At 63.7% G+C, this 55,595-nt stretch carries 55 protein-coding genes and 1 riboswitch; of the genes, 23 read left to right on the forward strand and 32 right to left on the reverse strand.

The features are described 5' to 3' along the window. Both E0501_RS18400 and E0501_RS18405 read left to right on the forward strand, forming a co-directional pair. A partial coding sequence (locus E0501_RS18400; protein WP_137702882.1) for a calcium-binding protein occupies nt 1-640 on the forward strand: 640 nt, incomplete at its 5' end. 364 nt (nt 641-1,004) lie between these two features. Beyond that, nucleotides 1,005-5,579 (forward strand): calcium-binding protein, encoded by a 4,575-nt coding sequence (locus tag E0501_RS18405; protein WP_137702883.1) that lies wholly within the window; start codon nt 1,005-1,007, stop codon nt 5,577-5,579. Nucleotides 5,580-5,695: 116 nt separating this feature from the next. On the opposite strand, the gene E0501_RS18410 is transcribed toward E0501_RS18405, so the two are convergent. From E0501_RS18410 to E0501_RS18435, 6 genes are all read right to left on the reverse strand, one after another. Beyond that, nucleotides 5,696-6,673 carry an AAA family ATPase gene (locus tag E0501_RS18410; RefSeq protein WP_137702884.1) on the reverse strand — a complete coding sequence of 326 codons (978 nt, stop codon included), beginning with the start codon at nt 6,671-6,673 and terminating at the stop codon, nt 5,696-5,698. Further along, entirely contained in the window at nt 6,670-7,062 is a 393-nt protein-coding gene (locus E0501_RS21610) for a hypothetical protein (RefSeq protein ID WP_235857908.1), read from the reverse strand. Before E0501_RS21610 ends, E0501_RS18410 begins: the two co-directional genes overlap by 4 nt. Nucleotides 7,063-7,566: 504 nt before the next feature. Beyond that, complete coding sequence (locus tag E0501_RS18420) at nt 7,567-7,755, reverse strand: helix-turn-helix transcriptional regulator (RefSeq protein ID WP_137702885.1); 189 nt, start codon at nt 7,753-7,755, stop codon at nt 7,567-7,569. A 123-nt stretch (nt 7,756-7,878) separates the two neighbouring features. Beyond that, nucleotides 7,879-8,469, reverse strand: coding sequence for a hypothetical protein (locus tag E0501_RS18425; protein WP_137702886.1), 591 nt, complete (start codon nt 8,467-8,469; stop codon nt 7,879-7,881). After that, nucleotides 8,466-9,749 carry a tyrosine-type recombinase/integrase gene (locus E0501_RS18430; protein WP_137702887.1) on the reverse strand — a complete coding sequence of 428 codons (1,284 nt, stop codon included), beginning with the start codon at nt 9,747-9,749 and terminating at the stop codon, nt 8,466-8,468. The genes E0501_RS18425 and E0501_RS18430 overlap by 4 nt, the downstream gene beginning before the upstream one ends. A 297-nt stretch (nt 9,750-10,046) precedes the next feature. After that, nucleotides 10,047-10,898, reverse strand: a complete 852-nt coding sequence (locus E0501_RS18435) for a lysophospholipid acyltransferase family protein (RefSeq protein ID WP_137702888.1) — start codon at nt 10,896-10,898, stop codon at nt 10,047-10,049. Nucleotides 10,899-11,603: 705 nt separating this feature from the next. Between E0501_RS18435 and E0501_RS18440 the strand changes: the two genes are divergently transcribed. Continuing rightward, complete coding sequence (locus E0501_RS18440; protein WP_137702889.1) at nt 11,604-12,398, forward strand: phytanoyl-CoA dioxygenase family protein; 795 nt, start codon at nt 11,604-11,606, stop codon at nt 12,396-12,398. Nucleotides 12,399-12,402: 4 nt separating this feature from the next. Here the strand turns inward: E0501_RS18440 and E0501_RS18445 are convergent, their stop codons facing one another. After that, entirely contained in the window at nt 12,403-12,840 is a 438-nt protein-coding gene (locus E0501_RS18445) for a MaoC family dehydratase (RefSeq protein ID WP_137702890.1), read from the reverse strand. Nucleotides 12,841-12,972: 132 nt separating this feature from the next. Between E0501_RS18445 and E0501_RS18450 the strand changes: the two genes are divergently transcribed. The 7 genes from E0501_RS18450 to E0501_RS18480 all read left to right on the forward strand — a co-directional run bounded on the left by E0501_RS18450 (nt 12,973) and on the right by E0501_RS18480 (nt 19,030). After that, nucleotides 12,973-14,136 (forward strand): alpha-hydroxy acid oxidase, encoded by a 1,164-nt coding sequence (locus E0501_RS18450; RefSeq protein WP_137702891.1) that lies wholly within the window; start codon nt 12,973-12,975, stop codon nt 14,134-14,136. A gap of 9 nt (nt 14,137-14,145) precedes the next feature. After that, the gene (locus tag E0501_RS18455; protein WP_137702892.1) at nt 14,146-14,772 is read left to right on the forward strand and encodes a sulfotransferase family 2 domain-containing protein; all 627 of its coding nucleotides are present in this window, start codon (nt 14,146-14,148) and stop codon (nt 14,770-14,772) included. Nucleotides 14,773-14,891: 119 nt separating this feature from the next. Then, a complete protein-coding gene (locus E0501_RS18460) occupies nt 14,892-15,551 on the forward strand; it encodes a 50S ribosomal protein L25/general stress protein Ctc (protein ID WP_137702893.1) in 660 nt (219 codons plus the stop codon). A 147-nt stretch (nt 15,552-15,698) separates the two neighbouring features. Next, nucleotides 15,699-16,391, forward strand: coding sequence for an aminoacyl-tRNA hydrolase (pth, locus tag E0501_RS18465; RefSeq protein ID WP_137702894.1), 693 nt, complete (start codon nt 15,699-15,701; stop codon nt 16,389-16,391). After that, nucleotides 16,388-17,416, forward strand: coding sequence for a DUF2332 domain-containing protein (locus E0501_RS18470; RefSeq protein WP_137702895.1), 1,029 nt, complete (start codon nt 16,388-16,390; stop codon nt 17,414-17,416). Before pth ends, E0501_RS18470 begins: the two co-directional genes overlap by 4 nt. A 55-nt stretch (nt 17,417-17,471) precedes the next feature. Then, nucleotides 17,472-18,638, forward strand: coding sequence for a serine hydrolase domain-containing protein (locus tag E0501_RS18475; RefSeq protein ID WP_137702896.1), 1,167 nt, complete (start codon nt 17,472-17,474; stop codon nt 18,636-18,638). Next, nucleotides 18,635-19,030 carry a DUF2237 family protein gene (locus E0501_RS18480; RefSeq protein WP_137702897.1) on the forward strand — a complete coding sequence of 132 codons (396 nt, stop codon included), beginning with the start codon at nt 18,635-18,637 and terminating at the stop codon, nt 19,028-19,030. The genes E0501_RS18475 and E0501_RS18480 overlap by 4 nt, the downstream gene beginning before the upstream one ends. Here the strand turns inward: E0501_RS18480 and E0501_RS18485 are convergent. From E0501_RS18485 to E0501_RS18545, 12 genes are all read right to left on the reverse strand, one after another. Further along, the gene (locus E0501_RS18485) at nt 19,027-19,569 is read right to left on the reverse strand and encodes a helix-turn-helix transcriptional regulator (protein ID WP_137702898.1); all 543 of its coding nucleotides are present in this window, start codon (nt 19,567-19,569) and stop codon (nt 19,027-19,029) included. The two genes, E0501_RS18480 and E0501_RS18485, sit on opposite strands and share 4 nt — an antisense overlap. A gap of 33 nt (nt 19,570-19,602) precedes the next feature. Continuing rightward, a complete protein-coding gene (locus tag E0501_RS18490) occupies nt 19,603-20,061 on the reverse strand; it encodes a hypothetical protein (protein WP_137702899.1) in 459 nt (152 codons plus the stop codon). 90 nt (nt 20,062-20,151) lie between these two features. After that, a complete protein-coding gene (locus E0501_RS21200) occupies nt 20,152-20,607 on the reverse strand; it encodes a hypothetical protein (RefSeq protein WP_161594660.1) in 456 nt (151 codons plus the stop codon). Between the two features lie 180 nt (nt 20,608-20,787). Beyond that, the gene (trpB, locus tag E0501_RS18505; protein WP_137702901.1) at nt 20,788-22,041 is read right to left on the reverse strand and encodes a tryptophan synthase subunit beta; all 1,254 of its coding nucleotides are present in this window, start codon (nt 22,039-22,041) and stop codon (nt 20,788-20,790) included. Nucleotides 22,042-22,142: 101 nt separating this feature from the next. Next, entirely contained in the window at nt 22,143-22,403 is a 261-nt protein-coding gene (locus E0501_RS18510; RefSeq protein WP_137702902.1) for an N-(5'-phosphoribosyl)anthranilate isomerase, read from the reverse strand. Nucleotides 22,404-22,437: 34 nt separating this feature from the next. Beyond that, nucleotides 22,438-22,890: a GNAT family N-acetyltransferase gene (locus E0501_RS18515; RefSeq protein WP_137702903.1), complete on the reverse strand. Its 453-nt coding sequence runs from the start codon at nt 22,888-22,890 to the stop codon at nt 22,438-22,440. Then, complete coding sequence (locus E0501_RS18520; protein ID WP_137702904.1) at nt 22,881-23,522, reverse strand: phosphoribosylanthranilate isomerase; 642 nt, start codon at nt 23,520-23,522, stop codon at nt 22,881-22,883. The genes E0501_RS18515 and E0501_RS18520 overlap by 10 nt, the downstream gene beginning before the upstream one ends. Nucleotides 23,523-23,592: 70 nt before the next feature. Further along, a complete protein-coding gene (locus E0501_RS18525; RefSeq protein WP_137702905.1) occupies nt 23,593-23,946 on the reverse strand; it encodes a lipopolysaccharide assembly protein LapA domain-containing protein in 354 nt (117 codons plus the stop codon). Then, nucleotides 23,947-24,231, reverse strand: coding sequence for an integration host factor subunit beta (gene ihfB / locus E0501_RS18530; RefSeq protein WP_137703065.1), 285 nt, complete (start codon nt 24,229-24,231; stop codon nt 23,947-23,949). Between the two features lie 315 nt (nt 24,232-24,546). After that, a complete protein-coding gene (rpsA, locus tag E0501_RS18535; protein WP_137702906.1) occupies nt 24,547-26,229 on the reverse strand; it encodes a 30S ribosomal protein S1 in 1,683 nt (560 codons plus the stop codon). Between the two features lie 336 nt (nt 26,230-26,565). Beyond that, the gene (locus E0501_RS18540) at nt 26,566-26,988 is read right to left on the reverse strand and encodes a c-type cytochrome (RefSeq protein ID WP_137702907.1); all 423 of its coding nucleotides are present in this window, start codon (nt 26,986-26,988) and stop codon (nt 26,566-26,568) included. A gap of 224 nt (nt 26,989-27,212) precedes the next feature. Beyond that, on the reverse strand, nt 27,213-28,457 hold the full coding sequence (locus E0501_RS18545) for an MFS transporter (RefSeq protein WP_137702908.1): 1,245 nt from the start codon (nt 28,455-28,457) through the stop codon (nt 27,213-27,215). A 181-nt stretch (nt 28,458-28,638) separates the two neighbouring features. Here E0501_RS18545 and E0501_RS18550 point away from each other — a divergent pair, with 181 nt between their 5' ends. Next, on the forward strand, nt 28,639-30,195 hold the full coding sequence (locus tag E0501_RS18550) for an AMP-binding protein (RefSeq protein WP_137702909.1): 1,557 nt from the start codon (nt 28,639-28,641) through the stop codon (nt 30,193-30,195). A gap of 69 nt (nt 30,196-30,264) precedes the next feature. On the opposite strand, the gene E0501_RS18555 is transcribed toward E0501_RS18550, so the two are convergent. Further along, nucleotides 30,265-31,914, reverse strand: a complete 1,650-nt coding sequence (locus tag E0501_RS18555) for a thiamine pyrophosphate-dependent enzyme (protein ID WP_137702910.1) — start codon at nt 31,912-31,914, stop codon at nt 30,265-30,267. Between the two features lie 153 nt (nt 31,915-32,067). On the opposite strand from E0501_RS18555, the gene E0501_RS18560 reads away from it, so the two are divergent. Continuing rightward, a complete protein-coding gene (locus E0501_RS18560) occupies nt 32,068-33,627 on the forward strand; it encodes an AMP-binding protein (protein ID WP_137702911.1) in 1,560 nt (519 codons plus the stop codon). Between the two features lie 13 nt (nt 33,628-33,640). On the opposite strand, the gene E0501_RS18565 is transcribed toward E0501_RS18560, so the two are convergent. The 6 genes from E0501_RS18565 to E0501_RS18590 form a co-directional block, all read right to left on the reverse strand. Further along, nucleotides 33,641-34,063: a DUF2267 domain-containing protein gene (locus E0501_RS18565; RefSeq protein ID WP_137702912.1), complete on the reverse strand. Its 423-nt coding sequence runs from the start codon at nt 34,061-34,063 to the stop codon at nt 33,641-33,643. 86 nt (nt 34,064-34,149) lie between these two features. Then, nucleotides 34,150-35,148: an aldo/keto reductase gene (locus E0501_RS18570; protein WP_137702913.1), complete on the reverse strand. Its 999-nt coding sequence runs from the start codon at nt 35,146-35,148 to the stop codon at nt 34,150-34,152. Then, nucleotides 35,148-35,759 carry a (d)CMP kinase gene (gene cmk, locus E0501_RS18575; protein ID WP_137702914.1) on the reverse strand — a complete coding sequence of 204 codons (612 nt, stop codon included), beginning with the start codon at nt 35,757-35,759 and terminating at the stop codon, nt 35,148-35,150. Before cmk ends, E0501_RS18570 begins: the two co-directional genes overlap by 1 nt. 14 nt (nt 35,760-35,773) lie before the next feature. Beyond that, on the reverse strand, nt 35,774-36,397 hold the full coding sequence (locus E0501_RS18580; RefSeq protein WP_137702915.1) for a hypothetical protein: 624 nt from the start codon (nt 36,395-36,397) through the stop codon (nt 35,774-35,776). Next, entirely contained in the window at nt 36,394-37,743 is a 1,350-nt protein-coding gene (gene aroA, locus E0501_RS18585; RefSeq protein WP_137703066.1) for a 3-phosphoshikimate 1-carboxyvinyltransferase, read from the reverse strand. Before aroA ends, E0501_RS18580 begins: the two co-directional genes overlap by 4 nt. Nucleotides 37,744-37,891: 148 nt before the next feature. Next, nucleotides 37,892-38,773 (reverse strand): glycosyltransferase family 2 protein, encoded by an 882-nt coding sequence (locus E0501_RS18590; protein WP_407943471.1) that lies wholly within the window; start codon nt 38,771-38,773, stop codon nt 37,892-37,894. A 98-nt stretch (nt 38,774-38,871) separates the two neighbouring features. Between E0501_RS18590 and miaB the strand changes: the two genes are divergently transcribed. The 5 genes from miaB (at nt 38,872) to E0501_RS21715 (ending at nt 44,666) form a co-directional block, all read left to right on the forward strand. Next, complete coding sequence (gene miaB, locus E0501_RS18595) at nt 38,872-40,191, forward strand: tRNA (N6-isopentenyl adenosine(37)-C2)-methylthiotransferase MiaB (RefSeq protein ID WP_137702916.1); 1,320 nt, start codon at nt 38,872-38,874, stop codon at nt 40,189-40,191. 284 nt (nt 40,192-40,475) lie between these two features. Then, a complete protein-coding gene (locus E0501_RS18600; RefSeq protein ID WP_235857911.1) occupies nt 40,476-41,012 on the forward strand; it encodes an OmpA family protein in 537 nt (178 codons plus the stop codon). A 90-nt stretch (nt 41,013-41,102) separates the two neighbouring features. Then, on the forward strand, nt 41,103-41,384 hold the full coding sequence (locus E0501_RS18605) for a hypothetical protein (RefSeq protein ID WP_235857916.1): 282 nt from the start codon (nt 41,103-41,105) through the stop codon (nt 41,382-41,384). Nucleotides 41,385-41,533: 149 nt separating this feature from the next. Next, entirely contained in the window at nt 41,534-42,550 is a 1,017-nt protein-coding gene (locus E0501_RS18610; protein WP_137702919.1) for a PhoH family protein, read from the forward strand. Between the two features lie 187 nt (nt 42,551-42,737). Then, nucleotides 42,738-44,666 (forward strand): PIG-L family deacetylase, encoded by a 1,929-nt coding sequence (locus E0501_RS21715; RefSeq protein ID WP_137702920.1) that lies wholly within the window; start codon nt 42,738-42,740, stop codon nt 44,664-44,666. 21 nt (nt 44,667-44,687) lie between these two features. Here E0501_RS21715 and E0501_RS18620 read toward each other — a convergent pair whose 3' ends face one another. Both E0501_RS18620 and E0501_RS18625 read right to left on the reverse strand, forming a co-directional pair. Next, nucleotides 44,688-45,341, reverse strand: a complete 654-nt coding sequence (locus tag E0501_RS18620; protein WP_161594661.1) for a Fe2+-dependent dioxygenase — start codon at nt 45,339-45,341, stop codon at nt 44,688-44,690. 4 nt (nt 45,342-45,345) lie between these two features. Then, the gene (locus tag E0501_RS18625; RefSeq protein ID WP_137702922.1) at nt 45,346-46,116 is read right to left on the reverse strand and encodes a hypothetical protein; all 771 of its coding nucleotides are present in this window, start codon (nt 46,114-46,116) and stop codon (nt 45,346-45,348) included. A 142-nt stretch (nt 46,117-46,258) separates the two neighbouring features. Between E0501_RS18625 and ybeY the strand changes: the two genes are divergently transcribed. The 5 genes from ybeY to E0501_RS18650 all read left to right on the forward strand — a co-directional run bounded on the left by ybeY (nt 46,259) and on the right by E0501_RS18650 (nt 51,213). Continuing rightward, nucleotides 46,259-46,744: an rRNA maturation RNase YbeY gene (gene ybeY / locus E0501_RS18630; protein WP_137702923.1), complete on the forward strand. Its 486-nt coding sequence runs from the start codon at nt 46,259-46,261 to the stop codon at nt 46,742-46,744. Between the two features lie 32 nt (nt 46,745-46,776). Further along, on the forward strand, nt 46,777-47,673 hold the full coding sequence (locus E0501_RS18635; RefSeq protein ID WP_137702924.1) for a hemolysin family protein: 897 nt from the start codon (nt 46,777-46,779) through the stop codon (nt 47,671-47,673). Then, nucleotides 47,666-49,192: an apolipoprotein N-acyltransferase gene (gene lnt / locus E0501_RS18640; RefSeq protein ID WP_137702925.1), complete on the forward strand. Its 1,527-nt coding sequence runs from the start codon at nt 47,666-47,668 to the stop codon at nt 49,190-49,192. Before E0501_RS18635 ends, lnt begins: the two co-directional genes overlap by 8 nt. A gap of 40 nt (nt 49,193-49,232) precedes the next feature. After that, nucleotides 49,233-49,282: riboswitch (SAM-SAH riboswitch) on the forward strand. 6 nt (nt 49,283-49,288) lie between these two features. After that, nucleotides 49,289-50,455 (forward strand): methionine adenosyltransferase, encoded by a 1,167-nt coding sequence (gene metK / locus E0501_RS18645; RefSeq protein ID WP_137702926.1) that lies wholly within the window; start codon nt 49,289-49,291, stop codon nt 50,453-50,455. 128 nt (nt 50,456-50,583) lie between these two features. Further along, nucleotides 50,584-51,213, forward strand: coding sequence for a glutathione S-transferase family protein (locus E0501_RS18650; RefSeq protein ID WP_137702927.1), 630 nt, complete (start codon nt 50,584-50,586; stop codon nt 51,211-51,213). A gap of 193 nt (nt 51,214-51,406) precedes the next feature. Here E0501_RS18650 and E0501_RS18655 read toward each other — a convergent pair whose 3' ends face one another. After that, entirely contained in the window at nt 51,407-51,841 is a 435-nt protein-coding gene (locus E0501_RS18655) for a DoxX family protein (protein ID WP_137702928.1), read from the reverse strand. Nucleotides 51,842-52,134: 293 nt separating this feature from the next. Here E0501_RS18655 and trmB point away from each other — a divergent pair, with 293 nt between their 5' ends. Next, nucleotides 52,135-52,848, forward strand: coding sequence for a tRNA (guanine(46)-N(7))-methyltransferase TrmB (gene trmB / locus E0501_RS18660; protein WP_137702929.1), 714 nt, complete (start codon nt 52,135-52,137; stop codon nt 52,846-52,848). Between the two features lie 49 nt (nt 52,849-52,897). On the opposite strand, the gene E0501_RS18665 is transcribed toward trmB, so the two are convergent. Genes E0501_RS18665 through fabA form a run of 3 tightly spaced genes read right to left on the reverse strand, consistent with a single transcriptional unit; the run spans nt 52,898 to nt 55,448 of the window. After that, the gene (locus E0501_RS18665; protein WP_137702930.1) at nt 52,898-53,686 is read right to left on the reverse strand and encodes an enoyl-ACP reductase FabI; all 789 of its coding nucleotides are present in this window, start codon (nt 53,684-53,686) and stop codon (nt 52,898-52,900) included. 4 nt (nt 53,687-53,690) lie between these two features. Beyond that, nucleotides 53,691-54,920, reverse strand: a complete 1,230-nt coding sequence (gene fabB / locus E0501_RS18670) for a beta-ketoacyl-ACP synthase I (RefSeq protein WP_137702931.1) — start codon at nt 54,918-54,920, stop codon at nt 53,691-53,693. An 18-nt stretch (nt 54,921-54,938) separates the two neighbouring features. Next, nucleotides 54,939-55,448, reverse strand: a complete 510-nt coding sequence (fabA, locus tag E0501_RS18675) for a bifunctional 3-hydroxydecanoyl-ACP dehydratase/trans-2-decenoyl-ACP isomerase (protein WP_137702932.1) — start codon at nt 55,446-55,448, stop codon at nt 54,939-54,941. Nucleotides 55,449-55,595 lie beyond the last annotated feature (147 nt).

Consider the following 55,595-nt stretch of genomic DNA (forward strand, 5'->3'; position numbering starts at 1 on the left):
CGCAGCGGGCGACCTCTTCACCGATATCGTTGTGGGCAAGGTTGTTGACGTCGAGGGCGTGATCGGCACCGATTTCGACGACCTGCTGATGACCGACCTGAGCGACAATTCGCTGGACGGCGGGCTGGGCGACGACGTGCTGCGCGGGCGCAAGGGCCGCGACACGATGACCGGCGGCGACGGCAATGACGAGCTCGATGGCGGCAAGGGCCGCGACCGGATGGAAGCGGGCGATGGCGACGACCTGTTGATCGGACGCCGCGGCCTCGACAACATGCGCGGCGGCACCGGCAACGACACGCTCGACGGTGGCACCAGCGACGACATCCTGGTTGGCGGCAGAGGCAATGACGTGCTGATCGGCGCCCAGGACAACGACACGATCCAGGGCAACCAGGGCGACGACGTGTTCGTATTTGCCGACGGTCACGGCGTCGATATCGTGCTGGATTTCGAGGCGACGAACGACAACGAGAAGCTGGATTTCTCGGGTCTGAGTTCGATCTCGGACATCGTGGCCTTCGGGCTGGCGGCGAGCCAGGTCGGCGCGGATGTGCTGATCGACACCGGTGGTGGCAAGTCGATCCTGCTGGAGAACGTCGATTTGGGCCAACTGGACGCGGCCGACTTCATTTTCTAGCCGAGCCGTCAACTGCGATCGGGTGTTGTCAGCGCGTCTGGTAGGGCCACGGTGTCCAACCTGTCCGAGTGTCCAACTTGGTCCCGAGCCTGGACAGTTGGACAAGTTGGACAAGGGGTGCTCAATCCGGAACGTCCAACTCGATGGCATAGCGACCGTAAGCAGTCTTTCGCACTTCGCCGACTTCGGCCATGCGCTGCAACGTCTTGGCGCATGGGGCGTAATCCGGACCTGAATGATCGGCTAGTGAAATGTCCTAGTTCTAGAGCGCCTGCCTCCGTAACACGACACGATTGACAGGCCCCAAATACGTTCTTAGCGTTTTGCCCTAATATTGTTCCAAAGACTTTTCGGGGGGAGGGTTATGGCGACAATCACTTATCTGGCCGGCGCCAACACCACTGACATGTGGCTTCCCTCTGTGAGTGAAGCTGAGCTCTTAGGTTTGATAGACAGTCAGGTTCTCAGTTATGGATATTCACCGGGCCCGAGTTCATACACGTCAGGAGACTTTACCTTTGATGTCACGTGGTATGTCGGGGAGTCACACCCTGAATTCGGAGTATTCTACTATTACTATTTCTCTGGAATAACTTTTCAAAACGCAATTTCCATAGAATTGGATGCAAACTATACGGTCATATATCAAGATTCTTGGTTCGAGGTTCTTAGGGATGTTCCAGGAACTTTCCAAGCAACCGACATATATGTAGATACCGCTTGGCCGCTTCATGACTTCTCCACTGGGGACACTTTTGTTGGAAATGAATACGACAATCGTATTTTTTCCGAACAAGAGTTTTCTTCGTTAAGAGCTACTAATAGTCATCCTGGTTTCCCCGAACATTATGTTCGAGGCGATGACACGATCCTCGCAGGGGGCGGCAATGACATCATCTCCACCGGATATGGCTCAGACAGTGTTTCAGGCGGATCGGGTTTTGACTTCTACGAAGCCTTTGGGCACAGAAGCGAGCAATTGTTTTGGTGGGACTGGAACAATAGTGGAATCCCAGACGGATTGAGCTGGGTGCTTCCCGACGACGTCGGCATTTTGATCAACGTTTCCAGCACTTCTTTGAACCTTGCCAGCATTCTCGGGCAGATTTCAGCACCGGACGGTGCCGATTTCAACGTCCTCTTCCCTCAGCTCAGTGTCGTTTCAAGTCTCGCGGCCGGATCGTCCATCGACAGTTTCCAGTTGTCCGACGAAACACCAGACGAACTCGAAAGCATCGAAGGTGTTCAAGGGTCAAACTATGACGATCTCATCGTCGCGAGTAATGGCAACGGGGAGACTCATCCGGACTGGGGCACTCCAGGCGGACTTGCCTACGGCCAAGGTGGTGACGACGTGATGATTTCGAGTGCCGGTACGTTGTTCATGGCTGGCGGTCAGGGAAGTGACCTCATGATTGGCCGAGAGGGAAATGATGTTTTCAACGGTGATGAAGATGATGATTCAATCTTCGGAGGTGCTGGCGGCGATGCACTGTGGGGGGGACATGGCGTCGACTATTTGGACGGGCAGGACGACTTCGACTGGTTCAATACGTATAACGAAGGAGCCGGTGTCAGAGCGAACCTTTCGGTCGACTCTTTCGACTTAAACTTCGTTTTCAGTCAAACGAACTACGGCGATGCCGTCCTTCTCATCCCTGCTACCATTAGTGCATTAATCGGCGAACGCACGATCTATGATGCGAGTTCAATATACGAATCCGCGGGGACAACGGACACCATCGTGAATGTAGAAGGCGTGAATGGCACTCCGTATGGCGACGTACTGATCGCCTACGGCGCCAGCGATTACAGCGCGGAAGGCATGGGGCCCGGCGGTCTGGTTTACGGGGAAAATGGAGATGATTTGATTGTTGCCGGAGATGGGACGTCCTTTGCTTCCGGTGGTCTGGGAAACGACCTGATCGTTACTTTTGGCGAGTCCAGAGTCTATGCCAACGGCGACGAAAACGATGACATCATGCTAGGTGGACAGGGCGAGGACCACTTCCAAGGTGGAAGCGGAAACGACCACTTGTACGGTGGTGCCGGCAGCGATGACCTCTACGGAGACGAAGACCATGACGTGATCCATGGAGGGGCTGGTGCAGACGAGCTGGTAGGCGGTGAAGGAAACGACACCATGTTCGGCGGTGCCGGCGGGGATCTTTTCACCATCGAGCGCGGTAGCGACTCGGATCACGGAAACAATCACATCTACAGCGGAACCACCGAAACAGACTCCTCTGATCTTCTGGGCAACAATATTGTCGATTATGGCAGTGCAGCCAAAAGTCTGTTCGCCATTCGTTGGCAAGCTCCGGCTTCCGGTCCCGGCTTTCAGATCACCGTAACTCACGAGAGTGGCGGAACCGACGTGCTCCATTTCATGGATACAGTACGTTTTCAGAACGGTGCAGAAACGTTTACCCAGGCGGATATTGCAGCAGCAGGATTTCTTGGTCACATGGCGATGGCCTTGAACGGTGCGTTTGAAGCGATTGGTGGTGTTGTGCCGCCGGAATTTGGTTCAGAGGGTTTTCAAAGGTTCTTTCAATGGCTGAGCCTTGCAGAGACAGTTGCCGAACTTGGAGCCGAATGGGCAACGCAAGATGATTTGGAGAGCGCCATCAGGCGGGCCTTCGTGGTTGGCGCTCGCGAAGCGTTTGACCATGTCGCTGGACAGACACGCGACTGGGTCGATGAAAATGTCCTTAGTCATTTGCCGCAGTCTATCAGGGACGAAGCCAATACACGGATGGACGAGATACAGGCTCGGTTGCGTCAAGACACTCTGGAAGCTGCCGATTCAATCGGGGCAGCCTATGCGCAAGCCAGTCAGGATTTGGGGGAAGCTATCGGCGAGTACCTGTTCGATCTCTATGACAGCATGAATTCGAGCATAGAGAGAGAATACAGCGACTTCCTTCCAAACCAAACACCAACGCAGGATTTTCAAAACAACTTCAACATAGACGAGATCATTCTGGATTCGCAGTTTGCACCGCCGCCACCTGTGACTCCATTGCCCAGCACGCCAGAACAGGTCACTCCGACTGAAGAGCCGGAAACACTTTATTTGCTCCAGCTCGACAGCACTGTGACCGGGACTCTGGCAGCACTGGATGGCGACACGATATACAATTTTGGTACCGGTGACATTCTAAATATTGAAGGTGAGAGTTTCTCGCAAAATGCCTTAACTGTCACTATGGGCTCTGCGATTTTGGATATTGACGTGGACGGAGACGAAACGCCGGATGCAACGATCAGACTGTCAGGTGACTTTACGGCTGCGACCTTTGTTGTGTCGCCAAGTGGAAATTCGACGGCAATCTTCATGCTTCCACTTCAGACTGGCACAATTGGTGATGACAGCCTCGAGGGGACCACGGGCGACGATACCATTGATGGGCTCGCCGGAAACGACTCGATTTCCGGGCTATCAGGAAACGACAACCTAGTCGGCGGAGATGGAAACGATACACTTTCTGGAGGCGTTGGCGCGGACAGCCTGTTCGGCGGCGATGGAGACGACCTGCTGCGGCTGGGCAACGGCCAGGAATCCATTGATGGCGGGGCGGACAATGATACGCTCGAGGTGGATCTGACCGGGGCAACGACAGACTTCTCCTTCCTTCCGTTTGTCAACCTGGCGACAGGTCAGGCCGGCGCGACAGATCTTATTGTGCCGCTTGATACGATCGAGAATGTTGAAAATGTCGTGTTCATAGGAAACTTCCATGTGGAGTTGACCGGGGATGGTGGCGCTAACTACCTGCAAGGCGGCGCGGGTGACGACACGATCGATGGCGGCGCGGGCGATGACACGCTGTTCGGCGGCGTTGGCGCGGACAGCCTGTTCGGCGGCGATGGAGACGACCTGCTGCGGCTGGGCAACGGCCAGGAATCCATTGATGGCGGGGCGGGCAATGACACGCTCGAGGTGGATCTGACCGGGGCGACGTCGTTCTCGTTCCTGCCGTTCATCAACCTGGCGACCGGCCAGGTCGGGGCGACCGACATCGTGGTGCCGCTCGACACCGTCGTGAACGTCGAGAATGTCGTCTTTATCGGCAATTTCCACGTGGAACTGACCGGCGATGGCATCGGCAACTACCTGCAGGGCGGAGCCGGCGATGACACGATCGACGGTGGCGCCGGTGACGATACGCTGATGGGGGACACCGGGGCTGACCAGCTGACCGGCGGCGATGGGTTCGACATCATCAGCTATGCCGGCGCAACGCAGCGGGCGCGCGTCGACTTCCTGAACGACGTGGCGGGCAACGGCCGTGCCGCCGCGGGCGATCTCTTTACCGAGCTCGACCCGGGGCGGGTGGTCGATGTCGAGGGCGTGATCGGCACCGATTTCGACGACCTGCTGATGACCGACCTGAGCAACAATTCCCTGGACGGCGGCCTCGGCAACGACATCCTGCGGGGCCGCAAGGGCCGCGACACGATGACCGGCGGCGACGGCAATGACGAGCTCGATGGCGGCAAGGGCCGCGACCGGATGGAAGCGGGCGATGGCGACGACACCATGATCGGGCGCCGGGGCCTCGACAACATGCGCGGCGGCACCGGCAATGACACGCTCGATGGTGGCACCAGCAACGACATCTTGGTCGGTGGCAGGGGCAACGACGTGCTGATCGGTGGCGACGACAACGACACGATCCAGGGCAACCAGGGCGATGACGTGTTCGTTTTCGCAGATGGTCACGGCGTCGACATCGTGCTGGATTTCGAGGCGACGAACGACAACGAGAAGCTGGATTTCTCGGGTCTGAGCTCGATCTCGGACATCGCGGCCTTCGGGCTGGCGGCGAGCCAGGTCGGCGCGGATGTGCTGATCGACACCGGCGGCGGCAAGTCGATCCTCCTGCTGAACGTGCTAGAGTCCGATCTGGACGCGGCCGACGTCATTTTCTAGCCAAGTCATCTACTGCGATCAGGTTTTGTAGGCGCGTCTGGGTCCCGGTGTCCAAACTGTCCAAATGTCCATTTCGCAACTCGCGTTCTGGACAAATGGACAGATTGGACAGTCGTTCAGGACACCGGATCTGGCGTCAGACGGTAGTTACCCCTGCCACCTTTTTGCACTTCGCCACCCTCGGCCATGCGCTGCAACGTCTTGGCGCAGAGGTCGTAGTCCAGACCTGCATGGTCGGCGATATCCTTGGGACTGCTTATTCCCACCTTCAGGGCCTCGCGGATCGCCTTGCGGGTATCGCTTCCATAGACATCGCTAGGCCGTCCGAGGTCTGACCAGCGGCAGGTCGCCTGATCGAATGCCACGGCGCTTTCGAACTCGACGAGATCACGTCCCCGACCATAAAGCACCTTGCCATCCGTTGAATTGGACAAGACGAGGGTAGCATCCGCGGCACCAGTGAGCCCTGTCGAGCCTGAGACGGTGTCGAAACGATCATCGGCATCTGCCTTGCGAACGTGATGAATGACGACAATCGCAATACCCCGTGTATTCGCCAGCGCATGCAGGCCACGAAGAGCCTGGTAATCGGACTGATGAAGTGAATCGCGCGAATTGCCGCTTGGTCTTACCGTGGCCAGAGTGTCGATGATGATCAACCTGGCATCCGGGTGCTGCCCGAGCCAGCCCTCCAGCGCGTCGAGTCCCGAAACATCGAGACGCGGCCACTCCGTGGCGAACTCGAGCAGCTCGGGCCAGCGTTCGCTTTCAGTAGTGGTTTTCTCCAGCCGTGATTTCAGGCGTCTTTGGTTGTCCTCCAGAGCGGCATAAAGAACAGAGCCCTGTGTCGCCTGCCGCCCAAGAACTTCGTCGCCAGTGGCCACCGAATAGCCTATCTGCAAGGCCATCCAAGACTTGCCGAGCTTGGGTTTACCGGCAAGCAAGGTCAGGCCCTCCGGAATGAGGTCCCGCACGATCCAGGAGACCGGCGGGAAGTCCGTTGTCTGCAGATCCAGGGCCGAGAACGTTTCCGGCAGCGATGGGGTATCCGCTCCGTCTACGGCCGTCACCTTAAGTTTCTTGTCCCACGTCATGCCGCACTCCTCCGCTTTGCCGCATCTAGGAAGGCCAGTTGCTCTGTAGCGGGGAGTCTGTTGAAGCAGGCGGCGAGATAGATCTGAAGCTCGGGCAGCGTGGCTACGTCCGCCCACCAGCGGGCTTCCTCTTCGATCGTCGAACAGATGGGCGGCGGAGCCCCGGCCAACCTGGCCGGGACGATGGTTTCGAGAACCTCGATGAGGAGATCGGTCTCGTTCGCCGAAGCGACTGACGTCAGCAGGCAGGCCCGTTCGTAGGTCGTCAGACGCGCCTTGAGCACAGTCTCCAGGCCGCACCACGCCTCTGGCTGGTCCTGCAGAGTCAGGGCGTAGCCAATCGAGGACAACGCGCAGTCATGACGCTCGGAGTTGATCGACATACGCATCACCCGCCCTCCCCGAAGCAGAGGCCTGCAATCATGCGCGCAGTGCGTTCATCTAGACCGTGGCGCCGCTGCAAGTAGCGGGTTTGCAGATTACGACAAGTCGCATATGTTTCAGGAAGGAACGTCGTACCCATTTGACTGTCCTTGCTTGCCCCGGTGGTGCGTTGCCGCGCATCGCCGGGGCGTTTCCATCTCTGGCTCATGATGAACCTCCAAACTTTTCTGGAAGAGTTGCGAGTGCGGCCCACGCAACGGGGTCGATGCACTCACATAAGCTGGCGCAGAGGCGCAGTAGCGCCGTCCGGGTCCGGAAGTAGCCGACGCCCCGCCAGGGACGCTCGGCGCCACCTTTCTTCCGCCGTTGAAGGATCCACTGGATCTCATCCTTACAGACAATTACGCGGTGACAAGGGCAGGGGTGGGCGATGACCGCTGCGTAGTCATCTGAAGTCTCGTGTTGCAGTTGTCGCGGTTTCTCGTGGGTATTTTCGAAACAGACGGTCATCACAAGCGCACCCGCTTTTCACAGCTCTCGAGCCAGGCGTCGATGTCGCTTTCACGCCATGCAACAAGACGTGTGCCAAGCTTCACGGGCTGGGGAAATTCCCCGCGCTTCATCCAATCGTAAAGTGTTGAGCGAGAAAGCCCGGTGCGGGCCTCTACTGCGGGGCGGCGAAGTAGGGTTTCTGCCATTTTCGGTTCTCTCCAAGCTAATACGCCGGATTGGCGTGGAACCGATAAAGCCCATTAGTTGCAGTGCTGGAACCTACGCAAAAACGGCAAAATGGATTTTGAGTTTTGCACAGGGGTTTTGCTTTATTTGCGGCGACCTAAGCGGCGCCGAATTGTATCGACAGACACATCCCCCCCAAGCTTTTCTGAGACTTGCCGCGCTACCATTTTCCATGAGTCGCCTACAGCTTCGTGTCCATCCGGATATAAAGTGCGGTAAACCTGTTCGACATTCAGAATACGCGGCCTTCCAGATGATCGCCGCGAATTAACATAAGCGGTGATCCAAGCCTCAGCTTTATGTCTCGGAACCACTGGCGTCTTGCCGGCGAACGGTTTGTCATGTCGCAGGAAATTGATTTCACCTGCCCAAAACTTCGAATGGAATGCATCCAAACGGACTGCCCTTTCCGCCATCCAAATAGACTTAGGAATAATCGCTTTATCTTCGAGTGTTTCTGCTATGATTTGTTGTTCAATCAATGCGGAGAGAACATCCTCAAATATTACCAAGGAGTGTTCTTGATCGAGGTCATCCACTTTTGGTTCGGCGAGATCGTTCAGGGCGATGACCAATTCTCGGAGGTGAACTTTGTCGCGTGGTATTGGCTGCTCACCTTCTTCGAGAGACCAGAAACCTTTGGCCCGATCAATCGCGTTCGTTACCCTTTTCAATATGACACCCCGAAGCTCACCACATTTTCAACACTTGACGCCTTTCCATGAAGGAACGTTGCCCAAGCGGCCATCATCTCGCGTCGTCGGTCGAGCATGTCAGAGCGCTGATAGGCGCGTTCCACCTCGGAGCCTTGCCAATGCGCGAGCGCAATTTCGGCCATGTCGTGGGGGTAGCCGCGTTCCGCCGTCCATTGCCGGAAAGTTGAGCGTAGCCCGTGAGGGACGGCAGGCCGCTTAATGCGCGGATCAAGATAACCCGGACGACCTTCCATAACCTCAGCATCCTGCATCCGCCGCATGACGGCAGAAATGCTCATGTCTGAAAGCATGCCGCCACGTGAGGCGAAAAACACATAAGGTCTGCCTTTCATCCTGGGCAGATCTTCCAGTATCGCCAATGCTTCAAGCGTCAGGGGCACGCGGTGTTCCCTCCCGTTTTTCATTCGTGTCGCGGGAATAGTCCAAAGCCCGTTCTCTAAATCAAGTTCATCCCACGTCATTCCCCTAACCTCGCCAGAGCGCGTCGCGGTCAGTGCTAGAAACTGTAACGCTCTCGCAGCCGTGCCGTCGCGCAGGGCAAGAGCTGACCACCAGCCCACAACATCGCCAAGAGCAAGGGATGGATGGTGCTGCACCTTTGTTATGCTCCCGGGCGACGGTAGCAGTTCCTTGAGGTTTCCACGCCAAGCCGCCGGGTTGTCACCTTTACGATGGCCGGAAACGGTTGCCCACGTAAGCACTGCTTCCACCTGCCCTCGAAGCTTCTTGGCGGTCGCAGTACGTTCTCTCCAGTGTGGTTCGAGCATCCAAAGGACGTCCTGTGTGCTTATGTCCTGCACCAGCTTATTACCCAATACGGGCAACGCCAGTCGCTCCAGGGACGAAAGCCATTGCCTGCGATGCTTCTCGCTTCGAAATTCAATCAACTTTGCCTTCGCATAGGCCGCAACGCATTCCGCAAAGGTAAGTGGCCGCTTCTTCATGGCGCGCCTCTCGGCCAAGGGGTCGCCGCCAATCATCGCCTTGCCCCGGTTCTCCAGCGCTAGCTTACGTGCGTCGGCCAAAGGCACAGCAGGCGGGCTACCGAGCCCGAGTTCGCAGCGTTTACCGCGAATGGTAATGCGCTGCACCCATTGTTTAGACCCGTTCTTCGCCACGCGCAGAAAGAGACCTTGGCCATCGAAGTATTTGCCGGGTTTCGTCACTGTCTCAACGAATCGCGCCGACAAAGCCCGTTCTGGTCTCCTGACGTTGACGCGCGTTATTGCATCCCCCATTCTATCCCCCAAAAAAACGTGGACTTCATCGGAATATGATGGAGTTCAATAAACGATTAAAGGTGTGATTACACCTAGATTTAAAGATAAGTTGAGACGCGACCGAAACACGTCGGAATATTTCATGGCGGACCTACGGGCTGCCACTTCTTCCCGCAAAGAAACGCACCAATCGAAAACCAGGCGGCAAGCCCGGTTCCTGCCACCCGTCGTCACGGCCCCGGCGGCTGGATGGTCGGCTCATGAACGATCCCTGCGCGCCAACCGCGCTTCGCGACATCTGGCGCGACCGGCAAGCTAGCTCGGCCGGTAGAGACCCGGGATCAGCCCTTCGGCCAGATGCTGCAGGCGTTCAGGCGAGGTGCCGGCCGGCTGGACCGGGCCGTAATGCACATCATAGCTGCCCCCCAGCTTGGCCAGAAGTTCCGAGACATATCGCAACGAGGCCACCGTGCGCCCGAAATCCTCGTTCCCGCCACTGAGGATCCGGGCCAGTTTCCGGGTTCGGTAATAGTGGTGCGAGTTGCGCATGTTGGCCGAGGCCGGCACGATCGGCGCGTCACAGGCGGCCGACATCCGCGTGATGCCCGAGCGCCAGGGCGGCTCGACCAGGACGCCACCGGCCATGCCGGGCACACGCCCCGAGCCGAAAACCAGAAGCGCGCCGCCGGCCTGCAAATGCGCCTTCATTCCGGCGCGGGTCTGGCGGGCGGAGAGAACGGTATCGTTTCGGTCCAGATCGACGGCGATGATGCAATCCGGCCCGAGGAACCGCTCGGCCTCGCGGTTTGCGACGACTTTCAGGTCGGGTCGGTGATCCAGAAGTACACCGGCATGCGCGATGAAATCGAAGGTGCCCGTCGGGTGGGTGGAGCCGATGACCACGCCCCCGCGCGACGGGATATTCGAGAGGCCATGCGCGGTGATCCGGGTGCCGCCATTCATGGCCAGCAGCGCCCTGACCAGCGCGGCCCCGGTGCGACCGTCGAGCTCGGTCAGGACCTGCTCGGTTTCGCGCAAGGCAAAGAAGGATTGCCCGGTCACGGTGCGGTTGAACATGTCGACCGTGCTCATGAACAGCCGCAGTGCTTTCAGCCGAAGATCGGCGCCTTCCGCGATTCGCAGCCGCGCGCGCAGAAGTTCGTCCATCGGGTTTTCTGTTTTGCGCGTGACCAAGTTGTGCCCTGGACATGAAATCGAAGTCCGGATCACGCTAGCACGCCTTGCGACCGTCTGCACATGATCAATTCAGCGTGGCAGCCGGTTGTTATCGTTGAGTTTATCCCGGCTCTTTCTCCCGCGTCACCTTGGGTGAAGTCCTGGCCCCGGCAATCAACCACGACCATTGCCCGATTTGCGGCGCAGAACGCGATAAACAGGGCGCAGACGGCGGGCGGTCGAGCGAGGGATACACTGTCATATCGGGATATCCACAAGGGGAACACCCGTTTTGTGGATGGAAAATACATATGTTCGAAAATCGCAAGCAAATCGACTCTCGCTGTGGATAACTTCGGTGCATTGGAACCGAATCAAAAGCCCTTTCTGCCGCCTTGATCCCAATTCCATCCACAGGCTGTGGAAACATGCCGAAACCCGGCCAGATCGGCGTGATGCGCGACAGGGAAAGGTCGGCTGCCTGGCACCTGCAAAATCCTGATGTGAAACATCATCTTCAATCGGTAAAATGTTAATTTTATTATTTTATTCACTCTCGAGGTGCTTAGCGTGAAAATTCGGCCTGCAGGGCCAGCAGGGATCGCTCGGCGGGCGGGCGAAGGTTCTCTGCGGCCGCTGCGATATGGACAATTCCGAGCGGCCCCGGCAGTCTCCGGCAAAACAATGGAGGGCAAGATGCACGCACTTCTGAGCGAGACCCAGATCGAGGAATACCAGCGCGACGGCGTCACCGTGATCCGCGGGCTTTTTGCCGACCATGTCGAGGCGCTGCGCGCCGGCGTGGCCCGGAACATGGCCGAACCGGGGCCCTATGCCTCAGAGAACGAAAAGCAGGGCGAGACGGGCCGGTTTTTCGACGACTATTGCAATTGGCAGCGCATCCCCGAGTTCGAAGAGGTGATCCGGACAAGCCCCGCCGCCGAAGTCGCGGCCGAACTGATGGGCTCGGAGACGGTCCAGCTCTTCCACGATCACGTGCTGGTCAAGGAGCCGGGCACCTCGCTGGCCACGCCCTGGCACACCGATGGGCCATACTATTTCGTCAAAGGCCAGCAGACGATCAGTTTCTGGTCGCCGCTCGACGCGGTAAAGGAGGCGACGCTACGGATGGTGCCGGGCTCTCACCAATGGGAGAAGCCTGTACTGCCGATGCGCTGGGTCAAGGAAGAGGCCTATTTCCCAAATATCGAGGATTACATGCCCGTCCCCGACCCCGAGGCCGAAGGCGTGCCGATCGCCGAATGGGAGATGGAGCCGGGCGATGCGGTGGCCTTCAACTATGACATCCTGCATGGCGCGCGCGGCAACACCTCGGCCACGCGGCGGCGGGCGTTCTCGCTGCGGCTGGTGGGCGACGACGCGCGCTATGTCGAGCGTCCGGGCCGCACCTCGCCGCCCTTCCCCGATCACGGGATGGTCGAAGGCCAGAAACTGCGCGAGGACTGGTTCCCGGTGATCTGGCGGCGCTGAGCCGTCAGGCCTGCCGTTTCAGCAGCTGGATCGCGTAATAGGTCGAGACAACCTCGTCCTTCTGGTTGAGGATTTCATAGAATATCGTGGTCCGTCCCCGGTCGGGCCGCGATTTCGACGGTTCGGATTTCGTCACCGTCATGCGCACGCGGATCGCGTCACCGGGTCGCACGGGCAGCTTCCAGCGCACCTCGTCCAACCCCGGAGAGCCCATCGAGGCATCGCGCCAGACATTCGAGTTGAGGATCAGGTCGAAGGCCACGATCAGCGTCTGGAAGCCGCTGGCGATGATCCCGCCATAGATCGACTCGGCCGCCGCCTGAGGATCGGTGTGAAACGGCTGAGGGTCGTATTTCTTCGCGAATTCAATGATTTCCTCTTCGCTCAGCGTCACCGCTGGCGTTTCGTGCACGAAGCCCACGGGCAGATCGTCGAAATACATGGCCGTCCCCTTCTGATCGGTGCCACGTTAGCGCCGGGGTGCCGCGCCGCTCAAGTGGGCGCGCATTCCGTCGTTGCGTCACGCCGGGGCGATTGGTAACGAAACCTAACCACATATCGAAAGAGTGCCGCCATGCCCGTCATTACCGAGATCGAGGACCTCAAACGCATCTACCGCCGCCGCGTGCCCAAGATGTTCTATGACTACTGCGAAAGCGGCAGCTGGACCGAGCAGACCTTTCGCGAGAACAGCAGCGATTTCGACAAGCTCTATTTCCGCCAGCGTGTCGCCGTCGACATGACCGGCCGCTCGACGGCCAGCAAAATGATCGGACAGGACGTGGCGATGCCGGTGGCACTGGCGCCTGTCGGATCGACAGGGATGCAATGCGCCGATGGCGAGATCAAGGCCGCGCGCGCCGCCGAAAAATTCGGCGTGCCGTTCACCCTGTCGACCATGTCGATCAACTCGATCGAGGATGTGGCCGAAGCGACCACCAAGCCCTTCTGGTTCCAGCTTTACACGATGCGCGACACCGATTTCACCTCGCGCCTGATCGAGCGCGCGAAGGCCGCGAATTGTTCGGCGCTGGTGATCACGCTGGACTTGCAGATCCTGGGCCAGCGCCACAAGGACCTGAAGAACGGCCTGTCGGCCCCGCCCAAGATCTCGCCCCGGCTGCTCTGGGACCTGGCCACGAAATGGCGCTGGGATATCGGCATGGCCGGCGCCAAGCGGCGGCATTTCGGAAATATCGTGGGCCATGTGCAGGGCATTTCCGACCTGGCCGACCTGGGCGCCTGGACGGCCGAGCAGTTCGATCCGACGCTGGACTGGGACAAGGTTGCCAAGCTCAAAGAGCAATGGGGCGGCAAGGTGATCCTGAAAGGCATTCTCGACCCGGAAGATGCCAAGATGGCGCTCAAGGTCGGCGCCGACGCGATCGTGGTGTCGAACCACGGCGGCCGGCAGCTTGACGGTGCGCTGAGCTCGATCCGCGCCCTGCCCGGCATCATGGACGCGGTGGGCGATCAGGTCGAGGTCCATCTCGACAGCGGCATCCGTTCAGGCCAGGACGTGATGAAGGCGCTGGCGCTGGGCGCCAAGGGCACGATGATCGGCCGCGCCTTCATCTATGGCCTTGGCGCCATGGGCGAAGAGGGCGTGACCCGCGCGCTTGAAGTGATCCAGCGCGAGATGGATATCTCGATGGCGCTGTGCGGGATCAAGACCATCGACCAGATCAACCGCGACATCATGCTGGTGCCCGAAGGGTTCGAAGGCCGCTGGCAATAAGGCGGGCGCATGCAGATCTTCTTCAAGGAGAACCTGGCCCTTCTGGCGGTGCCGAAAACGGGGTCCACCGCCTATGAAATGGCGCTCAAACGCCGGGCCGACATTTCCTTTTCAGGCCGGCGCAAACACGCCAATGCCGCGTTTTTCCACCGCAGGATCGCGCCCTTTCTGGAGAGCGCCTATGGGCTGACGCCGGAACGCCTGGCAGTGATCCGCGATCCGCTTGACCAGATCCGCAGCTGGTATCGCTATCGCCAGCGCGAGGCGCTCAAGGGGTCGAAATACTCCACCCGGGGCATCAGTTTCGACGAATTCGTCGACGCCACGACCCAGGACGATCCGCCGCCTTTCGCCAATGTCGGCTCGCAGGGCGCTTTTCTCACGCTCAAGACCTCGCAAACCGTGCCGGTTCACCACCTTTTCGCCTACGAGGCGCAGGATGCGCTGCGGGCCTTTCTGGAAGAACGGTTCGGTCGGGCGCTGAAACTGAAAGAATACAACGTGTCCCCGAGGACCGATGCGGCACTGTCACCCGAGGCCGAGGCCCGGTTCCGCGCGGCGCGCGCGTTGGATTTCCGGCTGCATGACAAGGTGATGCAGGCCGGCGGACACCTGCAGCAACTGCTCGAGGAGTGACGCCCGCGCCGGGGGTGCATCTTGCCCCTTGCCAACCTACCGGAATCCGGCTATGCGCCACGCTTCACGCGGGCATACAGCCTTGGAGGATGCCCGCCTCATATCAGGAGTAATACAAAATGGCTGGACAGATCCCAGATCTTAACGCCGAGGCACGGACGGGGACAGGCAAGGGCGCCGCTCGTCAGGCACGCCGCGATGGCATGGTGCCCGGTATCGTATACGGTGGCGAAGCCGATCCGCTTCCCATCAACATCCCCTTCAACGTGCTGTTCAAGAAGCTGAAAGACGGCCGTTTCCTGTCGACGCTCTTCAACCTGAAGGTCGACGGCCAGGATGACGTGCGTGTCATCTGCCGGAACGTGCAGCGCGACGTGGTCAAGGATCTGCCCACCCATATCGACCTGCTGCGGCTGAAGCGCACCTCGCGCATCAACCTCTTCATCCATGTCGAGTTCATCAACGAAGACGAGGCCCCCGGCATCAAGAAGGGCGGCGTTCTGACCATTGTCCGCCCCGAGGTGGAACTGAACGTGGTCGCGGGTGACATCCCCGAGCAGATCGTCGTCGATCTGGCCGGTCTCGAAGTGGGCGACATCGTTCACATCTCGGACGTGACCCTGCCGTCGGGCGCCAAGCCCACCGTGGACCGCGACTTCGTGATTGCCAACATCTCGGCCCCGTCGAGCCTGCGCTCGGAAGAAGAGGCCGAAGGCGAAGAGGTTGCCGCAGACGCGGTGGAAACCGTGGCCGAATCCGAGGCGGAAGCCGAAGAATAAGGCCCGCGCCACAATTCATGATCGCCAAACGCGGCGCCCCCGGGCGCCGCGTTTTTCTTTGCCCCCTGCCCGCCGCCCGCGCCCCGCAATTGATTCCGGGCGCTGCTGCGCGTAGACCACCGGCACGGGCCGCAAAGGGAGCGTGACATGCAGATTTTCGTGGGCCTTGGAAACCCCGGCGCCAAATACGCCAGGAACAGGCACAATATCGGCTTCATGGCCGTCGACCGGATCGCCGAGGATCACGGCTTCGGCCCGTGGAAAGCCAGGTTCCAGGCCCTGGCCAGCGAAGGCCGCCTGGGCCAGGAAAAGGTGCTGCTGCTCAAACCCCAGACCTTCATGAACCTCTCGGGCCAGTCGGTGGGCGAGGCGATGCGCTTCTTCAAGCTGGAACCGGGTGACGTCGTGGTGTTCCATGACGAGCTCGACCTCGCGCCGGGTAAGGTACGCGTCAAAGAGGGCGGCGGGCACGCGGGCCACAACGGGCTGCGCTCGATCCATTCGCATATCGGCCCCGATTACGCCCGCGTGCGTTTGGGCATCGGCCATCCCGGTCACAAAGACCGGGTGGCGGGCTATGTCCTGCATGATTTCGCCAAGGCCGAAGAGGCATGGCTCGATGACGTTCTGCGTGGTGTGTCGGACGGCGCGGCCAACCTGGCCGCGGGCGACAACGGCCGCTTCATGAATGCCGTGGCGCTGCGGGTGAACCCGCCGCGCTCCTCAGGCGGGGAAAAATCGCGGGGCAAGGCGACGCCGGCAGAGAAACCGGCCGAACAGCCCGCGCCGCAGGAGGACCCCCGCTCGCCCCTGCAGAAGCTGGTGGACAAGTTCCGATGAGCCTGCAGGGCGCCTTCCGGCGGCAGGCTCGGGCCTGCGCGGGGCTGGGCTCGCCTTTCATGGCGCAACTTCTCGACCTGCTGGCAGAGCAATGGCATGACGGCCTGCCGCTGGCCCCGCGTTTTGCCGCCTGGGACGGCGATATCGGCCCGGCCGGGGCGTCGCTGCCCCTGCGCCTGGCCGGCGGGTTGCACGCGCTGGTTCTGTCCAGGCGCGATGCGGAACTGGCCGCCGTCTACCCGCCCGAGAGCGCCGGGAATGCCAAGCTCTGGCGCGAGGTCGAGCGCGCGATGCACGCCCATGCCGCATTCCTGGACAGGTGGGTCGACAGCCCGCCCCAGACGAACGAAGTACGCCGAGCGATCGCGCTGATCGCCGCGGGCCATGCGCTGGCGGCGCGGGGCGGTCGGCCGATGATCCTGTCGGAACTGGGTGCCAGTGGCGGGCTGAACCTGATGTGGGATCGCTACGCGCTCGACATTGGCGGGCAGTCCTTTGGCCCGCCCGATCCGGTGCTGACGCTTGCCCCGGATTGGGACGGGCCCCTGCCGCCCACGGCGCAGGTCACGGTGTCCGGGCGGCGCGGCGTCGATCTCAACCCGCTCGACCCGCACGCGCCCGAAGACGCGCTGCGCCTTCTTGCCTATCTCTGGCCAGACCAGCCCGAGCGCCTGACGCGCACGCGCGCCGCCATCGCGGCGCAGAGTGCGGCTGTCGACCGGGCCGATGCCATCGACTGGCTGGAAGACCGCCTGCAACAGCCCCATCCCGGCGCGCTGCACCTGATCTATCACACCGTGGCGTGGCAGTATTTCCCCTCCGACGCACAGGCCCGTGGCACCGCGCTGATCGAGGCCGCGGGCGCGCGCGCCACGGAGGATGCGCCGCTGGCCTGGCTGTCGATGGAAAACGACGGTGACGATATCGGCGCGGCGCTTGCCCTTCGGCTCTGGCCCGGCAACACCCGCCATGATTTGGGCCGGGTCGATTTTCACGGTCGCTGGATGCGCTGGCGCGGGCTCTAGTTGCCAATGCCACCCCTGGCATGCTTGACTGCGCCGCAACTTCTTGGGGGATGAGATGCGCACATTCGGCTGGCTTCTGGGGCGTTTTCTTTTGCTGGTGATCCTTGTCGCGGCGGCCCTGGCCGTCTGGAAGCGCGAGGAGATCACCCGCCTGATGGCGGTCAACTCGCTGTTTGCCGAGGACCGGATCGTGGCCAATTTCTCGAACATGGGCGGCCTTTTCCACACCCTGCCCATGCGCCGTGGCGCGGGCCCCACCGCCCCCCTGCCCCAGGGTGCGCCGATGCAGATGCCTGATGGGTTCGAGCGCTGGCTCGAAGACCGCGCGGTCACCTCCCTGATCGTGATGAAGGATGGCAAGCTGCGCCATGAAAGCTATCACATGGGCACCGGGCCGGACGACAGGCGCATATCCTGGTCGGTGGCCAAGTCGTTTCTCGCGGCGCTTTTCGGCATCGTGCAGCAAGAGGGCGCCATTGCCTCGCTCGACGATAAGGTGGTGAAATACGTACCCGGCCTGCGCGGCGGCGCCTATGAACGCGCGACGATCCGCAATGTCCTGCAAATGGCCAGCGGCATCACATTTGACGAGGATTACCTGGATTTCTGGAGCGATATCAACCGAATGGGCCGCGTTCTGGCACTGGGCCAGTCAATGGACGGCTTTACCGAAGCCTTGCAGGAAACCGAGGCCGCGCCCGGCGAACGCTGGCAATACGTCTCGATCGACACCCACGTGATCGGCATGGTGATCCGCGGCGCCACCGGCCGGTCGATCCCAGACCTGATGCAGGAGAAACTGTTCGATCACATGGGGTTCGAGGCCGATCCCTATTACGTCGCCGACGGCTATCAGACCGCCTTCGTGCTGGGCGGGCTGAACCTGACCACGCGCGATTATGCCCGCTTTGGCCAGATGGTGATGCAGGATGGCCGCTGGCAGGGCCGGCAGGTGGTGCCGGGCGACTGGCTGGCCGCCTCGACCGTGCCCTCGGCCCCCACGAAATCCGGGGAACGGCAATACGGCTATCAATGGTGGATGCCGCCCGACGCGCGCGAGGGCGAATTCTATGCCCGCGGCATCTATGGTCAGTATATCTATTTCAGCCGCCCCGATGGCGTGGTGATCACCACCAACGGCGCCGATCGCGGTTTTCGCGAACCGGGCGCGCATGAAAGCAATATCGAGATGTTCCGCAAGATCACGGAGGCGCTGAGATGAGAGCCGAACCAGACCGCCCGATCAACGTGCTTGGCGGGCCGCTGGCGCCCTGCTCGACCGATCCGGTCACGGGATATTTCCGCGACGGGCACTGCAATACATGCGAGGCCGACATGGGCAGCCATACCGTGTGCTGCATCATGACGGCCGAGTTCCTGGCCTATGAGAAATACGTGGGCAACGACCTGGTCACGCCACGACCGGAATGGGATTTTCCCGGGCTGAAGCCGGGCGATCAGTGGTGCGTTTGTGCCGCGCGCTTCCTGCAGGCTGCCGATGAGGGCTGCGCGCCGCATGTGCAGCTGGCCGCCACCCATGCCCGCGCGCTTGAGATCGTGCCGATGGATGTGCTCGAAGCCCACGCCGCACCGAAACGCGGCAGCGCCGGCTAGCTCGCTGCCTTGCTCGTCGCGGCGGCGGCTCCATCCCCGGTGTCGGGCAACAGGGCCTCGTCCATCAGATCCTCGATGAAGAGGCTCAGCAGCTGCGGCCGCCCCGACACCCCGGCCTTGCGGTAGATGGCGTTGGTCTGCGCCTTCACCGTGCCTTCCGACGTGTTGCGCAGGCCCGCGATCTCGGCGGTGGAGAGGCCCTTGACGGCAAAGAGCGCCACGTCGCGCTCGGCCGGGGTCAGGCCCCAGCTTTCGAAATGCTCTTCCAGAAGTTCAAGAAACGCACCCGAGGCCGCGCGCAGCTTCTGCTCGGCCTGGCGCGAGCGCGCCCAGGTGCGGCGATAGGCGATCCAGCCCAGCACCATCCCGAGCACGAGGCCCAGCGCGGCGCCAATCTCCAGCATTTCGCGGGTCTGCCAGCTGATCGGCTGGGCGCGGGCGCCAATGACGTTCAGCATGATGTCGGACACGAAAAAGACCGCGCAGAGCCCCTGCACGATCACGATGCCGGCAATCATCCAGATATTCGGCCCCTTCATCGCGCGCGTCTCCGCACCGGGGCCTGAATGACGTCAGTTCCCGCTGCCATTGCCGCTGCCGTTTCCTCCACCTGTGCCACTGCCGTTGCCCTGGCCCGCTCCCGGGCCCGGACCGGGGCCATTCCCGTCACTGCTGCCATCATCACCGCTGACGCCGCCCGCATCATCGCCGGCATCCGCGTCACTGCCCGCTGGGGCCACGCCGCCATCGACGCCCAGGATAATGGGCTTGCGTTCATCGTTCTCGTCCACCGCGTAATCGCGCAGGATCTCGCCGGTTCGGGGGTTGAGAATGATTTCCCGGCGCACGGATCCGGCCAGCGCCACGATCCGGGTGCGGCCAAGCCATGTTTGCGAGATCGTTATACTGGCAAAGCCCTGAGCGCGCAGTTGCGCGGCCACGGCATCGGTCAGGCTACCCGCCAACGCGGGCTGCGCCAGCGCCAGGATCAGCGCGGCCGGGGCCAGAAGGTATCGAAACGGTTTGCTCATGTTCCCGCCCGGTTGAGGCCCCGCCGACAGGCGGCGGGGCCGGTTCAGTGCCACTGTGGCATTCCGGGGCGAAAGATCAACCCCGGCACGTCAATCCTGGCCGTGGCCCGCGCCATGACCACCCTGGCCACCGCCACCGTGGCCGGCGCCGTGGCCACCACCATGCCCGCCACTTCCATGTCCGCCGCGCTCGCCCGCGGCATGACCATGTGCCTGGCCATCGCGGCTGCGCGTGCGGGTGCGTTCGCGCGTGCGCTCACGGATTCGCTCACGGATGCGATCGCGGGCGCGGGTTGCGACAGTCTCTTCATCGTCGGTCGTTTCAACCGAACTCTCGTCTTCCACGACCGCCGCCGCCATCATCATCGTTCGGGCCTCTGTCCGCGACTGCACCATCTGCGCGTTTTGCAGGCCCAGTCCGAACTTGGCCGTCAATGCGGCCATGCCGCCGGCCGCAGTCTGTATTCCGCTTTCGCTTTCATGGGCATCGCCCTGCGTTGCCACACCAAGGGCAATAAGCCCGCTCGTCAGAAGAATCCGCTTCATGATCGAAGTCCTTTCCTGCTGTCTCCTCCCGGTGCCATTCGCACCGCGTGACAGGCAGGAAAGCGAATACCGCCCGCAAAGGCCATTCAGCCAAGGTTTAAGCGGTCTTACTATGACCCGGGTTCAACCACGTATAACGGTGGTTTACGCATGTCCGGGTCAGAAGGCCCGGACAGCGCTCTAGTCCATCTCGCGGCCTTCGGTATCGGACATGTCAAAGCCCAGGTGCTTGGCCACCGTGAAGATGTCCTTGTCGCCGCGGCCGCACATGTTCATCACGATGATATGGTCGCGCGGCAGGTTCGGGGCGATCTTCATCACATGCGCCAGCGCGTGGCTAGGCTCCAGCGCGGGGATGATTCCCTCGGTCGAGCAGCTCAGCTGGAACGCTTCCAGCGCTTCCTTGTCGGTGATCGACACGTATTGCGCGCGCCCCGTCTCGTGCAGCCAGGAATGTTCTGGACCGATGCCCGGGTAATCCAGTCCCGCCGAGATCGAGAAGCCTTCGAGGATCTGGCCGTCGTCGTCCTGCAGAAGGTAGGTGCGGTTGCCGTGCAGCACGCCCGGCCGCCCCCCGGTAAGCGACGCGCAATGCTGCATCTTCTCGTCCACGCCCTTGCCGCCGGCTTCGACGCCGATGATGTTCACCGACGGATCATCGAGGAACGGAAAGAAAAGGCCCATCGCGTTCGACCCGCCGCCGATCGCGGCGATCACCGTGTCGGGCAGGCGGCCTTCGCCTTCCTGCTCGGCCAGCTGCCAGCGCACTTCCTGGCCGATGATCGACTGGAAGTCGCGCACCATTGCCGGGTAAGGGTGCGGCCCGGCCACGGTGCCGATGCAGTAGAACGTGTCGCGCACATTGGTCACCCAGTCGCGCAGCGCGTCGTTCATCGCGTCCTTGAGCGTGCCGCGACCCGAGGTCACCGGGATCACCTCGGCCCCCAGTAGGCGCATGCGAAACACGTTGGGCGCCTGGCGCTCGACATCGTGCTTGCCCATGTAGACCACGCATTTGAGGCCGAACTTGGCGCAGACCGTCGCAGTGGCCACGCCATGCTGCCCGGCGCCGGTCTCGGCGATGATGCGTTTCTTGCCCATGCGGCGGGCCAGCAGGATCTGGCCCAGCACGTTGTTGATCTTATGCGCGCCGGTGTGGTTCAGCTCGTCGCGCTTGAGATAGATCTTGGCGCCGCCCAGGTGATCGGTCAGGCGCTCGGCGAAATAGAGCGGACTGGGCCGGCCGACATAGTGCTTCCACAGATCGTCCATCTCGGCCCAGAACTCGGGATCGTCCTTGGCCTTGTCATACTCGGCCTCCAGGTCGAGGATCAGCGGCATCAGCGTCTCGGACACGAACCGCCCGCCGAAATCCCCGAACCGCCCGCGCTCGTCGGGGCCGTTCATGAAGCTGTTGAAAAGATCGTCGGCCATAGTGGCACCCTCCAGAATTTCTGGACGAGGTGTAATCGCATCGCCGGGTGGGGGCAATAGTCGCGACTCTTGGGCTGGGCGAACGCGGGCGCGCGCCCGCGTCAGGCGCCGGCGCGCGCCGGCGCTGTCCCACCGCGGACGCGTCGGATCGGCTGGGCATTGCAGCAGACGATGAAATGCGCGCCGTTCTCAAGGGCCTGCCAGCCGCGCCGCTCGACCTCGGCCAGGAACACGTCCCGGCCAACGATCCTTTCCACGTCCCACACCTGGCGCCGGATTACCCCACCACGCCGCGCATCGCGCGACTCGAACACGTCGCGCAACCAGGGTTCGGGAATGATGGCGGCAGGCAGGTAAGACATGCCGCGATCCTGTCGCGATATGGTTAACGCAGGCTTAATCGAGATAGCGCTTGAAGCCGACATGGCTCGCCTCAAAGCCCAGCCCCTCGTAGAATCGCCGGCTATCGGTCCGCACGGCGTTCATCGTCAGCTGGATCAGGCGGCAACCCGCCGCGCGTGCCCGCGCCTCGACATCGGCGAACATCAACCGGCCCGCCCCCTGCCCGCGCAGCTCCGCGGCCACCCGCACCGATTCGACCTGCGCCCGGCGCGCCGCCGCGAGCGACAGGCCCGAAATGAAGGTCAGCTGATAGGTGGCGACCACCGTGCCGCTGTCGTCCTCGCCGACGATCACCGTGTTGTTTCCCTCGGCCTGCATCGCATCGAACGCGGCCAGGTAGGGCGCCAGATCCTCGTTCTCGCGGCCCGCGCCCAGCATGTCGTCGGCCAACAGCCCCACGACGGCGGGCACATCGTCCCGCGTGGCCGCGCGGAACCTCACCCACATGTCGCCGCTTTGATGAACGCATGAATCAGGTCGGCGTCTTTCTCACCCGGCGCGCGTTCCACGCCCGAAGATACGTCCACCTGCCGCGCACCGGTCAGGCGCACGGCCTGGGCCACGTTCCCGGGCGTCAGCCCCCCGGCCAGCATCCACGGCACCGGCCAGCGCCGCCCGGCGATCAGGTTCCAGTCGAAGGCCAGCGCGTTGCCGCCGGGCCGGTCTGCCCCCTTGGGCGGCTTCGCGTCCACCAGGATCCGGTCGGCCACCTTGGCATAGGTCTCCAGCGCGGGCAGGTCGTCTGCTTCGGCCACGCCGACAGCCTTCATCACCGGCAGGCCATAGCGCGCCTTCACCTCGACCACGCGCTCAGGGGTTTCATGCCCATGCAGCTGAAGCATGTCGAGTGGCACGCGCGCGGTGATCGCATCCAGCTCGGCATCGGTCGCATCCACGGTCAGTGCCACCTTGGCCAGCCCCATCGGCGCGCGCAGCGCCAGCGCGCGGGCGGCCTCGTGGCTGACGTTGCGGGGGCTCTTGGCAAAGAACACGAACCCGGCATAGGCCGCACCCGCCGCGGCCACCGCGTCCACGTCCTCGGGGCGGGTCAGCCCGCAGATCTTCACCTTCACGTTCATGGGCCAGCAGATATGCGAAAGGGGGCGGCAATGCCACCCCCTGTGCCAGTCCCACGATCGGAAGCGGCGCTCAGCTCGCCTCGTCCAGAAGCGCCAGGACCTCGTCCTTCTCGGTGCCCTTCTGTGTGCCTTTCAGGCGCTGCACCTCGCGCTTCAGTTCGCGCACCTCGCCGTCCTTGCGCACGGCCTGGGCGCGGTGCTTGTGCTCGCGCAGCCATTCCCAGACGAAACCGATCAGCAACCCCGCCACGATCGCGGCGAAGATCACGATGAAAAGCGGCAGTTCGACCGAGCGGTTGATGCCAAAGAGCGTGCCCAGTTCCTCGGGCAGCATCCGCAACTCGACCGCGCCGCGATTGGCCATCGCCACGGAGATCAGAACCACGGCCAGCGCGGCAAGAAAGGCATAGCGGAGGTAGCGCATTTACGACTTCCCGTTCAGGCGATCGCGCAGCAATTTCCCGGTTTTGAAGAACGGCACATGCTTTTCTTCCACCTGCACCGCCTCGCCGGTGCGCGGGTTGCGCCCGACGCGCGCGTCGCGTTTCTTCACCGAGAACGCACCGAACCCGCGCAGTTCAACGCGGTTGCCATTGGCCATGGCCTCGGTGATTTCCTCGAAAATCGTGTTCACGATCCGCTCGACATCACGCTGGTAGAGGTGCGGATTTTCGTCGGCGATCTTCTGTATCAGTTCCGATCGGATCATCGGATCAGTCCCCCCCGGGTGGCTTGTTTGTTTGGTCAGGTCTTTGAGATGACTATAGAAAGAAAAACCGGCGCAAGGAACATCAAAGCCGTGGGGAAATCCGGCAGATTCAGCCCCGAAAAGACGCAAATGCGCAATTTGCGCCCGTTTTCTTGCTCGCCCGGCAAAAAAACGGCCGGTCGGGCGCGATCCGCCGCAGCGCGGCGAAGCCATTGATTCGGAGCGAAAATCCGCGACGCCTGCGAGCCCGGGAAATGCAAAAGGCCCCGTGCCTTGCACGGGGCCTTCGCCAGTTTGTCAGATGCGATCAGCCGATCACTCGTTGTCGCTCTTCAGAGCGGCGCCGAGAATGTCGCCGAGGCTCGCACCCGAGTCCGAGGAGCCGTACTGTTCCACGGCCTCTTTCTCTTCGGCGATCTCGCGGGCCTTGATCGACAGACCCAGACGGCGGGTCTTGCTGTCGACATTGGTCACGCGCACGTCGACCTTGTCACCGACCGAGAACCGCTCGGGGCGCTGCTCGGCACGATCGCGCGACAGGTCGCTGCGGCGGATGAAGGATTTCATGCCTTCGTATTCCACCTCGATGCCACCATCCTCGATCGCGGTCACTTCCACGGTGATGATGCTGCCGCGCTTCACGCCGCCAACGGCCTCGGCGAACTTGTCGCCGCCCAGTGCCTTGATCGACAGCGAAATACGCTCTTTTTCCACGTCCACTTCCGAGACGACAGCCTGCACGACGTCGCCCTTCTTGTAGCTCTGGATCGCGTCTTCGCCACGCTCGTCCCAGCTCAGGTCGCTGAGGTGAACCATGCCGTCGATGTCGCCATCGAGGCCGATGAACAGACCGAACTCGGTGATGTTCTTGACCTCGCCCTCGACCTCGGTGCCCTCGGGGTGGGTTTCGGCGAACACTTCCCACGGGTTGCGCATGGTCTGTTTCAGGCCCAGCGAAACACGGCGCTTCGCGGGGTCGATTTCCAGAACCATCACGTCGACCTCTTGCGAGGTGGAGACGATCTTGCCCGGGTGGACGTTCTTCTTGGTCCAGGACATTTCCGAAACGTGCACCAGGCCTTCGACACCCGGCTCAAGCTCAACAAATGCACCGTAATCGGTAATGTTGGTCACGCGGCCCTTGTGGACCGAACCCAGCGGGTATTTCGCGCCGACCAGATCCCACGGATCTTCCTGCAGCTGCTTCATGCCCAGGCTGATGCGGTGGGTTTCCTTGTTGATCTTGATGACCTGCACCTTGACGGTTTCGCCGATCGACAGGATCTCGCTCGGGTGGTTGACGCGGCGCCAGGCCATGTCGGTCACGTGCAGAAGGCCATCGACACCGCCCAGGTCCACGAAGGCGCCGTATTCGGTGATGTTCTTCACCACGCCGTCCACGGTGTCGCCCTCGGCCAGCTTGCCGATCACCTCGGCGCGCTGCTCGGCGCGGCTCTCTTCCAGGATGGCACGGCGCGAGACAACGATGTTGCCGCGGCGACGGTCCATTTTCAGGATCTGGAAGGGCTGTTTCAGGCCCATCAGCGGGCCGGCGTCGCGCACGGGGCGCACATCGACCTGAGAGCCGGGCAGGAAGGCCACGGCACCGCCCAGATCGACGGTAAAGCCGCCCTTGACGCGGCCGAAGATCGCGCCTTCGACGCGGGCGTCGTCGGCATAGGCTTTCTCCAGGCGGTCCCAGGCTTCTTCGCGGCGGGCCATTTCACGGCTGATCACGGCTTCGCCGCGGGCGTTCTCGGCCGCGCGCAGGAAGACCTCGACCTCGTCACCGACCGAGATGTCGGGCGCTTCGCCGGGATTTGCGAATTCTTTCAGTTCGACACGGCCTTCCATCTTGTAGCCGACGTCGATGATGGCTTGCCCCGCTTCAATCGCGATGACCTTGCCTTTGACAACAGAACCCTCTTCGGGCGTGTCCATTTCGAAGCTTTCGTTCAGGAGGGCTTCGAATTCCTCCATCGATGCGTTTTGAGCCATGTGGCGTTCAGTTCCTTTTTCGATGTTTCCGGCCGCGCGGTTGTCTCCGCCGGTCTTGGGGTTTCGTTGGTCAGACGGGACATAAAACAAAGAGGGCCGGTAGTTGCCCGACCCTGCTCATCTCGATGTTCTATGGCGGTTCCGCCTTGTCGACGCGCGCTACATAGGCGGTTTGGCCCCATGACGCAAGGGGCAAGCACGCAGGGTAGCGGGGTTGTGCCGGAAACCGGCGCAGGATCCCGCGCCGTCGCCGCGGCGCCACAAGTTCACGGCGATCGCCCGGGGCCGCGCGACTGCCGATCACGGATCCCGTGGCACCCCGGCGCGCGGCGCGCTCTATTCGGTCTCCTGGATCGACTCGAGGTAGAGCACCAGCGAAAGCGCCCGGCCGGCCGCGATTTCCAAGGCGTCAGATTGGCTGACACCCCGGTCTGCCAGAGAATCGGCAAGGAAGTAGTCCCCCCAGATCGGCATCTCGGCATCGCCATGCCCGGCTTCTTCCATGCCGCTGATCAGGATGCGGTAGACTTCGTGGAACGGAAACCGGCCGCCCGCCCGCTCGGCGAGCTTGGTCAGATCCGACGGGGGCACGCGAAACAGTTCGGCAACCTCCCCTCCGCCTTTGCCTTCCGGGCCATGGCACAGGGCACAATTCGCCTTGTAGGATGACTTGCCAAGAATGAGTGCCGAGTCCTCTGCGACAACAGGCCCCGCCGCAGCGACGGCGAACAGCGATGCAAAAAGAAGTCCTGGTTTCATAATTTCCTCCCAAAACCGAGTCTTGGCCAATAACGTCTCACGGAACGCACGCCGGTCACTGAAAGAACAAGGCAACGACGAGGAACACGAGAATTCGGGCCAACTGTTTTCAAAATCTAGAGCGCTTTCCGTAACCGGACATTGACTGAAATCAAGGCATGCATCACGGGGCCTGCCTGGCCCTATCTCGCGACCTGACACAATCAGGACGCGTCAACGGCAGCTTACTCGGCCTCTGTCTGCTCGGCGGCCCAGGTCCCCGCCGCCTCGACCGAAACCGGCGATGCGGTCGGCAACACGCCGACATAACTTTCGGTTTCGTCAGCCGGCAGCGCCGCGCGCTGCGTCATGCGGTACAGCGCGTAAAGCGCCATCACGACGAAGATCGCGCCCAGCACGAGCCAGAACGCAAACGGCCCGGCCCCCTGCATGGCCCAGCCCGTGATCATCGGGCCGGCGATGGCGCCCAGCCCGAAGGTGAAAACCAACCCGCCGGACGCAGCCGGCATATCCTCGACCGGCAGGAAATCGTTGGTATAGGCAAGGATCAGGGCATAGAGCGGGGTCGTAACACCGCCTGCGAAAAACGCGGCCGCCATCAGGGCCCAAAGGCCGTTGTCGGCGAACCAGCCCAATGCGCAGGAGGCCGCGCCAAGCGCGGCCGCGCTAAAAATCAGTTTTCGCCGGTCCACCCGGTCCGACAGCCAGCCAATCGGGTATTGCAGCACCAGCGCCCCGGCAAACAGCATGGCGACGAACAGGGCGATCTGCGACGCGGTCAGCCCGATCTGGGTGCCGAACACCGCGCCCATGCCCGAAATGGCGGCATAGGCTCCGCCCAGCAGGAAAATCCCCACGGTCCCCAGTGGCGAGCCGCGAAACAGGTCGCGCAGCGGCATCGGGCGGGCCACCTCGACGGCCGGCGCAGGGCTGACCGACAGCAGGATCGGGGCAAAGGATATCGATACCAGGATCGAGGCGCCGACGAACAATGCCGACGTCCCGGCATCGCCCAGGGTCAGCAATCCCTGCGCCCCGATGATCCCCAGCGTCTGGGCGATCATGTAGGCCGACAGCACCTTGCCGCGCGTTTCGTTGGTCGAGGCATTGTTCAGCCAGCTTTCGGCGGCCACGTAGATGCCCGACATGCAAAAGCCCACCAGAACCCGCAACAGCGTCCAGGCCCAGGGTTCGGCCAACAGCGTGAAGGCGATCAGTCCCGCAGACATGAAACTACCGAGCGCCGCGAACACGCGCACATGTCCCACGCGCTGAATCAGCACTGGCGTGATCCGCGCGCCCGACAGGAACCCCACGAAATAGCCCGAGGTCACGACGGCCAGTTCCGAGGCCGAAAACCCCTCGATCCCGCCGCGCAGCCCGATCAGGGTGAAATGCATGCCGTTGCCCAGCATGATCAGCACGATGCCCAGCAAAAGGGCCCAGACACTGAACAAGACTTGCACCATGACTCGTCCTTTCCCCGCTCACAGGCCGCACTGTCCGCCGCTGCATTTGCAGGTTTCGGCAGGCGGCGCGCGATCCACAGCGCCGCTTGCATCATGATTTGCGACAGGGCGTCGAAATCGGCACAAACCTGTTGGCGTTCCTGTCATGCCGTGTAATCTCCCCGAAAAGGGAGGATTTCACATGACCATCTACAAAAGCCAGTTTCCCGATGTCGCACTGACCGACAAGACCATCACCCAGCGCGTCTTTGAAGGGATCGATCCAGAGATGACGATCCTGGTCGATGGCCCCTCGGGGCGTCAGATAACCGGCGCGCAGTTCATCGGCGGGGTCAAGTCGCTCGCCGGTGGCCTGACGGCACGCGGCTATGGCGCGGGCAAGGTGCTGGCGCTGATGGCACCCAATATCCCCGAATATTGCATGGTGTTCCATGCCAGCGCCTGGGCCGGCGGCACCGTGACCACGATCAACCCGACCTACACCGCGCATGAGGTCAACCATCAACTGAACGATGCCGGCGCCGACGTTCTGGTGACCATTGCCATGTTCGCCGATACCGCGCGCGAGGCCGCCAAGGGTACCGGCGTCAAGGAGATCATCATCATCGGCGATGCCCCCGACGGTATGGTGCCGCTTTCCGAATGCATGGGCGCCCCGATGGAGGAACAGTCCCCTGTCCCGGTTGACGACCATGTCGTCGCCCTGCCCTATTCCTCGGGCACCACCGGTCTACCCAAGGGCGTGATGCTGACGCATCAGAACCTGGTGGTGAATATCGACCAGTCGCTGGTGCCTGCGGATGTGCAGGAAAAGGAAATGACCGTGGCCTTCCTGCCCTTCTTCCATATCTACGGACTCGAAGTGCTGATGAACATCTATCTCGCGGGCGGCGGTGGACTCGTCACCATGCCGCGCTTCGACCTCGAGATGTATCTCAAGCTCGCCAGCGAATACAAAACCCCGCGGCTCTGGATCGTGCCGCCGGTGGCGCTGGCGCTGGCCAAGCATCCGCTGGTCGACCAATTCGATCTTTCCCACGTCATCCAGGTGAATTCGGCCGCGGCCCCCCTGGGCGCCGACGTGGCCGAGGCGATGGGCGCGCGCCTGGGCACCTCCGCCACGCAGGGCTATGGCATGACCGAGCTGTCGCCGGTTTCCCACGTCTCGCCGCAGGGCAAGGGCAAGCCGGGCGCCTCGGGCGTGGCGATCTCGAACACTGAAAGCCGTATCGTGAACCCCGAAACTCTCACCGACATGCCGCCGGGCGAAGATGGTGAGCTCTGGGTGCGCGGGCCGCAGGTGATGAAGGGCTATCTCAACAACCCCAAGGCCACCGCCGAAACGATCACCGAGGATGGCTGGCTCAGAACCGGTGACATCGCCCATATCGACGAGGACGGATACCTCTTCATCACCGACCGGCTGAAAGAGCTGATCAAGTACAAGGGTTTCCAGGTCGCCCCGGCCGAGCTCGAGGCCGAGCTGGTCACCCACCCGGGCATCGCCGATGCCGCGGTGATCGGCGTGCCGGATGACGATGCCGGCGAATTGCCCATGGCCTTCGTCGTCGCCGCACCGGGGGCCGAGACGCCGACGCTCGAGTCGGTGCAGGACTACCTGGAGTCACGGCTGGCGCATTACAAACAGGTGCGCCTGCTGGAAGTGGTCGACGAGATTCCGAAATCCGCCTCCGGAAAGATCCTGCGCCGCTTCCTGCGCGACAAGGTCGGCGCCTAGCGCCGGGGCAAAGACCGCGGGGCCCCGCGGCCCCGCACCACGCGGGCGCGCGCCCGCGTGGTGCCAGGTTCAGACCGGCTGGCGCAGGATCAGCGGCCACGGGTCACCCTCGCTTCCCGGCTCGTCCATCACCTCGATCAGCGCCGGCTGATCTGCCGCGATCGCCTGCGCCAGCACCGGCTTCAACGCTTCCGGGCTGTCCACCCTATAGCCTTGCACGCCCTGCGCCCCGGCCAGCGCGATATAGTCGATGCCGGGCAAGTCGCTGGCAATCACGCGGCCCTCGAACCGGGTTTGCTGATCGCGGCGCACGTTGCCATAGGCGCTGTTGTTGAAGACGATAGTGACCACGCCGATCCCGTGCTGCGCCGCGGTCGACAACTCCTGCGCTGCGAACATAAAGCCCCCGTCGCCGGTGACCACCACCACCGGCGTTTCGGGGCAGCCGACCTTGGCCCCCAGCGCGGTCGGAAAGGCAAAGCCCAGGTTCCCCTGGTAGCCCGAGGTCAGGTAGGTGCGCGGGCCATAGACGTCCCACGCGAAATACGAGGCAAAGCCCACCTGGCAGATATCCTTGACCAGGATGCCCTCGCGCGGCAGTACCTCGCGGATCGCATCCAGGTATCCCACCTGCGGCTGCACCGCCTCGGCCTGTTCGCGCGCCGCCGCCCGTGCTGCGGCAACGCGCTCCTGCGCCCCCGGATCGGGCGCAACCCGCCCGGCCAGCGCCGCCGTCAAGGCGCGCGCGCCCTCGGCCGCATCCGCGACGATCCCCACATCCGGTTTCAGCCGCAAAAGCTCTTCCGCATCGATCTCGATCCGGATCAGCTTGCGGTTCCCGGGCACCCGGTCAAGCGCCGCCATCATCCCGGTCCAGCGCATCGTCGGCATCTCGCAGCGCGAGCCGATCCCGATCAGCACGTCCGTCTCCGCCCACATCTCATAGGCCGCCGCCGACTGCGCGGCCAACGGATGGGTGTCGGGCACCACGCCGCGCCCGCCGCGAAAGGCACTGACCGGCGCGCCCAGCGTCTCGGCCAGCGCCTGCACCTCGGGCCCGGCATGCTGCGCGCCCGCGCCCACCACGATCATCGGGCGTTTCGCCCCGGCCAGAAGCTCTGCCGCCGCCACGATCGCCCGCGCATCAGGCGCGGGGGCCTCGGGCCGCGGGGGCAGATCGGCGAAATCCACCGCGCCCTCCTCGGCCATCGTGTCCCAGCACATTTCCAGCGCCACCGGCCCCGGCCGGCCCGACTGCATCCGGGCAAAGGCTTCGTCCACCAGCGCAGGCGCCTCGGCTGCGCGCGGCACCCGGTCGGCCCATTTGATGAAGCTGCGCAGCGTGGCCTGCTGATCGGGAATTTCGTGCAGGTGCCCGCGCCCGCGGCCCAGGAACCCCGACGGCACCTGCCCTGTCAGCATCAGCACCGGCGCATTCGTCGCCACCATCGTGCAGAGCGCCGCCCCGGCGTTGAGAACCCCCGGCCCCGGCACCACCGAAAACACGCCCGGTTTGCCCGTGGCCTTGGCATAACCCATCGCCATGTAGGCCGCCGTCTGTTCATGGCGCGGATGGACCACCCGCACGCGGTTGCCCGCCTTCTGCAGCGCATCCATCAACGGATAGGTCTGCACGCCCGGCAGCGCGAAAACCGTGTCCACCCCGTGTTCCAGCACCCGCCGCACCAGTGCCGCACCGCCCGTCATCCGCTCGCTCATCGCATGCTCCCCGCGTTCGTTCCCCGTATCCTCACGATAGCGCGCCCTGGCCCCGGGGCAAGCCGGCCGGCGCGTCCGGCAAATGACGGCGCGTTCTGCTTGGCAAATTGCCCCGCGCGGCCCTAGCTTCCCTTTCAGGGAGGACCAACACCAATGACCATCATCACCAGCCCCTATCCGGATGTCGTGCTACGCGAGATATCCATCACCAACCGCGTGTTCGAAGGCCTGGGCGACGATCCCGACCGCCCGCTGCTGATCGACGGGCCCACGGGCCGCACCCTGACCGTGGCCCAGTTCATGCATGCGGTGAAGTCGCTGGCCGGTGGCCTGAATGCGCGCGGCACGGGCCGGGGCACGATGGTGGCGTTGATGGCGCCCAACCTGCCGGAATACGCCGTGGTATTCCACGGCGTGGCCTGGGCAGGTGGCACGGTGACTCTGATCAACCCGACCTACACCGCGCACGAAGTGCAGCACCAGCTCAACGATTCCGGCGCCACGCTTCTGGTGACCATCCCGCAGTTCATGGACACCGCGCGCGAAGCGGCGCAAGGCACACAGGTGACAGAAATCGCCGTGATCGGCGAAGCCGAGGGCGCGCTCTCACTCAGTGACCTGATGGGCCCGCCGCAAGCCGAACAGACCCCGGTCGATATCCGCGACCACGTCGTCGCCCTGCCCTATTCCTCGGGCACCACCGGCCTGCCCAAGGGGGTGATGCTGACCCATTGGAACCTCGCCTCGAACGTCGATCAGACGCTGGCCACCACCAGCCATGAGCCGGGCGAGATGACGGTGGCCTTCCTGCCGTTCTTTCACATCTACGGGCTGGAATGCCTGATGAACATCGTGCTGGCCGCGGGTGGCGGGCTCGTCACCATGCCGCGCTTCGATCTGGACCTGTTCCTGAAACTCAGTTCGGAACACCGCACCCGGCGCATGTATGTCGTCCCCCCGGTGATGATCGCGCTGGCCAAGCACCCGGCCGTCGATCACTACGACCTGTCGGCGGTCGAACAGATCAATTCGGGCGCCGCGCCGCTGGGCGGCGACGTGACCGATGCCGTGGCAAGCCGCATCGGCTGCGTCACCACCCAGGGCTACGGCATGACCGAGCTTTCGCCTGTCTCGCACACCTCGCCGCCCGCACAGGCGCGCGCCGGGGCCTCGGGGGCCACGGTGCCCAATACCGAATGCCGCGTGGTCGATCCCGAAACCGGGCAGGACGTGGACCCCGGCGCCGAGGGCGAGCTCTGGGTGCGCGGCCCGCAGGTGATGAAGGGCTACTGGAAGAACCCCAAGGCCACCGCCGAGACGCTGGATGCCGAGGGCTGGCTGCATACCGGCGACATCGTGCGCTTCGACGAGGATGGCCAGATGTATGTCACCGACCGGCTGAAGGAGCTGATCAAGTACAAAGGCTTCCAGGTCGCCCCGGCCGAGGTCGAGGCGGCGCTCATCACCCATCCCAAGGTGGCCGATGTCGGCGTGATCGGCGTACCCGACGCCGAGGCCGGCGAGATTCCGATGGCCTTTGTCGTGCCTGCCGGCGAGGCGCCCACGCTCTCCGAATTGCAGGCCCATCTCGAAGGCGAGCTGTCGCATTACAAGCAGGTGCGCCGGATCGAGATCGTCGAGGCCATTCCCAAGGCCGCAAGCGGCAAGATCCTGCGCCGCGTGCTGCGCCAGCAGGTGGCCGCCGCGGACTGAGCGGGCCGCCGGATCAGAACAGCGTGCGGATCTTCGTGGTGAAGGTCTGTTTCACGTCCTCCATCTCACCCTTCGAGATGTGGTCGTCCAGAACCGCGATCACCGCGCGAATGGCCTCGGGCGCATCGCCCAGCGGATCGGTCTCGAACGCGGCCTGCACCAGCGCGATGAAATCATCGGCGCCGCGCACGGTGACCGGCGTTTTCGACGGGTTCCAGCCCTCGTAATAGATTCCGCGGATCAGCACCGGCATCTGCGCGCCCAGCTGCGCCGCCTCATCCACGCTCAGATGATCGCGCACCACGTGCAGCACCTGCCGCAACAGCCGATAGGCCCGCTGCTTGTGGTCCCAGCCGGTGCGCGTGTCCACCTCGTTGATCCAGGCATTCGCGGTCTCGACCGCAGAATCGATGATCTTCAAACCCAATGCGCTCATGACAGCCTCCTTGTCAGTCGAAGGCAATCAAACCACGATCGGCGCGCGCCCGCCTTGACGGCGCGCATCGATCGGCGGGGTCTGGCTCAGCAATAGCGCTCGGGGCCGACCCACTGATCGTCGGAATAACGGTCGCCGTGGCACCATCCCACCGGCAGCACCGCCTCGATCCGGGCGATGTCGGCGCCGCTCAGGGCAATCTCGCCGCCGCGCACGCATTCGCGGAAATGCTCCACGCTGCGTGTGCCCGGGATCGGGATCACGTGATCGCCCTGCGCCAGAAGCCAGGCATTGGCCAGTGCCGCCGCCGGTTCGCCCATCTCGGCGGCCAACGCGCGAAACGCATCCGTTGCCGCCAGGTTGACGCTCAGGTTCGGTTCCAGGAACCGCGGGTTGCTGCCCAGGAACGGCAGGTCGGGGATCACCTCGCGCGGCAACGGGTGATCGGTCAGCAGGGACCTGCCCACCGGCGAAAATGCCACCAGCGCCGTGCCCAGCTCTTTGCAGGCCTGCACAAGGCCCAGTTCGGGCAGGCGCGTCTGCAGCGAATATTCCGACTGCACGGCCGCCACCGGGTGCACCGCGGCCGCGCGGCGCAGCGATGACGGCGCGATCTCGGAAAACCCGAAGGACGCAATCTTGCCGGTCTTCATGATCTCGACCAGCGCCCCGGTCACCTCCTCGATCTCCATCGAAGGATCGCGGCGGTGGACGTAAAACAGGTCGACCTGCTCCACGCCCATCCGCTTCAGGCTCTTGTCCAGCTCCGCTTCCAGATGCGCCCGGTCATTGCGAAAACAGCGGTTGCCGTCTTCGTCGCGCGTGATCGCAGCCTTGGTGGCCATCACGAAGTCATCGCGCGCACCGGGGTTTTTCACGAAATAGCTGCCAATCGCCTCTTCCGAACGGCCCATGCCATAGACGTTCGACGTATCGATATGGTTGATCCCCCAATCGCGCATCGCATCGAGAATCGCATGGCTGTTTTCCTCGGTCGTGGGGCCATAGAAATCGGCGAAACTCATCGCCCCGTATCCGATCGTCGCCACCTCGGGCCCGTATGCGCCCAAACGCCGTTTCTGCATCATCCCTCTCCCCGTTTTTCTTCGATCGCGGCAATGGCCGCGGCCACCGCCTCGTCGATGCTCATCTCGGACGTGTCGATCACCACCGCGTCCCCGGCGGGCTTCAGCGGCGCCGTGGCGCGTTCGCTGTCGCGCGCGTCTCGCTCCTTCACATCGGCCAATACCTCTTCGCGTGTCACTTCCAGCCCCTTGGCCGTCAGCTCCAGGTAGCGCCGCTCGGCGCGCACCTCGGGGCTTGCCGTCACGAAAAGCTTCGCCGGCGCCTCGGGGCAGATCACCGTGCCGATATCGCGCCCGTCCAGCACCGCGCCCCCTGCCCGCGTGGCAAAGGCGCGCTGGAAATCCACCAGCGCCGCACGCACCTCGGGGATCACCGCCACGCGGCTGGCCTCCTGCGCCACCTCGGGTGTGCGCAGCTCGCCCTCAAGATCCTCGGCCCGCAGCGCGCGCGCCGCAGCCACCGGCGCGGCCCCCTCCAGCACCCTGCGCCCCACCGCCCGGTAAAGCAGCCCGGTGTCGAGATGCGCAAAGCCGAAATGCGCCGCCACGGCCTTGGAGACCGTTCCCTTGCCCGCAGCCGCGGGCCCGTCGATTGCCACTGTAAAACTCATGATCCGCGATCATCCTAACTGTCGAACTCATATGCAAGCCGATCGCTGAAGACGACGCCATCGGCATCCTTCGCGCGCTTGACCATGTCCTCGACCGAGATTTCGAAATTGAACACCTCGCTGTGTTCCGAGGCATCCTTGACGTCCTCGAGCGCCTTCAGCCGCAGGCTTTCGGCCTGCATCTGCGCAATCAGCGCCCGCAGCCCATCGGCCACGTTGCCCCGCGTGGCGGCAAGGCGGAGCTCGCCGGCATAGGCGCCGCCCTGCGCGGGATCGGCCAGGTCGACACAGGCCAGCATCACTTCTTCGCTTTCCGGCGCGGCGGCAGGTTCATAGGTGTAGGGGCCCAGCGCGCAGATCTCGCCGGTTTTCAGCGCATCGTCGGCCATGGTCTGCATGTCGACCTCGAAGGGGAAATGATCGTCGCTGAAATTGCTGGCCTCGCCCGCGTAAAGCAGCCGCACCACGCCCAGCCCCTTCTGCGCCACCGCGTCCAGCAGGCGGATCAGCCCGCTTTCCAGGTCATCCGCTGCCAGCACGAAAAACATGCTCTGCCCGCCATAAAGCAGCCCGGGCTCGATCTTCATCTGCCCCAGCGGGTCCCACAGTTGCAGGTTCGCGTAGATCGCCCGGCTCATGTCATCCTCCTGATATCGGCGCCCAGCCCGGCCATCAGCGGCTCGAAAATCGGAAAGGACGTCGCCACCGGCGCGCCATCGTCCAGCTGCACCGCGCTTTGCGCCGCCATGCCGAGGCAGAGGAACGACATGGCAATCCGGTGATCGAGGAAGGTCTCCACCTCGGCCCCGCCCGGCACCTGCCCCGCGCCACAGCCGGTCACGGTCCACCAGTCCTCGCCATCCTCGACCGTGATACCGTTGGCGCGCAGGCCGCGCGCCATCGCCTCGATCCGGTCGCTTTCCTTCACGCGCAACTCCTTCACGCCGCGCATCACCGTCTGGCCGCTGGCATTCGCCGCCACCACCGACAGGATCGGGTATTCGTCGATCATGCTTGCCGCGCGCTCAGCCGGCACCTCGATGCCGCGCATGTCGGGGGAATAGCGCGCGCGCAGGTCCGCCACGGGCTCGCCGCCCTCCTCGCGTTCGTTCTCATAGGTCAGCTCGGCGCCCATCTCGCGCAGCGTGGTGAAGAGGCCCGCCCGCGTCGGGTTGAGCCCGATCCCCGGCACCAGCACGTCCGAGCCGGGCACGATCAGCGCCGCGCACACCGGGAACGCCGCCGAGCTGGGATCGCGCGGCACGGCAATCACCTGCGGCTGCAATTCCGGCTGGCCGGTCAGGGTGATCACGCGCTTGCCGTCCTGCTCCTCCACCGTGATCTCGGCGCCAAAGCCCTCGAGCATCCGCTCGGTGTGATCGCGCGTGGCTTCCTTCTCGATCACCACGGTCTGGCCCGGCGCGTTCAACCCGGCCAGCAGCACCGCCGATTTCACCTGCGCCGAGGGCACCGGCACCTCGTAACGCACCGGCACCGGCGCGCGCGCGCCCTCGATCACCATCGGCAGACGCCCGCCGGAACGACCCACAGCGCGCGCGCCAAACAGCGCCAGCGGATCGGTGACCCGCGCCATCGGCCGGCTGTTCAGGCTGGCATCGCCGGTAAAACACGCGGTGATGGGCGAAGTCGCCATCGCCCCCATGATCAGCCGCACGCCGGTGCCGGAATTGCCGCAGTCGATCACCTGGTCGGGCTCGGTAAAACCGCCCACGCCCACGCCGTGCACGTGCCAGGCGCCGTCCTCGTCCTTTTCCACTTCGGCGCCGAAAGCGCGCATCGCTTTCGCGGTGTCGAGCACGTCTTCGCCCTCCAGCAGGCCGGTGATCCGCGTCTCGCCGACGCACATCGTCCCCAGGATCAGCGAGCGGTGCGATATCGACTTGTCGCCCGGCACCTCGGCCACGCCCGAGAGCGCGCCGCAGGGGGTGGAAATCATCGGGATCGGGCTGTCCTGTCCGCTCATCTCGGGGCCTTTCATGCTCGGGTCTTCGCGTGATAGCGCAGCCCTTGCAGCGCGTCCATTGCCCAAAACCGCCCAAGTGGGGGCCAGCCCCCACACCCCCGGGATATTTGCGGCAAGATGAAGGGGCAGGCGCGCGCCTATGCCGGCGTCAGAACCACTGCCCGGGCTCCATCAGCCCCAGGTCCAGAAGCTGGCGCGAATGCCATTCGAAAGGCGTGGAATTGTGCCAGCGGAACGTGTCGATATCGAAGGTCGAGCCGGGATTGCGTTTCAGCGCCTTCGCGGTGCGGAAGGATGCGATCGCGGCGGTCAGGTTGTTGTGCCAGAGACAGGCATAGGTGTTGTATTCCTCGTCACTGAAGGTGTGATCGCCGCGCAGCTTCAGCCCCGGCCTGGCCTTGAACAGCGCGATGCGGTCGATCTTGCGGCGCGGCGCGGGGATATGCTCTTCGTAGCGCCAGCGCAGGCCGCCGAAGAAATCCAGCTGCCGCTCCTTGGGGTGGTTGTCGTTGTTCGGATCGGGCCGCGCCAATGCGTAATAGCCCGACTTGTCCAGATAGGCGGTGTCCAGCGACACTGCTTCGGGGAACTGCGCCAGGTCGCCGGCGTAAAGGTCGATCACGAAGGCCAGCATCGCGTCGCGCCGTTCCTCGGCGTGAAAGGCCAGCATCTCGCCCACCGTGCGGGTCTCGCAGAAGGGGTAGAACAGGTATTCCGCGTTGTAGCAGTAGTAGAACCAGCGCTCCGGCGCGGCCTTGATCACCGCGTTCACCGCCGTTTCCAGCGCCCCTTCGGCGGTCAGGTCATGACGCACCCGGTGCACGCTGCGCACCAGGTCGGGCGGCAGGGCGAAACTGTCGGGCATGAAACCCACCACCGCCTTGAACCCCAACTGCTGGTGATGGCGCAGCGTGGTATCGAGCTCGGTCTCGTCCTCGGCAAAGATCAGCGCCACCGGACCATTGGGCAGGCCCGGCAGGCCACGGGTCACGAAGTCCTTCACCCCGGCATAGAGTTTCTGCTGCGTCATGTCGTTCATGTGGCGCAGAATCGGTTAAATCCGGGTGCATTGCAAGACACCCCCGACCTGATGTACTCAGACGCCCTGATCTGCCGCGCGAGGATGCCATGACCGCTCCGAAAAAGCTTTTTATAAAGACCTATGGCTGCCAGATGAACGTCTATGACAGCGAGCGCATGGCCGAGGCCATGGGCGGTGCGGGCTATGAACAGGTGGGCCGGCCCGAAGAGGCGGACATGATCCTGCTTAATACCTGCCATATCCGCGAGAAGGCGGCCGAGAAGGTCTATTCCGAGCTGGGCCGGTTCAAGGGGCTGAAGGCCGAAAAGCCCGACCTGAAGATCGGCGTGGCCGGCTGCGTCGCGCAGGCCGAGGGCGAAGAGATCATGCGCCGCCAGCCGCTGGTCGACCTGGTGGTCGGTCCACAGGCCTATCACCGCCTGCCCGAGATGGAGGCGCGGGCGCGCGCCGGCGAAAAGGCGCTCGATACCGACATGCCCGAGGAAGACAAGTTCGAGCATCTCAAATCGCGCCCCAAGGCGCGCCGCGGCCCGACCGCCTTCCTGACCGTGCAGGAAGGCTGCGACAAGTTCTGCGCCTTCTGCGTCGTGCCCTATACCCGCGGCGCCGAAGTGTCGCGCCCGGTCGATCGGGTGCTGGCCGAGGCGCGTGACCTGGTGGAGCGCGGCGTGCGCGAGATCACGCTGCTGGGGCAGAACGTCAACGCCTATCACGGCGCGGGCGCCGATGGCGACTGGAGTCTGGCGCGGCTGATCTGGGCCCTGAACGACATCGACGGGCTGGAACGCATCCGCTTCACCACCTCGCATCCCAACGACATGAGCGACGACCTGATCGCCGCACATGGCGACTGCGCAAAGCTGATGCCCTACCTGCATCTGCCGGTGCAATCGGGCAGCGACCGGATCCTGAAGCGGATGAACCGCAGCCACACGCGCGACAGCTATCTTCGGCTGATCGAACGGATCCGCGCCGCGCGGCCCGATATCCTGATCTCGGGCGATTTCATCGTCGGCTTCCCCGAAGAGACGGATGCCGATTTCGCCGACACGATAGACCTGATCCGCCAGGTCGGATACGGACAAGCCTTTTCGTTCAAGTATTCCACCCGCCCCGGCACCCCCGCGGCCGAGCGCGCGCAGGTAGATCCGCAGCTGGCCGATGCCCGCCTGCAGGAGCTTCAAGCGCTGATCACCGAGCAGCAGCGCGCCCGCCAGGACGCGATGGTAGGCCAGACGGTGGGTGTCCTGTTCGAAAAACCCGGCCGCCTGCCCGGCCAGATGGTCGGCAAGTCCGACCACCTGCACGCCCTGCATGTCGATGACTGCCCCGCCGGGGTGGGCGAACTGCGCCAGGTGAGAATCGTTTCCAGCGGCCCGAATTCGCTCGCCGGTGTGCTGGCCTGAGCAGGCCGGGCCGCGTCCACACCCATCGCGCTCCTACCCATCGCGCATAAGCATAAATAGCGTTCTGTCGTCGCGTGACCGCAATATCGGGTGGAATCACCTTCACATGAGGACAGAAGGTGCTAGAGTGGCGGCACAATTCGTATGGGCCATGCGGTGGCTGCCAACTCTGCGGGCTTGGTTAGGGGTAACATAATCAGGGGACAGTAGCTGCGGCGAATACGATTTCCAAAACAGTTAATACGTTCGCGAGCGGCCTTGCTGCCGCCGCTCTCGGCGTTGTTTTGTCGGTAAGTGGTGCACAGGCACAGCAAGCCGGCAACGAAGAGGAACCGGTCAGAAATGCCGAGGGCGTTGTGATCGGGGAACGCTATGCACCGACGATCTGGGTCGATCCGGACGGGTGCGAGCATTGGGTGATGGATGACGGTTTCGAGGGGTACATGACCCCGCACGTGAACCGCCAGGGTATCCCGGTCTGCCGCCGCAGCAACGTGTGCGGCGTGATGGACTCGGACCAGTATTTCGCCACCAACAGCGCGCGGATCAGCAGCGCCGGCCAGGCCCGCCTGCGCGAGTTTTTCGCGAAAACCGGCGCCACGGCCTATGTGATCGCCGGCCATACCGACAGCCGTGCGTCCGATCAGTACAACATGCGTCTTTCGCTGCGCCGCGCCAATGCCGTGGCGCGCGTGGCCAAGAGCACCGGCGCCCGCGTGGTCGATGTCCGCGGCTATGGTGAGCGGATGCCCGCGGCACCCAACAATACCGCCGCCGGCATGGCCAAGAACCGTCGTGTTGAAATCATCTGTATCCGGTAAGGGAGCGCCATCATGAAACTGTTTACCCAAGCTGCGCTTCTGACCGGCGCCTTCTTCTTGTCGGCCTTCTTGTCGGCCTGCTCCGAAAGCATGATCGCCGCCCTGTCGGGCAAAGGCGGTGGCGGCCGTGTGAAAACCGACAAGACCTTCGACTATGGTCAGGGGGCGGAAGAAGAGCACCTCTCGAACCTCGTCGCCGGGATCTGGGTCGATCCCAACGGCTGTGACCACTGGATCATCGACGACGGGATCGAGGGCTATCTTTCGCAGCGGCTCGACAAATACGGCAAGCCGGTCTGCTCGGGCGTGGCGCCGCCGAACACCGCCGTGGGCGCGCACAAGGGCGACCAGACGATCTCGGACCCGCTCTGATCAAGGTGAGCGTGTGCACAAATATCAGCCGCGGAGCTCCTGCTCCGCGGCTGTTTTCGTTTCAGATGGATGACATTTTCACCCTGGCCCTTGCACCTGCCGCGCAGGCTTGGCACCATTTCACTGCAGACCTCAGAATGGAGAGTTGATTGGCCACCACCGTGCTGCCCCCACCCGCCGATGACCCCGAAGCCCTGCGCGAGCACCTGCTCGAATTTCCCGACAACCGGTTGCTGATCGAACTATGTGGCGAGTATGACCGCAACCTTGCCGAGATCGAACAGAAGCTCGGCGTGCAGATCCTGCGCCGCGGCAACCAGCTTGTCATCATCGGCGACGATGCCTCGGCGGGCGAGGCGGTCAATGTCCTGACCACACTATACGAACGGCTGGAATCGGGCCGCAGCGTCGAATCCGGCGATGTCGACCGAGAGCTTCGAATGGACAGCACCGGCGGCTCTTATGCCGGCGATCAGCTTGAAATGTTCCGTGGCGGCCGGGTCGAGATCAAGACTCGCAAGAAAACCGTCGAACCGCGCACCGACGCGCAGAAATCCTATGTCGAGAACCTGTTTCAGAACGAGCTGGCCTTCGGCATCGGTCCGGCCGGCACGGGCAAGACATATCTTGCCGTCGCCGTCGGCGTGAACCTCTTCGTCGATGGCCATGTCGATCGCATCATCCTGTCGCGCCCCGCCGTCGAGGCAGGCGAGAAACTGGGCTACTTGCCCGGCGATATGAAGGAAAAGGTCGATCCCTACATGCAGCCGCTCTATGACGCGCTGAATGATTTCCTGCCCGGCAAGCAGCTGGCCAAGCTGATCGAGGAGAAGCGCATCGAGATCGCGCCGCTGGCGTTCATGCGCGGGCGCACGCTGTCGAATGCCTTCGTGGTGCTGGACGAGGCGCAGAACGCCACCACCATGCAGATGAAGATGTTTCTCACCCGGCTGGGAGAAGGCTCGCGTATGGTGATCACCGGCGACCGCTCCCAGGTCGACCTGCCCCGCGGTGTGCCCTCGGGCCTCTCGGATGCCGAGACGCTGCTCAAGAAGATCGACGGGATCAGCTTCAACTACTTCACCTCGAAGGACGTCGTGCGCCACCCGCTCGTCGCCCGCATCATCGAGGCCTACGACGCCGCCGATCCCGCAAAACAGGGCTGACCCCAAGGTCGAAGATGCACGTCACGCGCATGAATTCCGGCGACATCGACCCGCTCCGCGGCCCCTGAACAGAGTGTTTCCGGATCGGAAACAAAAAAAACGTTGCTCTGTCGTCAGGACCGCTATGATGGTCGGGTAGCGTAATCGGTGACGTTTCTGCGTTTGCCAGGGTCTGGGGGACTTGTTTATGCCGATCATTGAAACCGGCGGTGCGTTGAGCATCGTCGCGCATCAGGATGATGATATCCTGTTCATGAATCCGGATATCGTCGACAGTATCGAGGCCGGAATTTCCAACACCACCGTTTTCGTCACCGCCGGCGATGCCGGCCTGGGCGAAGCCTACTGGGCCGGCCGCGAAGAGGGCGCCAAGGCCGCCTACTCGGTCATGGCGGGCTCGGACCAGTGGATTGACGAAACGCTCATCCTCGATATCGGCGGTCGCGAGATCGAGATCGCGACATCCTCGCTCGCCGATGATCCCGGCATCCGCCTCTATTTCCTGCGCCTGCCTGATGGCGGCGGCCTGCTCGCGCCTGAGGAGTATGAACAGCTCGCCCGGCTGGAAGCCGGCACATTGGACAGCGTCACCAGCATCGACGGCGCCAACACCTATTCACGCGATGACCTCGTCAACACGCTGACCGGGCTGATGGACCTGCACGCGCCCACCGAATTCCGCCTGCAGGTGGCCGATGGCGGCTATGCCACGGGCGAACATACCGATCACGTCAACACCACCGAATTCGCCGAAGAGGCGCTGGCCGCCCATGCCGGGCAGGACTACACCGTCACCCATTACGTCCAGTATCAATCCAGCAATCTGGCCGCGAACCTTTCCGAGACCGACGCCGCGCAAGCGCTCGAAATCATGCTGGCCTATGCCGAACACGATCCGGCGGTGCTCGATGGTACTGGCGCGCTGGCGCAGGTCTATGTCGACTGGACGGCGCGGCAATACATTGCAGACGAATACACCGTGATCGACGGCATCGGTGGTCCGGCCGATCCCTCCGACCCCGGCGACCCGGTCGATCCGACCGGCCCCGCCGATCCCCCCGCCGAGGGCACCCTCTACAGCCTTGGCGGCCCCGATGCGTTTCTCTTCACCATCGACCCGGCCACCGGCCAGATTTCCACGCAGGACTGGTTCACCCCCTCGCTCGATGACGCATGGGACCAGGACGAGGATCATATCTACGAACTCACCCGCACCGCCACACCCGCCGATGGCAGCCCCCCGGTCAGCGAGAACCTGCGCTTAAGCACCACCGCCGAGGGCGAACTGACCGCGCTGACCGACGCATCGGATGGCAACGGCTCTTCCGATCCGGCCGATCCCACGGAGCCAACGGAGCCGACAGACCCCACTGGCCCGACCGATCCGACCGACCCGACAGATCCCCCCGCCGATCCCCCTGCCGAGGGCACGACCTACAGCCTCGCCGGCCCCGATGCGTTCCTATTCACCGTCGACGCGACCACGGGCGCAGTCGCTCCGCAAGACTGGTTCACCCCGTCGCTTGACGACGCCTGGGACCAGAACGAGGATTTCGTCTACGAAGTCACCCGCATCTCCGACGCCGGCGATGGCAGCGATCCGGTCAGCGAAGATCTGTGGTTCGGCACGACCGCCGAAGGCGAATTGATCGCCCTCTCCCCAGGCGGCGTCACCACCACGGATCCAACCGACACGACAGACCCGACGGACCCCACCGACGCGACAGACCCGACGGACCTCACCGATCCAACGGACCCAGCGGACCCGGGCACGGGCGCCACGGTCTACAGCCTCACCGGCCCCGACGCGCAGCTCTTCGTGATCGACGCCACGACCGGAGAGATCACCCTGCAGGACTGGTTCACCCCCAGCTATGACGATGCCTGGGACCAGAACGAAGACCATGTCTATGAAGTCACCCGCGTGGCCACCGCCCCCGACGGCTCGGAACAAAGCGAAGCCCTGTTCTACCAGGTCGCACCCGACGATACCTTCGCACCGCTGCCCGGCGGTGAAGAACTGATGGCGATGCTCGCGCTCGAAGACGACGCGGCCCAGCCCGCTCCCGAGGACGATCTCGCCGCCGAGGACCTTCTGCTCGACCCAGTCGCCTGAGCGCCCCGCACCCGCGCCGCATCAGGTGACCCACATCCGCAGCAGGTTCGACCGCGCCTTGGAAATCCGCTGCACCTGGTCTGCATCGCCCGCCGCCTCGGCCCCGGCCAGCGCCTGCCACAGGTCAAAGAGCACCTCGCGCTGGCCCGCATCGCGCACCCAGCTGGTGATCCACCCGACCACGACCAGCCGCGCGCCGCGCGTCACCGGCTCGACCCGGTGCAGCGTGGTGGACGGATAAACCACCATCTCGCCTTGCCCCAGTTTGAACTGGCGCTCCTCCACCCGGTCGGCGATCGTCAGCGCGCCGCCGTCGTAACTCCCGGGCTCGGACAAAAACAGTGTGAACGAGACATCCGTGCGTCTGCCCGCCATCAGCGCGTTATCGACATGATCGCCATACTGCCCGCCGCCCTCGGTGCGGGTCACCATCATCCCGGCGAACCCCTTGGGATAGGCCACCGCCTGCAGCACCGGATGGGCCAGCATCGCGGCCTTCACCTTGTCCAGCACGGCGTTCGTCTCGGGGCCGGGCTTGCCCTGTTGGTTGTCCTTCACTGCCCGGGCCGTGCGCCCGGCGGTTTTCGCGCCGTCCTCGAACGGCAACGCGGCCGCCGCGTCATGCAGCACCCTCGCCTCCACTGCGCTCACCACATCACTCAGCACGATCGGCATCGGCTCACTCCTGCCTGAGCGCGATGATCTCGATCCACCCCGCCGCGACATCCAGAAGGGACGCATCCTTCGCTGCTTCCTCGGCAGTCAGCCCGGGATAAAGCGCCTCGATCCCGTCGAGTTGCCCCAGCACGTCCCTGCCCGCCTGCGCCAGCACGGCATCGCCGCTTTCGGCCATGGCCTGCGCCCGGCTGCGCGCGCTCTCGTAGAATCCCCAGCTGTCGCGATATTCCATGCCCATCTCGACACGGCCTTCTTCGACCCCGCCTTCATATTCGGCGGCGGCCAGCTTCATCAGGTCATGCAAGGACATCAGCCGTTCGCGCGGGCTGGCCCCGGCCGCGTCGGCCGTGGCGCGCAGGGCCTCCAGCACCGCGCTCAGCGCTTTCTCGATCTCGGCATCCGGGGCATCCTCGTTCACCACCGTATTGAAATGCGCGGCCTGCCCGGCAAAGCCCGGTGCCTTGTAGGTATCAAGCGCCGGTTCGATATCCTCGTAGAAGGCATGGTGCGACAGCTCCATGTGCTCGCGCGCCAGATCGCGCGCGCCGCCCAGGTAAAGCCCCGCGATGATCCGGTAGGTGCCCTCGAAATAGCCCAGCTGCGTCAGGAAGTTCGACGGCCCCTCACTCAGCACCACGCCGGCTTCCCCGGCCTCGCCCGCCTCTCCGGCCTCGCTCGCCAGCGCCGCCTTGGGCGCCGTGATCGCCGCGGCCATCGGGCTGACCAGCGCCAGGCCCGCCGCCGTGGCCGCCGCCCATTTGCGCGGACTCACACGCCTTGGGGTGTCATTCTTCGCGCGATCCGGCATGCCATTCTCCATTATCTGATTTTTTCTATCAGGTATTTGCAAATCCGCCCCAGGTCAACCGCATTTTCGCTGTTCCTGTCCAGCGGAACCGGTTACATGCCCGCCCATGACAATCGACGTGATCATGGAAGACGACCGCTGGCAACAGATCGGGCTTGATGCGTTGGCGCTTCGCGCCGCCAATGCCACGCTGGCGCATCTCGGCCTTGATCCGCAGGCGGCCGAGGCCTGCCTGATGGCCTGCGATGATACCCGCATCGCCACGCTCAACGCCGATTTCCGCGGCAAACCGCAGCCCACCAACGTGCTCAGCTGGCCCGCGGAAGAACGCGGCGCCGAGGAGGATGGCGACACGCCCCTGCCGCCCTCGGACCCGGAACTGGGCGACATCGCCATCGCCTGGGAAACCTGTGCGCGGGAAGCCGCCGACCAGGGCAAGCCGATGGCCGATCATGTCACCCACCTGATCGTTCACGGGTTGTTGCATTTGCTGGGCTACGATCACCAGCGTGACCGCGATGTCACCCTGATGGAGGCGCTCGAGGTGGAGATACTTGGCAAACTGGGGCTTCCTGACCCATATAGGGAATGACAGGGGCCGGTGCCCCGCAGGACAAGGTAAGTATGGGCGACAGTAACGAGGGGTCTTCTAACGCGGCGCAAAGCGCGCCGCAGGACCCGACAGACCAGCAAGACAACGCATCAGGCGGGTTCTTCCGCCGCATCATCAGCGCGCTCAGCCCCTCGGACGAGGATGCGCCCGGTCTGGAAGAGGCCCCGCGCCCGGCCGAAATGGCCATGCCCGGCATGCTCAACCTGCGCCGCATGGCGGTCGAGGACGTGATGATCCCCAAGGCCGAGATCGTCGCCGTGCCCTCGACCATCACCAAGACCGACCTGGTCGAGGTGTTCCGCAACAGCGGCCTGACGCGCCTGCCGGTCTACCAGGACACGCTGGACACGCCCATTGGCATGGTCCACCTCAAGGATTTCGCGCTTCAGCACGGTTTCAACGGCACCACCAAGAACCGTTTCAATCTCAAGAAGATGCTGCGCCCGCTGCTCTACGTGCCCACCTCGATGCCGATCGGCGTGCTCCTGTCGAAGATGCAGACCGAGCGGCGCCACCTGGCGCTGGTGATCGACGAATATGGCGGCGTCGACGGGCTGGTCACGATCGAGGACCTGATCGAACAGGTCATCGGCGAGATCGAAGACGAGCACGACCAGGAAGAAGACCAGTATTTCACCCGAGAAAAGCCGGGCGTCTACCTGGCCCAGGCCAAGACCCCGCTCGAGGATTTCGAGGCCGAGATCGGCCAGCCCCTGACCGAGCCCGAGGATATCGACGAAGAAGAGATCGACACGCTGGGCGGTCTGGTCTTCATGCTGTCTGGCCGCGTGCCGGTGCGTGGCGAGGTGGTCGAACATCCCAACGGGACCGAGTTCGAGGTGATCGACGCCGACCCGCGCCGGATCAAGCGGCTGCGCGTCCGCCTGCCCGGCCACGGCGATGGCTGAGCCGGGCCAGAGCCCCATCGAGAGATTCGAGTTTCGCGCCGCGCGGCTGTTCCTGCGCCGGCTGATGGCGCTGACCGCGCTCGCAGGCGGGCTCGCCGCGCTTGGCCACGCGCCCTTCAATCTCTGGCCGGTGGCGCTCCTGGGGCTTTCCGGGCTCTTCGCCATGTTCCGCGTGGGCCACACAGCGGCACGTGCCTTCTGGATCGGCTGGGCCGGCGGCACCGGCTATTTCGCCGTGGCGCTCTTTTGGATCGTCGAGCCCTTCTTCGTCGATTTCGCCCGCCATGGCTGGATGGCGCCCTTCGCCCTGGTATTTCTGTCCGGCGGGCTCGCGCTTTTCTGGGGCGTCGCCTTCTGGGCGGCGCGGCGCGCGGGCGGCCGGCCGCTGGCCTGGATCGCCGCGCTCACGCTTGCCGAAATTCTGCGCTCCTACGTGCTCACCGGCTTTCCCTGGGCGCTTCTGGGCTATGCCTGGGCCGCCAGCCCCGCCGCCATCTACGCCGCCTACATCGGCCCGCACGGGCTGACCGCCGCCGCGCTGGCCGTGGCGGTCACGCTCTGGCGCCTTCTCACCCCCGCCCGCCTGCGCGCGCTGCCCATGCTCGGGCTCTACGCGTTGCTCCTCGCCGCGGCCATTCCGCTCGGCCGCCCGGCCAGCCCGCCCGCGGATGCCCCCGTCATCCGCCTGGTGCAGCCCAACGCCCCCCAGCACCAGAAATGGGACCCCGCTCATATCAACGGCTTCTTCGAACGCCAGCTGCGCTTTACCGCGGCCGCACCCGAAGGACCCGCGCCCGATCTCGTCGTCTGGCCCGAAACCGCGATCCCCTGGTTTCTCGACAACGCGGGCGAGCCGCTGCGCATGATCTCGCAGGCCGCAGGCGGCACGCCCGTGGTGCTGGGCCTGCGCCGGCTTGACGGGCCGCGCCTCTACAATTCGCTCGTCGTGCTCGACCCCGCGGGTCAGGTCCGCGCGCTTTATGACAAGCACCATCTCGTACCCTTCGGGGAATACATCCCGATGGGCAATATCGCGGCCCAGATGGGCATTCATGGCCTCGCCACCAACGAAGGCTACGGCTATTCCTCGGGCCCCGGTCCGCGGCTCGTGTCGCTGCCGGGCATCGGCCGCGCCCTGCCGCTCATCTGCTACGAAGCCGTCTTTCCCCAGGGTGTGGGCGCCGCCCCGGCCCGCCCCCGCGTCCTGCTGCAGATCACCAACGACGCCTGGTTCGGCCAGTTCTCGGGGCCTTACCAGCACCTGCAACAGGCCCGCATGCGCGCCATCGAACAGGGCCTGCCGATGCTGCGCGTCGCCAATACCGGCGTTTCGGCGATGATCGGCCCGCGCGGCTCCGTTTCCGCCCGGCTGGCGCTTGGCACGGCCGGCTATACCGATGCCGCCCTGCCGCCCGTGCTGCCGCCCACGCCCTATGCCCGCACCGGCGACGCGCCCATCGCCCTCCTCATGCTGCTGGCGCTCGGCCTGGCCTGGTGGCGCCGGGCGCCCGCGAAATAGCCATTGACCCGGGCCACGCCCCCGCGTAACCAGTTGTGACCTCCCGGCACAACGGCTTCCTGGCGTGTCGGGCTAACACCTAATGGAGCACTTCTCATGGCCCGTCAGAACTATGTTTTCACCTCGGAATCCGTGTCCGAGGGTCACCCCGACAAGGTGTGCGACCGCATTTCCGATGCCGTCCTCGATGCCTTCCTCAAGGCCGATCCGCTGGCCCGTGTCGCCTGCGAAACCTTCGCAACCACCGATCGCGTCGTCATCGGCGGCGAAGTCCGCGGCCCCGGCAGCGTGATCAAACGGGTCGAAGAGATCGCCCGCGACTGCGTGCGTGACATCGGCTACGAGCAGGAAGGTTTCCACTGGGCCAACCTCAAGGTCGACAGCTATCTGCATGCCCAGTCCGCCGACATCGCCCAGGGCGTGGATGCCGCCGACAACAAGGACGAAGGCGCCGGCGACCAGGGCATCATGTTCGGCTATGCCGTCGATGAAACGCCCCAGCTGATGCCCGCGCCCATCCAGTATGCCCACGCCATCCTGCGCCGCCTCGCCGAGGTGCGCAAATCCGGGCGTGAACCGAAACTGGGCCCGGACGCGAAATCGCAACTCACCGTGCGCTATGTAGATGGCAAGCCCGTCGGCGTCACCTCGATCGTTCTCTCCACCCAGCACCTCGATCCCGATCTTTCCTCGGATGACGTGCGCGAAATCGTGGCCCCCTATATCCGCGAAGTCCTGCCCGAGGGCTGGATCGGCGCCGACACCGAATGGCACGTGAACCCCACCGGCAAGTTCGTCATCGGCGGGCCGGATGGCGACGCCGGCCTGACCGGCCGCAAGATCATCGTCGATACCTATGGCGGCGCGGCGCCCCACGGCGGCGGCGCGTTTTCCGGCAAGGACCCGACCAAGGTCGACCGCTCGGCCGCTTATGCCGCGCGCTATCTCGCGAAAAACGTCGTGGCCGCCGGGCTCGCCAGCCGCTGCACGCTGCAGCTCGCCTATGCCATCGGCGTGTCGAAACCGCTCTCCATCTATGTCGACACCCACGGCACCGGCCAGGTCGCCGACGAGGCGATCGAAAAGGCCGTGGGCCAGGCAATGGATCTCACCCCGCGCGGTATCCGCGAGAAGCTCGGCCTGAACAAGCCGATCTACCAGCGCACCGCCGCCTATGGCCATTTCGGCCGCGAGCCGGATGCCGACGGTGGTTTCAGCTGGGAAAAGACCGACCTGGTCGAGGCGCTGAAAAAGGCCGTCTGATCCGAAAAAACCTACAACAAGGCCCCGCCCCGCCCGGCGGGGCCTTTTTCATGCCCGCCGCCGCAACGTCCTGCTGGCATATAGGCCCGGACCCGGCCAGACTTGCGCACAACAGGAAAGGCCAGCCCATGCTCTTTTATGATTGCGCCACCGCCCCCAGCCCCCGCCGCGCCCGCATGTTCATCGCCGAAAAGGGATTGCAGATCGACACCCGCCAGATCTCGATCGCCGAGGGCGAACAGCTCTCGGCGGACTTCCTCGCCGTGAACCCGCGCGCCACCGTGCCGGTTCTGGTCACCGACGAAGGCACCACGCTTACCGAAAACGTCGCCATCGCCACCTATCTCGAAGCCCGCTTTCCCGAACCGCCGCTGATGGGCCGCAACGCCGATGAAAAGGGCCTTGTCGCGATGTGGAACGCGATTTCGGAACACCAGGGCGGCATGGCCGTGGCCGAGGCGCTGCGCAATTCCCATCCCGCGATGAAGGACCGTGCCCTGCCCGGCCCGCTCAACCTGCCGCAGATCCCCGAACTGGCCCAGCGCGGCCATGCCCGCGTCGCCGCCTTCTTCAACCTCGTCGAAGAGCGCCTGGGCCACAGCCGCCACCTCGCCGGCGACAATTTCACCCTCGCCGACATCACCGCCTTCGTCTTCATCGATTTCGCCCGCGTGATCCGCGCCCGCATCCCCGAAGGCAACAACGACACCCGCGCCTGGTTCGACAGCATCGCCGCCCGCCCCTCGGCCAGCCTCTGAACGGCGCTCTTCCCCGCTCTTTCTTGGCCGAAATACTCAAAACCCCACGTCCACCATCGGCCCGGCGCCCAAAACCGCGCCCCCGCCCCCTCAGGCAAACGGGGTGGGTGGGCGGGCGTTTGCCCGAGGGGGCGGGCCAAACGCAAAAGGCCCCGCCGAACGGGCAGGGCCTTCGCTGGATTTCCCGGGGGAATTACTCCGCCGGCACCGTCGCGCGGCTTTCCCCACGATCCAGCGCAAACGCCCCGGCGCCCAGGCTCACGATCATCAGCATGCCGCCGGCGATGCTCACGTTCTTCCAGAAGCTGATCATCTGCATCTGCGCTTCCATGCCCTCCAGGCCCAGCGCCGGCAGGTAGTGGAAGATCAACCCCGACAGCAGGGTAAAGCCCGCCAGAAGGAAGGCCACGATCCGCGTCTGCCATCCCAGCAGCAGCGCAATGCCGCCGCCCAGTTCGGTCAGGATCACCAGCGGCAAGAGGCCACCCGGCACGCCCATCATTTCCATATAGCCCTGGGTGCCTTCATAGCCGGTGATCTTCTGCGCCCCGGCAATGATGAAGATCAGCGCGAGGAGCACGCGCCCCAGCGGCGCGGCCCAGGTTTGTGCGGTTTTAAGAGTATCCATGTCTTTCGTCCTGTTCACGTTGCAATCGGCCCGTCTCGCGGGCGGCTGCCTAACACCTGGGCCATCCGCCCCATTCGCACCATTCCAAATTTTTCGAATACTAATGTGCGCAAACGCACAAAACTCCGCACGCTGCGTTAATGACTTTTCGGTTAACGAATGCCGCGTTGCGGCGGTGCACGGATGTCAGCCGGATGTCAGCCGCAAGTCACCCCCCGCTTTTCCGCCAACCGCGCGCCGTTAACCCCACCGCGCGCTTGCGCCCCGCGCGCCCCGGCGCTAGGACGCGGGCCATGAGCAAAGCCAATCACAACTCGGGCGCGCCGTGGCGCAATTTCTATGGCCGGATCAAGGGCAAGGGCCTGCGCAAGTCGCAGGAGGCCTATCTGGAAGAAGACCTTGAAAAACTCTCGCCCGGCCCTGTCGGATGGGATGTGAACCCCGATCGCAACCCGTTGGATTTGAACGCTCTTTTCGGCGGGCGCGAGGTCTGGCTCGAAGTCGGATTCGGCGGCGGTGAACACCTCGTTCACCAGGCAACCATCCACCCCGAGGTCGGTATCATCGGGGCCGAGCCTTATATCAACGGCGTGGCCATGCTCCTGGGCAAGATCCGCGAAGCCGGCTGCGATAATGTCCGCATCCACCCCGGCGACGCGCGCGATCTCTTCGATGTGCTGCCCGAGGGCTCGATCTCCCGCGCCTTCCTTCTCTATCCCGATCCCTGGCCCAAGAAAAAGCACCACCGCCGTCGCTTCGTGACCCCGGAACACCTTGAACCGCTTGTGAAAATTCTCAAACCCGGGGCGATCTTCCGGGTTGCCACCGACATCCCCGATTATGTCCGCCAGACGCTCGAACAGGTGCCGCGACACGGCTTTGACTGGCTGGCCGAGCGCCCGGCCGACTGGCGCGAGCCCTGGGATGACTGGATTTCCACGCGCTATGAACAAAAGGCCCTGCGAGAAGGCCGCACGCCGCACTACCTGACCTTCCGCAAACGCTGAACGCGCGGTTAAGGACTCGTTGGCAAAGCTGCGATAAACCTTGCGCGGATTACAGGTTTTCCGCCTGCGGCATCCCCAGCACGTGATAGCCGCCATCGACGCGAATGATCTCGCCACTGGTATAGGCGCCCTCGTCCGAGGCCAGGTAGACCGCCGTGCCGCCCACCGCTTCCAGCGTCGCGTTGCTGCGCAGCGGCGCGTTCTGCTCGGTATGCTTGAAGGTCTTGCGCGCCCCGCCGATCGCGGCACCGGCCAGCGTCTTCATCGGGCCGGGGCTGATCGCGTTTACGCGGATGCCCTGCGGTCCCAGGTCGTTGGCCAGGTAACGCACCGTCGCCTCCAGCGCCGCCTTGGCCACGCCCATCACGTTGTAATTCGGCACAACCCGGTTCGACCCCTGGTAGGTCAGCGTCAGAATGGTGCCGCCCTCGGTCATCATCGGCTCGGCCCGGCGCGCCACCTCGATCAGCGAATAACAGGAAATATCCAATGAATTCTTGAAGTTATCCCGCGAGGTATTGAGGAAGCGACCGGTCAGTTCGGACTTGTCGGAATAGGCGATCGCATGCACAAGGAAATCCATCCGGTCCCAGCGCTCCGCCAGCCCGGCAAAGGCCGCATCAAGCGATGCATCGTCGGTCACGTCCACATCGACCATGAAATCCGAGCCCAGCGATTCCGCCAGCGGCTGTACCCGCTTGCCAAAGGCCTCGCCCTGGTAGGTAAAGGCTAGTTCGGCCCCCTCGTCGGCCAGCGCCTTGGCGATCCCCCAGGCGATCGAGCGATCATTGGCGACCCCCATGATCAGCCCGCGCTTGCCCTTCATCCGGTCGCCCATGGCGTTACCCCCTGAATTTCGACAGGATCATCGACCCGTTCGTACCACCGAACCCGAACGAGTTCGTCATCACTGAATCAAGCCCGGCATTCTCCACCAGCGCGGTCGCGATTTCGCCCGCGTTGATCGCCGGGTCGAGCGTGTCGACATTGATCGACGGGATGATGAAATCATGCTCCAGCGCCAGCAGACAATAGATTGCCTCCTGCGCCCCCGTCGCGCCCTGGCTGTGGCCCGTCATCGACTTGGTCGAGCTGATCGGCGGCGTGCTGCCTTCACCGAACACCCGCCGCACCGCTTCCACTTCGCCCACGTCGCCCACCGGGGTCGAGGTGCCGTGTGCGTTGATATAACTCACTTTTCTGTCTTCCGGCAGCGACTCGAGCGCCAGCCGCATCGCGCGCTCGCCGCCCTCGCCGCTGGGCGCCACCATGTCGTGGCCATCCGATGTCGCGGCAAAACCGGTGACCTCGGCATAGATCTTCGCGCCACGCGCCTGCGCGTGTTCCAGGTCCTCCAGCACGACAATCCCGCCGCCACCGGAGATGACGAACCCGTCGCGATCGGAATCGAAGGCGCGGCTCGCCTTCTCGGGGGTATCGTTGTATTTCGAAGACATCGCGCCCATCGCGTCAAACAGGCACGACAAGGTCCAGTCGAGCTCTTCCCCGCCCCCGGCAAACATCACGTCCTGTTTGCCCAGCATTATCTGCTCGGCTGCATTGCCGATGCAGTGCAGGCTCGTGGAACAGGCCGAGGTGATCGAATAGTTGATCCCCTTGATCTTGTAGGCCGTGGCCAGGTTGGCCGAGATCGTCGAGCTCATGCATTTCGGCACTGCGAACGGCCCGATCCGCTTGGTCCCGCCGGATTTCAGAACCGTCTGATGCGCCGCGAACATCGCGCTGGTCGACGGCCCACCCGAGCCCGCCACCAGGCCGGTGCGCGGATTGACGATATCGCTTTCCTCAAGCCCGGCATCGGCAATCGCCTGGCCCATCGCGATATGCGCATAGGCGGCACCCGGTCCCATGAACCGCAGCGTGCGCTTGTCCACGTGCTCGCTCACATCCAGGTCGACGGCACCGGCAACCTGGCTGCGGAACCCGTGTTCCTTCATCGCCTCGTTGGCGGTGATCCCCGATTTGCCGGTTTTCAGCGAGGCCAGAACCTCTTCGGCATTGTTCCCGATGCTGGAAACGATCCCCAGACCGGTGACGACAACACGGCGCATCTGCACCCTCCCCTTGGCTCAGCTCTCGGACAGAGCGACCTTCATATCCTTGACTTCATAGATCACCTCGCCGTCGGCCTCGACGATGCCGTCGGCCACGCCCATGGTCAGGCGGCGGGTCTGCACGGCCTTGGTGAAATCCACCTTGTAGGTCAGCATCTTGCGGTCCGGCCGCACCATGCCTTTCAGCTTCACCTCGCCCACGCCCAGCGCATAGCCCCGGCCGGTCCAGCCACGCCAGCCCAGGTTGAACCCGGTCAGCTGCCACAGACCATCAAGACCAAGGCAGCCGGGCATGATAGGGTTGCCGGGAAAGTGGCATTCGAAGAACCACAGATCGGGCGTGATATCGAATTCAGCCAACACGTGGCCTTTGCCATGCGCGCCGCCATCGGCCGAAATGTCGGTGATCCGGTCCATCATCAGCATCGGCGGTTCGGGCAGCTGTGCGTTGCCCGGCCCGAAAAGCTCGCCTCGGGCGCATTTCAAAAGGTCTTCTTTCGTGAAGCTGCTCGGGTATTGCGACATGCTGGATATGGTCCTTTTCGGCCTCTTGTCTGCCAAAACCCTGTAACACCGTGCCAAAGGGTCCTGCAAGGCCGCCCTTGTCGCGCCGAAAACGATTTTCATTTGAAACATGGGGGGCTTGGCCCTTATATTCTCTGGAAACACAGG

The organism is Marimonas lutisalis (genome assembly GCF_005434965.1).
Lineage (GTDB): Bacteria > Pseudomonadota > Alphaproteobacteria > Rhodobacterales > Rhodobacteraceae > Marimonas_A > Marimonas_A lutisalis.

What these genes read in the sequence shown, in the direction of transcription:
- E0501_RS18405 (WP_137702883.1), top strand. Translation starts at nt 1,005, where the DNA reads ATGGCGACAATCACTTATCTGGCCGGCGCCAACACCACTGACATGTGG.
- E0501_RS18410 (WP_137702884.1), bottom strand. Translation starts at nt 6,673, where the DNA reads ATGACGTGGGACAAGAAACTTAAGGTGACGGCCGTAGACGGAGCGGAT.
- E0501_RS21610 (WP_235857908.1), bottom strand. Translation starts at nt 7,062, where the DNA reads ATGCGTATGTCGATCAACTCCGAGCGTCATGACTGCGCGTTGTCCTCG.
- E0501_RS18420 (WP_137702885.1), bottom strand. Translation starts at nt 7,755, where the DNA reads ATGGCAGAAACCCTACTTCGCCGCCCCGCAGTAGAGGCCCGCACCGGG.
- E0501_RS18430 (WP_137702887.1), bottom strand. Translation starts at nt 9,749, where the DNA reads ATGGGGGATGCAATAACGCGCGTCAACGTCAGGAGACCAGAACGGGCT.
- E0501_RS18435 (WP_137702888.1), bottom strand. Translation starts at nt 10,898, where the DNA reads ATGGACGAACTTCTGCGCGCGCGGCTGCGAATCGCGGAAGGCGCCGAT.
- E0501_RS18440 (WP_137702889.1), top strand. Translation starts at nt 11,604, where the DNA reads ATGCACGCACTTCTGAGCGAGACCCAGATCGAGGAATACCAGCGCGAC.
- E0501_RS18445 (WP_137702890.1), bottom strand. Translation starts at nt 12,840, where the DNA reads ATGTATTTCGACGATCTGCCCGTGGGCTTCGTGCACGAAACGCCAGCG.
- E0501_RS18450 (WP_137702891.1), top strand. Translation starts at nt 12,973, where the DNA reads ATGCCCGTCATTACCGAGATCGAGGACCTCAAACGCATCTACCGCCGC.
- E0501_RS18455 (WP_137702892.1), top strand. Translation starts at nt 14,146, where the DNA reads ATGCAGATCTTCTTCAAGGAGAACCTGGCCCTTCTGGCGGTGCCGAAA.
- E0501_RS18460 (WP_137702893.1), top strand. Translation starts at nt 14,892, where the DNA reads ATGGCTGGACAGATCCCAGATCTTAACGCCGAGGCACGGACGGGGACA.
- pth (WP_137702894.1), top strand. Translation starts at nt 15,699, where the DNA reads ATGCAGATTTTCGTGGGCCTTGGAAACCCCGGCGCCAAATACGCCAGG.
- E0501_RS18470 (WP_137702895.1), top strand. Translation starts at nt 16,388, where the DNA reads ATGAGCCTGCAGGGCGCCTTCCGGCGGCAGGCTCGGGCCTGCGCGGGG.
- E0501_RS18475 (WP_137702896.1), top strand. Translation starts at nt 17,472, where the DNA reads ATGCGCACATTCGGCTGGCTTCTGGGGCGTTTTCTTTTGCTGGTGATC.
- E0501_RS18480 (WP_137702897.1), top strand. Translation starts at nt 18,635, where the DNA reads ATGAGAGCCGAACCAGACCGCCCGATCAACGTGCTTGGCGGGCCGCTG.
- E0501_RS18485 (WP_137702898.1), bottom strand. Translation starts at nt 19,569, where the DNA reads ATGAAGGGGCCGAATATCTGGATGATTGCCGGCATCGTGATCGTGCAG.
- E0501_RS18490 (WP_137702899.1), bottom strand. Translation starts at nt 20,061, where the DNA reads ATGAGCAAACCGTTTCGATACCTTCTGGCCCCGGCCGCGCTGATCCTG.
- E0501_RS21200 (WP_161594660.1), bottom strand. Translation starts at nt 20,607, where the DNA reads ATGAAGCGGATTCTTCTGACGAGCGGGCTTATTGCCCTTGGTGTGGCA.
- trpB (WP_137702901.1), bottom strand. Translation starts at nt 22,041, where the DNA reads ATGGCCGACGATCTTTTCAACAGCTTCATGAACGGCCCCGACGAGCGC.
- E0501_RS18510 (WP_137702902.1), bottom strand. Translation starts at nt 22,403, where the DNA reads ATGTCTTACCTGCCTGCCGCCATCATTCCCGAACCCTGGTTGCGCGAC.
- E0501_RS18515 (WP_137702903.1), bottom strand. Translation starts at nt 22,890, where the DNA reads ATGTGGGTGAGGTTCCGCGCGGCCACGCGGGACGATGTGCCCGCCGTC.
- E0501_RS18520 (WP_137702904.1), bottom strand. Translation starts at nt 23,522, where the DNA reads ATGAACGTGAAGGTGAAGATCTGCGGGCTGACCCGCCCCGAGGACGTG.
- E0501_RS18525 (WP_137702905.1), bottom strand. Translation starts at nt 23,946, where the DNA reads ATGCGCTACCTCCGCTATGCCTTTCTTGCCGCGCTGGCCGTGGTTCTG.
- ihfB (WP_137703065.1), bottom strand. Translation starts at nt 24,231, where the DNA reads ATGATCCGATCGGAACTGATACAGAAGATCGCCGACGAAAATCCGCAC.
- rpsA (WP_137702906.1), bottom strand. Translation starts at nt 26,229, where the DNA reads ATGGCTCAAAACGCATCGATGGAGGAATTCGAAGCCCTCCTGAACGAA.
- E0501_RS18540 (WP_137702907.1), bottom strand. Translation starts at nt 26,988, where the DNA reads ATGAAACCAGGACTTCTTTTTGCATCGCTGTTCGCCGTCGCTGCGGCG.
- E0501_RS18545 (WP_137702908.1), bottom strand. Translation starts at nt 28,457, where the DNA reads ATGGTGCAAGTCTTGTTCAGTGTCTGGGCCCTTTTGCTGGGCATCGTG.
- E0501_RS18550 (WP_137702909.1), top strand. Translation starts at nt 28,639, where the DNA reads ATGACCATCTACAAAAGCCAGTTTCCCGATGTCGCACTGACCGACAAG.
- E0501_RS18555 (WP_137702910.1), bottom strand. Translation starts at nt 31,914, where the DNA reads ATGAGCGAGCGGATGACGGGCGGTGCGGCACTGGTGCGGCGGGTGCTG.
- E0501_RS18560 (WP_137702911.1), top strand. Translation starts at nt 32,068, where the DNA reads ATGACCATCATCACCAGCCCCTATCCGGATGTCGTGCTACGCGAGATA.
- E0501_RS18565 (WP_137702912.1), bottom strand. Translation starts at nt 34,063, where the DNA reads ATGAGCGCATTGGGTTTGAAGATCATCGATTCTGCGGTCGAGACCGCG.
- E0501_RS18570 (WP_137702913.1), bottom strand. Translation starts at nt 35,148, where the DNA reads ATGCAGAAACGGCGTTTGGGCGCATACGGGCCCGAGGTGGCGACGATC.
- cmk (WP_137702914.1), bottom strand. Translation starts at nt 35,759, where the DNA reads ATGAGTTTTACAGTGGCAATCGACGGGCCCGCGGCTGCGGGCAAGGGA.
- E0501_RS18580 (WP_137702915.1), bottom strand. Translation starts at nt 36,397, where the DNA reads ATGAGCCGGGCGATCTACGCGAACCTGCAACTGTGGGACCCGCTGGGG.
- aroA (WP_137703066.1), bottom strand. Translation starts at nt 37,743, where the DNA reads ATGAGCGGACAGGACAGCCCGATCCCGATGATTTCCACCCCCTGCGGC.
- E0501_RS18590 (WP_407943471.1), bottom strand. Translation starts at nt 38,773, where the DNA reads ATGACGCAGCAGAAACTCTATGCCGGGGTGAAGGACTTCGTGACCCGT.
- miaB (WP_137702916.1), top strand. Translation starts at nt 38,872, where the DNA reads ATGACCGCTCCGAAAAAGCTTTTTATAAAGACCTATGGCTGCCAGATG.
- E0501_RS18605 (WP_235857916.1), top strand. Translation starts at nt 41,103, where the DNA reads ATGATCGCCGCCCTGTCGGGCAAAGGCGGTGGCGGCCGTGTGAAAACC.
- E0501_RS21715 (WP_137702920.1), top strand. Translation starts at nt 42,738, where the DNA reads ATGCCGATCATTGAAACCGGCGGTGCGTTGAGCATCGTCGCGCATCAG.
- E0501_RS18620 (WP_161594661.1), bottom strand. Translation starts at nt 45,341, where the DNA reads ATGCCGATCGTGCTGAGTGATGTGGTGAGCGCAGTGGAGGCGAGGGTG.
- ybeY (WP_137702923.1), top strand. Translation starts at nt 46,259, where the DNA reads ATGACAATCGACGTGATCATGGAAGACGACCGCTGGCAACAGATCGGG.
- E0501_RS18635 (WP_137702924.1), top strand. Translation starts at nt 46,777, where the DNA reads ATGGGCGACAGTAACGAGGGGTCTTCTAACGCGGCGCAAAGCGCGCCG.
- lnt (WP_137702925.1), top strand. Translation starts at nt 47,666, where the DNA reads ATGGCTGAGCCGGGCCAGAGCCCCATCGAGAGATTCGAGTTTCGCGCC.
- metK (WP_137702926.1), top strand. Translation starts at nt 49,289, where the DNA reads ATGGCCCGTCAGAACTATGTTTTCACCTCGGAATCCGTGTCCGAGGGT.
- E0501_RS18650 (WP_137702927.1), top strand. Translation starts at nt 50,584, where the DNA reads ATGCTCTTTTATGATTGCGCCACCGCCCCCAGCCCCCGCCGCGCCCGC.
- E0501_RS18655 (WP_137702928.1), bottom strand. Translation starts at nt 51,841, where the DNA reads ATGGATACTCTTAAAACCGCACAAACCTGGGCCGCGCCGCTGGGGCGC.
- trmB (WP_137702929.1), top strand. Translation starts at nt 52,135, where the DNA reads ATGAGCAAAGCCAATCACAACTCGGGCGCGCCGTGGCGCAATTTCTAT.
- E0501_RS18665 (WP_137702930.1), bottom strand. Translation starts at nt 53,686, where the DNA reads ATGGGCGACCGGATGAAGGGCAAGCGCGGGCTGATCATGGGGGTCGCC.
- fabB (WP_137702931.1), bottom strand. Translation starts at nt 54,920, where the DNA reads ATGCGCCGTGTTGTCGTCACCGGTCTGGGGATCGTTTCCAGCATCGGG.
- fabA (WP_137702932.1), bottom strand. Translation starts at nt 55,448, where the DNA reads ATGTCGCAATACCCGAGCAGCTTCACGAAAGAAGACCTTTTGAAATGC.